Here is a 54,489-nt window from a genome sequence, read left to right on the forward strand (position 1 = left end):
GTGAGGTCGCCCGAAACGGCAAAGGCGGCCGGCTTGTCCGCACGGCCGCCTCGCTCAAGATGGCGTGATCGCTACCAGGTGCCGGTGTTGGGCATCGAGGCCCACGGCTCGGCCTTGGGCTTGGCCGGTCCCTTCTGCAGCAGCTCGAACGAGATGCCGTCGGGCGACTTGACGAAGGCCATGTTGCCGTCGCGCGGCGGCCGGTTGATGATGACGCCATTGTCCATGAGATGCTGGCAGGTGGCGTAGATGTCGTCGACCTCATAGGCGAGGTGGCCGAAATTGCGGCCGCCCTTGTAGTCCTCCGGATCCCAATTGTAGGTCAGCTCGATCAGCGGCGCCTTTTCGGCGATGCCGCTGTCCACGTCCTCGGAGGCGGCGAGGAAGATCAGCGTGAAGCGGCCCTGCTCGTTTTCATAGCGGCGCACTTCCTTCAGGCCGAGCTTGTTGACATAGAAATCGAGCGAGACATCGACGTCGGCGACACGGACCATGGTGTGGAGGTAGCGCATGGGATTTCCTCGGGGATGTTTGGGTTGCGAGGCAACATAGGGTCCGCCCCGCCGAAGGGCAACGAGCATCGGACTGAAAATTGGGCGCCGGTTTTGGAAAAGTCGGATTGCTCTGACAAAAGCGCCTGACGATAAGTGGTTGCCGATTCCGGCAAAATCCGGCGCAAATTGCCGACCGGTTGGTGGTGCGATCGACCCGCCGTGCCGCCCGCCGGTAACGCCGGCAAACAACTAATTAGCTATTCTTGTATCGAACCGTGAAAAAAGGCACGTCAGGTCTTGCACACCCCGGAAGCGGCGGTGTTAATCTGATATCAAGAATCACTTGCGGTTTTCTTGAAAAAAAGGGGGCGTTCTTATGGGGGATAGGGCCTCTTTCACGAGGCGGGATGAGAACCTTGAAGACGCCCTGAAGCGCGACAGCGGCGGCGATACCGCCGATCTGGTCGAAATCGCCGGCGCCATCAAATGGTTCGACGTGGCCAAGGGCTACGGCTTCATCCTTCCCGATGACGGTTCTTCGGGCGACATCCTCCTCCATGTCACCTGTCTCCGAAAGGACGGTTTCCAGACTGCATTGGAGGGCGCGCGTGTCGTGTGCCTCGTCAAGCATGGCGACCGCGGCCTGCAGGCGTTCCGGGTGCTGTCCATGGACACCACCACGGCGATCCATCCGGCCGAGATGCAGGAACAGCGCACCCATGTGTCGGTGACGCCGGAAAGCGGTCTCGAACGGGCGCTGGTGAAGTGGTTCAACCGCACCAAGGGCTTCGGCTTCCTGACCAGGGGCGAGGGCACCGAGGATATCTTCGTCCATATGGAGACGCTGCGCCGCTACGGCATCACCGAGCTCAGGCCCGGACAGGTCGTGCTGGTGCGTTTCGGACGCGGTGACAAAGGCCTTATGGCTGCCGAGATCCACCCCGATATGGGCACCTTGCCGGTCGCGCATTAGAGCAATTCCAGGAAAAGTGTGAGCGGTTTTCCGTCCGGAATTGCGTCAAAACAAAAGTTGGAGCGGTTCGCCGTTTCGGTGAAACGCTCCAGGACGCGAGCCATCCCGACGAATTCGGGACGGCTCTCTTTCCTTGTTTTCTTGGTTTCACCACGATCTTATCCGAATACCTGAGACCACTTTTCGGGATCATGGTTTCCGGTCGAGGATTTCAGATGGCGCACAGGAATTGGCTGACTGCGGGCGCGCTCTGCGTCATCGTTGCGGTGGCCGCCGGCGCCTACTTCTATTCGGGGCGGCCGACCGCGTCCCAGCAGACTGCAGCCGGCGACAGCCAGGCGATGATCCTTCCCGTCGATCCGACACCGCTGGTGGTGGCGACGAAAGGCGGAGACAAGTCCTTTGCGATCGAAGTCGCCGACACCGACTCCGAGCGCGAGGCTGGGCTGATGTATCGGCAAGACATGGCCGACGACCATGGCATGCTCTTCGTCTTCGAGATGCAGAAGCAGGTCGGTTTCTGGATGCACAACACGCCGATGCCGCTCGACCTGATCTTTATCGGCCAGGACGGCAAGATCCGGGCTGTCAAGCACGGTGATCCGTTCTCCGATGCAGTCATCTCGCCAGGCGTGCCGGTGCGTTTCGTGCTCGAGCTCAAGGCCGGCACCGCCGCCAAGAACGGCATTGAATATGGCGATTTGTTGCGCCATCCGGCCGTCGGCACGGTGTCCGGGCCCGGCATGCCGCCGGCGGACAAGGGCGATTCGCCAACGCCCGGCGCTGGTTGAGTGGTGTCGATGCAGTTCTTTTCGCATGACGGGTTCGACCTCGCCTTTCTCGACCGCCAGCCGGCGTCGGGCGCCGGCGATCCGGTGCTGATGATCCACGGCTTTGCCTCCAGCCACTACGTCAACTGGGTATCGCCGGGCTGGTTCAAGACGCTGAACGATGCCGGTTACCGCGCCATCGCCTTCGACAATCGCGGCCATGGCTCGTCGTCGAAGAGCTATGACGAGGCCGACTACACGCCGGCCAAAATGGCCTCTGATGCGGCGGCGCTGCTCGACCATCTCGGCATCGGTCGCGCCCATGTCATGGGCTATTCGATGGGGGCGCGAATCTCGGCGTTCCTAGCGCTGTCCGATCCCGACAAGGTGGCGACGCTGGTCTTCGGTGGCCTCGGCATCGGCATGGTCGATGGCGTCGGCGACTGGGATCCGATCGCCGAAGCGCTGCTGGCCGATGATCCGGCCGCCACCAGCCATCCGCGCGGCCGCTCGTTTCGCGCCTTCGCCGATCAGACGCGCAGCGACCGCCGGGCGCTGGCGGCCTGCATAGCCACCTCGCGCGAACTGCTCAGCGAGGATGACATGACGCGCATCGCCCAACCGACGCTGATTGCCGTCGGAACGACAGACGATATAGGCGGTTCGCCCGACGAACTGGCCGCGCTGATGCCGAACGCCAGGGCGTTTCACATCGATGGCCGCGATCACATGCTGGCCGTCGGCGACAAGACCTTCAAGCAGCGCGTGCTGGAATTTTATGCTGAAAATCCGCTCTGAGGCGGACGGCAAGGGGGCACTATGGCGCAATGGGGAAGGGGCGCGGCCGCCGTTACAGGCGAGGTCGTGCCGACAAAGCTTGGCAAACGTTCCGTTATACTGGCGCTGGCCGCCTTCGCCGCCGGAGCGGTTGCGATCGCCATCATGGTGGCGATGCCGAGCGACGCATCGCAGCTTGCGCAAGACGTTGCGACGGGCTTCTTCATGCTGGTGTTTCTGCTCGCAGCCCCGGTGGCGCATGTCGCCGGCGTGGTCTTCGGTGTGATGGCGCTGACGCGCTCCAACGACAGTCGCGGGCTTGGGCTGCTGGGCATTGTCCTGAACGGGCTGTCGGTGGCGGGCGGGCTGGCGCTGCTGGCGGCAATGGCATCGACGATCGGCGCTTTTACGTGATTGCGCGCCGGCTGCCGCCTTGCTGCTTGTCGCTGTACTGGTGCCGCTTTGGTTGATCTTCTCGTCACTTACATGGAAATGCGCCAGGCCGATCCGGCGCCCGCCCGCGCCAAGCCGGCAGCCGGCGTCTCGGTTGCGCTGGAGAGGCTGGACAGCGCCAGGTACATCAGCCTCTACCGCGCCGTCGGCGAGCCTGTGCAGTGGGACCAGCGGCTGCGCATGGCCGCTGAAGACCTCGAGCGCCTGCTGGCGCTGCCCTCGACACACATCCATGTGCTGCGCGTCGAGGGCGCGGCCGCCGGCCTGTGCGAGTTCAACGGCGTCGGCGAGCCTGACGTCGAGCTGGTCCATTTCGGACTGGTTCCCGCCTTCCATGGCCGCAGGCTCGGCCCGTTCCTGCTCGACCGGGCGCTTCGGGCCGTCTGGCCGCATGCGCCGCAAAGGGTCTGGCTGCATACCGACACTTATGACCATCCGGCCGTGCAATCGGTCTACAGCCGCGCAGGTTTCAAGCCGTATGAGCAACGCATGGAAACTTTTCCAGACTAGCCGGCTTTCCCTGCAGAGTTTCTGGTCAGCCAGCCGCGAGTGCCTCGATCGAGCGCGCTATGTTCTGCCTCGCCTGCGGTTCAAACCGCTGCCGGAACTCATCGGTGTGGAAGATGTGGTCTCGAGCGAGGAAAGTCTTCAAGACAGCGCCGCGGCCGGCGCGCCACATCGGCTCCTCGACCCAGGCATACTCCCTTCGGACCGCACGCTCATAGGCGTCGAACGCATCCGGCGCGGCGCCCAGGATCGACAGATCCATGTCGAGGAACAGGCTGGCGTCCCGGATTGCCGCCGCATCGTCGAACGACGGCAGCTGGTGCGTTGATGTGGCGAGGATCATTGCGCTGATACGGCTCAACCGTTCCGCATCGGTGCGTCCAGCCAGGTCTTTCTCGGCAAGGGCCGCACTTTGCGCCTCATTGTCCTTGGCCTTGCTGTCATAGACCGCGTCGTGGAACCAGATCGCTGCCTCGACGGCTTCGGGATCATGCAGCGACGCACGATAATCCTTGGCCAGCGCCAGCATCGCCTCGATATGCCTGAGGTTGTGGTAGTGGCGGTCTTCGGCCCGATAGAGTGCCGAGAGCTGCCGCTTCAGCGGTTCGTCAATCAAGTGCTGGTCCTTCAAGTTTGTCATCCGTCCAGTTAACCGATCTCAGCCCCTCGGAGTCAAAATCAATCATTTGGAACCTTGCGCGGGCAGGGGCTCTGGGGAATGTTGCCATTCCATTTCAACTGAGGAGGCTGACATGACGAATACCGTGCCGGGAACGATCGACATGAAGCTGGAGGCCGTCATCATTGCCGTTGCGGATGCTGAGCGCTCCAAACAGTTTTATGGCGGCCTGGGTTGGCGGCTCGACGCCGACTTCGTCGTCGGCGATGCGTTCCGGGTCGTGCAGTTCACGCCACCGGGATCGCCGTGCTCGATCCATTTCGGCAAGGGCCTGACGACAGCCGCGCCAGGTTCGGCAAAGGGACTTTACCTCGTCGTATCCGATATCGTCGCCGCACATGCCGAACTCGTGGCGCGCGGCGTCGAGGCGAGCGAGGTGTTCCACCGTGCTGGGCCCGGGCAGCCGCCGGTCAGCGGCAGGCATCCGGAAGGGCGCAGCTATTCCTCCTATGTCACGTTCAGCGATCCTGACGGCAACAGCTTCATCCTGCAGGAGATAACCCAGCGTTTGCCCGGGCGCGTGGACGCCAGCGACACGATATTCACCTCGGTGGGCGAGGTTGCGGCTGCGCTGCGGCGCGCGGCGGCGGCCCATGGCGAGCACGAGAAGCGGACCGGCGGACAGTATGACGTCAACTGGCCCGACTGGTATGCCGAGTACATGGTGGCGGAACAGGCCGGAACGCCGCTGCCCACCTGAAAGGTGCGTCATCGGTGCCGCGAAGGCCCGTTTTCCGGTTCCCGGGGATCAAGGGTTCGTTTTCCATGGCGGCTTGAATCCGCGTGAACCAAATCCATTTGATCAAGCACTAAGGAAAATTGAGTTCAATCGTGCTATGATCTGGCCTATATGTGCGGCCGGACAACAAGCCGGCAGGCCGGAGACGTCGATGAACAGCATTACGATTGCCCGCCCAACAATGGTGCAGCCGGTCGATCCGATCTGGCGCTCGATCCGTGACGAAGCGATGGAAGCGGTCAACCGTGATCCGCTGCTCGCGGCGTTCCTCTATTCGACCATTCTCAACCAGGAGAGCCTGGAAGAGGCGGTTATCCACCGGCTGGCCGAGCGGCTTGCGCACCAGGACATCGGGTCCGACCTCATCCGCCAGACCTTCAAGTCGATGCTGGCCGACGACAAGGAGTGGTCGTCGATCGTGCGTGTCGACATCCAGGCCTATTACGACCGCGACCCGGCCTGCGACCGCTTCATCATGCCGGTGCTCTATTTCAAGGGTTTTCACGCCATCCAGACGCACAGGCTGGCGCATTGGCTGTGGAACCAGGGCCGCAAGGATTTTGCGCTCTATCTGCAGAGCCGCTCGTCTTCGGTGTTCCAGACCGACATCAACCCGGCCGCCCGTATCGGCAAGGGCATCTTCATCGACCACGCCACCGGCCTTGTCGTCGGCGAGACGGCGGTGATCGAGGACGATGTGTCGATCCTGCACGGTGTGACGCTGGGCGGCACCGGCAAGGCCGGTGGAGACCGTCACCCCAAGATCCGTTACGGCGTGCTGATCGGTGCCGGCGCCAAGATCCTCGGCAACATCGAGGTCGGCCATTGCTCGAAGATCGCGGCAGGCTCGGTGGTGCTGTCGCCGGTTCCACACAACAAGACGGTTGCCGGCGTGCCGGCCCGCGTCGTCGGCGAGACCGGCTGCGACCAGCCTTCGCGCCAGATGGACCAGCTTTTGCCGTCGCAGTCGATGGACCAGGTCGTCAGCTTCGACATCTGATTTGCACGATCCGGTGTGCCGGGCTTGGACTCCGGCTGCCGGCGCTGTTGCCCCTTAACTTCGTGTTCTATCCAGCCGGCTTGCCTTTACATCGCCATTGTCGACGTGCCAGAAGCGCGTTCCAACGAGCAAGCCCGACGATCGGAGAAGACTTTTGAAGCCGGACGAAATCAGAAAGCTGGACGCCTATTTCAAGCGCGTCTTCCAGAATCCCAAACTCGAAGTGAAGGCGCGGCCGCGCAAGGAAGATTCGGCCGAGGTGTATGTCGGTGACGAGTTCCTCGGCATCGTCTTCAAGGACGAGGACGACGGCGACTATAATTTCTCGATGGCGATCCTCGACATCGATCTGGCCTGAGCCCAGTCCGGCACAGACTTTGGCGATTGGCGGTAGTCTGTGGCGCCTTCGTCATCCCAGGGCGGAGCAGCCGAGTAGCGGCGTCGCGGAGACCCTGGGATCCATGCCGGGACATCGGCCCAGGAATGCGGCGGTCCAAAACTGCCTCTGCACTCCTCATCAGTAAATTCTGCAAGCGCTGCATTGCTTGAAGGTCGCGGCTGGATCCTCGGGTCTGCGCGGCTTTGCGCCCGCTCCGCCCGTGGATGACGAAGCGGCGTTATCTCGCTGCCTTGAGGACGTCCGTGGCGTTGGCGACGATGGCCGCGTCGAGCGCCTGCCAGTTGCCCAGAAACTCCCGGGGAAAGCGGTAGGTCAGGCTGAGGCTGTCGCCGACCTGGATGTCGCGTTCGCAGGGCGCCAGTGATTCCTCGGCAGTCGGTCCGCTCAGGCAGCGGGCGACGAACGGATCCTTGCCGGGGCGGCCGGCAACCGCAAGCACCTCGTTGAGATAACCTGATTTTTCGCTGAAGCCGTAAATCATCGTGCCGCCGGGGCCGGGCGTTCCGGGCTGGTCGATCAGCGCGCTGTAGATCGGCGCGAAACGGCCGCTCATGTCGCGCGACATCATTTGCGGTTCGAACGACAGGAAGATGATGTTTTTGGCCGTTCCCGTGTGGTTGAAGTCGTCGCGGGCAGCTTCGCTGTAACCCTCCATCTGGGGATAGCGCAAATAGAGGTCGAGCCGCGAAGCGAGGCCGTCGCGGCGCGCCTGCAGGAAGCGGATAGCGTTGGCCGGCACGGCAATGACATTGTTGCCGATCACCACACGGTGGATCGTGGTGTCGTCGGTGTAGCCGGCCATGGCGATCGAGCGGCCGAACCATTTTCCGCCAAGGCTGATCGCCAGCGACAGCAGGGCAAGTGCTGCAAAGGCGTAGAACACCCGCTTCATCAGGACGGAATCGACGACGTTGAATTCTTCGGCGGTCGCTGCCTGCTTCATCCCAATCCCCAAATCACCGCCCCCTGTCCTTGGACGGCACACATGCCGCGGCATGGCTCTTGCACCGCGGCTGTCGGATCCGACTGTGCGATTTCATGGTAAACGGAAGGTAAAGATGAGCCTGCTGCTGCCCGTTCTCTTCGCTTTTGCCGTCGGGCTTACCGCCTGCGGGCTCACCGGATCCGTGATGGAGCTGGCGGCGGGCCGCCGGCTTGCCTTTGCCGAGCCCTATGTGTCGCCGTCGCACATCCTGCGCTCGCTGGCTGCAACCGCTTGCGCCGGGCCGTTCATGCTCGCCAACGATGCGCTGGATGCGCGGCGCGAGGGCCGTATTTCGACGCTGATGCTGATGTCCTGTGGCTGCACCGTGATGGCCTGGGCGCTGGCGCTGGGCATCGTGCTGATCGCCATTGCCTCGTGGGGCATCGATTCACCAGGAGCGGTTCAGCTTCTGGTGGAAGCGCTGGACCGGTATCCGTCTTGAACTGAAAACCGCTGCGCGGCTTTCCCCAGGAGAAACCGTTGCGCGATTTTCCCGGCATTGTTTTAGGGTTCGTTCCAACCTGAGACGAATCGGAGACAAAAAATGCCGACCTACGCGATCGACGGAAAGGCGCCTCATTTCGAGGATGCCGACTCGAACTGGATTGCGCCCGACGCGACGTTGATCGGCGACATCAAGGTCGGCCGCAATGCCGGATTCTGGTTTGGCGTGGTCATCCGCGGTGACAATGAGCCGATCGTCATCGGCGCCGACAGCAATGTCCAGGAACACACGGTGATGCACACCGATCCCGGTTTTCCGCTGACGATCGGGCAAGGCTGCACCATCGGCCATCGCGCTTTGCTGCATGGCTGCACGATCGGCGACAACAGCCTGATCGGCATGGGCGCCATCGTCCTCAATGGCGCCAGGATCGGCAAGAACTCACTGGTCGGCGCCGGCGCACTGGTTACCGAAGGCAAGGAATTCCCCGACAATTGCCTGATCGTCGGCTCGCCCGCGCGGGTAATCCGAACGCTGGACGACGCCGCAATCGCCAGGCTGCGCGTCTCGGCCGCGCACTACGTCGCCAACGGCAAACGCTTCAAGGCCGGGCTGCAAAAGGTTTGAGGCCAGCGTGACCGGTCTCCCGGTCGCGGGCGGGTTCATTGCATCCAACTCACCGTCTGCCGGAGCCGCGCCCGGCCATCGCATCGCGCAACAATGAAGCGCCGTCTTCAAAGCCGGCGCTGTCGGCTTCTTCGAGGGCCGTCGTATAGTGATCGATGCGGGTTTCAAGCGCCGGGTCGGCGCCCGCCGCCAAAAGCAGGCGGATCGCCTCGACACTGCGGATGGCCACCGCATAGTGAAGCGGCGTCCAGTCGTTTACGCCCCGCATGTTGGGGGCGGCGCCACCGTCGATCAGCACGCTGACGATTTCCAGCCTATCGGTCCGTTCGGTAGACAACGCGGCAATGATTGCCGGAAAACCGCCGTGATCCCCGTAGTTCGGATCCGAGCCGGCATCCAGCAAGGCCGAGATGAACCCGACCGGGCTCCAGTAAATCGCATATTCCAGCGGATGGCCGAGGCCGAGCTCGAACGGCATGTGCTCATCGAACCAGCGGGGCGAGCCGCCCAGTGCCACGCCGAGCCCCTCGAAATCACCGGCCTTGAACGCATCGTCGATCGCCTTGAACAGACGATGGCGCTCGCACCGATCTTCCGGGATTTCCAACATCGCCGTGATCCAGACCAACGGCACATAGTGCTTCGATCTGGGGTGCGTGAAAAGGCGTGTCGCGATCTCGGGTGCGTTGGCGGCCCGATGAGATCAGTGACCTTTGAATGCCAAGAATTCATGGCTGTTTGGACGGCGCATTTCTTGGCAAACACTGGTGCTCAAATTGACATCGGGCGCCTCTTGGTCGCTTATTGTTGCGACTGGAGCATGACCGTCAACGCATAGATCTAAGTCGTGGAGGTAGCTTACTTGCATGCCGCCCGAGTTTGTCGAGCTAGCCGCGAAATCTACTCTGTTAGTCGTCATTTTTCTCGCCGGCGCCCTTGCGGGCATGGTCCTTGAGCGTTTGCTATCGAGGAAGCGGCGGCAGGCATGGAGGGAAAGGAACCGCGCGCGCTGGGCGAGAGAGCGCAGTAAGGGCGATATCCTTAGCGGCCTGTGGGCCACCCCAAAGCCTGTTTCCGCGCCACCGAAACCAACTGATCCCGCTGACCAGTTGCGGATTGTTATGAGTGCAAATTTCACTATTCAACCGCTCCTCAACAGGAGCGAAGTGCGCGTCTTCAAAGAACTTGATCGCATGGTGCTCGGCTGCAATCCGGGATGGCAGGTGATGGCCCAAGTCTCACTTGGCGAAATTCTGCGCAGTACCAACGCCGACGCCTACAGCTGTATCAACTCGAAACGGGTGGATCTTCTAATTGTAGACGAGAACTGTCTGCCTCGACATGCCGTCGAATGCCAAGGCCATGCGCATCATCAAGGTGCGGCTGCAGCGCGGGACGCGGTCAAGAAGGAAGCATTGCGGCGAGCAGGCATCAGCTATCACGAGATTGTTGGCGGCCACACGACACCTTCAGAACTCAGGCGGTTGGTTGAGAAGCTCGTGGACAAGCCCTCGGCGGAACAATAGCTGGCCTATGTTTGTGGTGTGATGCCCCGTCTTGGGTGTGATCAAAACTGCTGCCTTTCTGCCCTGTAGTAGAAATGGTGGAGCCGGCCCGGGGACGGGGCCGGCTCCTAAAACCCGGTCGTTGGGGACGGGGAGGGTGGGGACTCGACCGGGCTTTCTCGTTGCGTCCTGAGCGGACGTATCTCTTGTTTGCGCTGCCTTTGGCGGGCGCGATTCCTTGTTTCCGTGTCCTAGCGGACGCTGGCAACCGCGTCGGCGCGGCCGTCGTTGATCGTTACCCAGACGCCGGAATTCGTGTCGGACTGGCGCTTCAGGTAGGTGTAGTCGGTGTCGGTCCAGGACAGCACCTTGGATTCCAGGTTGTCGAGGATGAATTCGCCAAGGCTGGTGCGCACGGTCAGCACCGCATGGCCGTCGCCATTCGGCTGGCGCGCCACGGTCATCAGCAGATTGCCGGCCGGAACGCCGAGCGCCATCAATTCGCGACGCTTCTCCAGCGCATAGTCCTCGCAGTCGCCGAAGCCGCTGTCGGGATAGGACCAGACCTCTTCCTTGCCCCACATTTCCATGTCGGTGCGCGGCACGATCCGGGTGTTGACCGAATTGTTGACGTTGACGATTGCCGCCCACAGCTTGCGGGTCAGTTCGACCGGCGCCTGCTTGGGCGTGCGCTGCGCGCATTCCTGCGGCAGCTTCTGACAGAATTCGTAGTGACCGACCGGCTGTGTGGTGCGGCCGCCAGTGTGCATGTAGGCCGGCCCTGCTGCTTGCGCCGTTCCCCAAGCGGAAAGCTGCATCGCCATTGCCAAGAGCAACAGCTTGCCCCACGTCTTCGCCATTTGGTCAGTCTCCCCGTTTGAGGAGACAATGACACGGGTCGATTTATTTCACGCAAAAACCCGAAGTAGACATTGAGTAAAACCCCAATAGAATAAGCGTAAAATTTGATCTATTTTAATATAAAATCGTTCAGGTCTCGACGCAAAAGCGGGGTGTCGGGGGTGCGGAGGTGCCGCACCGCTACAAGCAGAACATGCGGAATGCCGGTAACAAAAAACCGGCCGCGAAGGGCCGGTTCGTTTTTACCGCGTGTTGCCGATCGTTCAGGCGCGCGGCGCGTTGAACTCGGAATCGAGCGTTTCCGGGCGCTGGATGACAGCGAATTCGATGGCAACGCCGTCCTCGAAATGACGCACCACCTGGCCGCGCATGGTGCCGAGCATCACCTGGATGCCGAGGGCCGGCTTGACGTCGATCTCGACGGCCGCGCCCGACAAGGACAGGTCGATGATGCGGCACTGGTACTGGCGCCCGTCGGTGAGCTGCAGCACGCTGGTCGGGTTGCGCGGCGCCACGCGTTCGTGACGACGGTCTTCCGGCAAATCGAGCTCGTGCTTGTTGGCGAGCCAGGTCAATTGCGCGGCAAGCTTGTCCTTCTTGCGGTCCGAGGCAATGACGGTCATGGCAAAGCCATCTTGCGAGGTGCGCGTCACCACACCCTCGATTCGACCGATATGATCGATATAGGCAATGATTTTTTCGCCCGGCATGCCGATGCGCTCGGTGCGCAGCGCGACGTTACCCGGCGACATATCGATCACCTGGCACGGGTGTTCGGTGCGGTCCTCCAGCATGAACCGTCCGTAGATCTTGACCCGGACGCGCTGAAAATTACGCCTTTCGGCGCGGGACGGCGCATATTCGACCGCCGCTGACCTCATGACTGCCTACACCCCGTTGGCATTCCCGCGTCGTGCGTGGAACTTCACGCCAAAACGTTACAGCAAATCAGGTTAACAAAGGGGAAAAGCGGGCCGCCAATACTTAAGATCGCCCCTGGATTTGAGCCTAAAGTTTGAACGGACTCAGGCCATTCAGGCCATGCGCTTCAGGCTTCCATTTTCATGCGTGTCGTTTTCTCAAAATCGGACCACTTTTGAGCGACATGCATTATCCCCCACGCCCTCCCTCGAACACGACGAGGTGGCGGATGCGTCGCGACCGACCGAGCGCCGAGATGGTTTCCGGTGCTTCGAGTTCGGTGGGAGCCAATGAGGGAACGGATATCTCCGGCCGGTTTTTCAGAAACATCGGTTCCTTGTCGGGATCGATGACGCGGATGGTGTCGATCAGCGCGTCGGTGATCGGGTCGGCGCCCAGCCAGAACGGCTTTTCGACGGCGCTGATGACGCCGAGGCAGCGTGGGTTCTCGACGCCGCCGTCGAGCGGCAGCGCAAGCAGTTCGAAGCGGTTGGAACGGCCGTTGCGGCTGAACCCCTCATAGGTGATGAGCACCACGGACTTCTGCTCGAAGACGCCGTGAATGAGCCGCGACACCAGCCGCTGGTCCTTCCCGCGCCACAGCGAGGGAAACGAAAAGCCCTTGAGTTCGCGGCCGTAGCCGGCACAAAGCCTGGTGCCGGCAAGGCGGAACACCGCTTCGCCGCGCGTATCCCTTTCCAGGATGAACGTGTCGGCCAAAAGCGTCTTGATATCAGCCGGTTCGACCTCCGAACGCCTTGGGGCAGGACGTCGATCACGCAGCCGGTTCCAATAATGGAACAGCGTGATTGATCCGTTCTGGTTCATGTGACGAAACTCCGCGCATTCTGCCGTCTGATGGTCCCATCGGTGAACAGAAAGGGCGCCCTCCGATGACCTACATGCGTTCCGGAGCAGGATGCGTGCCAGCGTCGTTAACACTTGTTCACGGGTCGGGGACGTTAAGGTTAACAAGTGGTTTACGTTGCGCGCCGACGGCCGTCATGGCACATAAAAAGCACTCCAGAAGCGGTCGTTTTGCAACGATCGGCAGCACTTCAGTCAAGAGTTTTAGGGGAGTAGGGGCCTCGACCAGCCGTTCAAGGGAAACCTTGGACGGCTTCTTTTTGATTCGCGCCCGGTGATTCGCGGTCGAGACGCGTTGCAGCCAGCGAGTAGGCGAGCGATACGCGCCGCCACCAGTTGGATCCCTCCAACTGATCCCTCGCTTACGGCCAGGGGGCGGCCAGGGATATCGTAGGGAGGCTGGGCTACCTGTCTTCCCTGGCCTAACCGCCGCTGATTGCCGTCAGGATAAAAACCTCGGTGCCGGGCGCGAGCCTGGTTTCCAGGGTTGCCTTCTCGCCATCGACGAAGACGTTCATATGGCGGCGGATGGCAGGGCGGGAATCGCACATCCGGTCGCGCATGCCGGGCCAGAGCGCGTCCAACCCGTCGATCATTTCCCTTACAGTCGCGGCCGGCAGTTCGACCCGGCGCGGCGCGCCAGGAAACAGGTCGACGAGCACGCCCGGGAGCCGCGCGACGACATGGTGCACACTGCGGGCGGGGGTTTCCGACATTTGCCCTACTCGCCCACCACCATCGTCTCGACGGACAGAATCGTGGGCAGATGCTGAGCGATCTCCGACCAATTTTCGCCTTCGTCGGCACTGGCAAAGAGCGACCCGCCGCTGGTGCCGAAATAGACTCCGGCCGGCTCGAGGCTGTCGGTCGCCATGGCCTGCCGCAATACACCCGCATAGCAGTTCTCCTGCGGCAGACCCTTGCGCTCGTCGAGCCATGTGGCGCCCGCATCCTGCGTCTTCCAGACCGCCGCCTTCGCGTCCGGCACGTAACGGCCGGCGCTGTCGCCGTTGAGCGGCAGAAGGAAGAGCGTGTCGGCGTCGCGCGGATGCGTGGCCGCGGGAAAACCGAAGGTCGAGGGAAGGCCCTTCTCGATGCTCTGCCAGTTCTTGCCGCCATCGTCGGAGCGGTACATGCCGCAATGGTTCTGCTGGTAGAGCCGGTCGGACTTGCCGGGCGCCATCACCAGACAGTGTACGCATTGGCCGAATTCCGGATAGTTTTGTCCTTCGGGCAGGAAGTCGGCGCGGGTGCCACGGTTGCGCGGCTCCCATGTCTTGCCGCCGTCCCAGGTGTGGAAGACGCCAGCGGACGAGATGCCCACCCAGATCTTCTCCTCGTCTTCGGGATGCGTGACGATGGAATGGAGGATGAGGCCGGCGCCACCCGGGTTCCAGTCCTTGCGGCTTGGGTGATGCTGCAGGCCCTCGATGTGGCTCCAGGTGGCTCCGTCGTCGTCGGAGCGAAACAAGCCGGCCGGCTGCACGCCGGCATAGAGGCTGCCGTTGCGCCTGGCGAGGCTCCACACCGCCTTGATCGGTTCCTCGCCAGCCGCATAGGCCAGGCCCTCGCTGGAATGCGTCCAGGTCTGGCCGAGGTCGTCCGACTTCCAGACCGCCGGACCGAACCATTCGTTGCCGCCGGCGCCGTAGATCGCGCCGGTCTCGGGGTCGCCGACGACATGGTTCATCGGCCAGTGCTCGCAGAACGGACCGCGCAGCTTCCACGACCCGCGCTTGCCATCGCTCTCGGCGATGAAGGCGCCTTTTTTCGTACCGATGAGCACGAGGATTTTTTCTGACATTTTCTCCTCCCGATTGCGTCCCTTTCAACAAGGACGGCGGAGCGCGGGCCCAGCCGACAGAGCCAACGACTTTTTTTGCAGTCTAAACCCGTCGAGGCCAAGGCGAGAAGATCTGCCGCCCAAGGCAGTTTCAACCGAAGCATCCTTGCTCTAAAGCTCGCGGAACGAATCCCTGGACCCAAGTGAATGAGCGAACCGACAAGTCCTGCTGAGACCGAACAGACCGAGGAGGCGCCGCCGCCGCGCCGCGAGCCGGTGTTCAACCTGCCGCCGGTGGTGCTGGCGGTGATCGGTATTTGCGTCGCCGTCTTCCTGCTGCAGCAATATGTCCTGACCGAGGAGCAGCAGATAACATTGCTCACCGACGGCGCCTTCATCCCCGTCCTCTACACCGGCCAATACGGCTTCGACTGGTTCCTCTTCACCCGCCCGTTCACCTATGCCTTCATGCATGGCGGCCTTGCCCACATTGCCATCAACATGGTTGCGCTGGCCGCCTTCGGTTCGCCGCTGGCCAACCGTCTCGGCTGGTTTTGGTTCGCCTTGTTTTTCGCCGCCACTGGATTGGCCGCGGTGGTGCTGTTCTGGGCGGTCCACCCATACGGCGAAGCGCCGCTGGTCGGCGCCTCCGGGGCGATATCGGGCATGATGGGCGCGGCGGCGCGCTTTGGGTTCCGTACCGACCGCGCGTCCGGCAGGGCCGCCTTTGCCGGTCCCGTGCTGCCGATCGCCATCGTTCTGCGCATGCGCGGCGTCGTCAATTTTCTCGGCGCCTGGATGGTCATCAATCTCGTCACCGGCCTTTACGGTCTCGGGCTCGGTGAGGCCGGCCAGATCGCCTGGGAGGCGCATATTGGCGGCCTCGTTGCCGGCTTCTTCGGATTGCGCTGGTTCGACCGGCGCTGGCAGGCGCCTGAATGGGAAATCCCCGAGGAACAGCGCACCCCCGACGAGCGCTCCCCCCACTAGCGCACTTGAAATGCAGCCGATCACGGCGCACGATGTTCACTCTTATGTGAAGCCGGTCAGGGGGGAGCTGGCTAGCCAAGCAGGAGGAGGAGGACGCCATGACGGTTAAGGCAATTCTCGAGAGAAAAGGCCATGACGTGTTCACGCTCGGGCCGAATGAAAAGCTGAGCGAGGCCATTCGAATCCTGGCCGACCACAAGATCGGTGCACTGGTCATCACCAATGGCGATCGCAAGATCGTCGGTATCCTTTCCGAGCGTGACATCGTGCGGGTCGTTGCCAAGGAAGGCGCTGCCGCACTCGATATATCGGTGCGCTCGGCGATGACGCCGAAAGTGAAGATCTGCAACGAGAACCACACGGTCAACGAGGTCATGGAGATCATGACCAAAGGCCGTTTCCGCCATCTGCCGGTGGAAAAGGACGGGATGCTCGACGGCATCGTGTCGATCGGCGACGTCGTCAAGCGCCGCATCGAGGATGTCGAGCGCGAGGCTGAAGAGATCCGGGCCTATATCGCAACGGCCTGACCGAGAGCGGGCCGCCGTTTCGCGGAAACGGCGAACCGCTCTATCTGTTTGTTTTGACGCAATTCCGGACGGAAAACCGCTAACACTTTTCCTAGAATTGCTCTGGCGAAAAAAACGCCGACCGGAATACCGGCCGGCGGAGTTATCTTATCGGTTGTCGAGTTCGGAGCGGACCAGCCGCAGTCCGCGCCTTGTGATGCGGTAGGGGCCGCCATCGCAAGACGAAACCGCCTTCCTCCGCCTCAGTTTCCGAAACAGATCGAGGTCGACGCCTGGGTAGTGCCAGCCGTCTCGCGTCATGCATTTGACGGATGCGATGCGTTTCTTGTCGTTCTTTTCGACTTCGATGCGCCCGCCCTGCGCGAGCAGGTGCAGGATGCGCTGTTCAGTGCGCGAAATATCCATGTGTATCCGTTTCCGGGAAAACACAACAAGCCGCCGCCGCGAGGTTTCGCGGCACGGGGTTCAGGTTTTTCTGCCCTGCCTCATCAAGAGGACAGGGTCTTACCGGGACTGAGCGTAAGTGGACATCCACTCTCCATTGGGATGGGCGTCCTATAGGCGAAAGCGGCTGAAAAGGCCAGACTGCGGCTTTGGCCTTGTCTCTTTTGGCGGTTTGCACTAGCGAAGTTTCACATCCAAATATGCGTTCGCGCATATTCCAAAGTTTCCAATTCGCAGGCCACCATGACCCTCATCGACACCCGCACGCCCGACGCCAAGCGCCTGATCCCCGGCGCCACCGGCGATTGGGAAATCATCATCGGTCTCGAAGTGCACGCGCAGGTCATCTCGGAAGCAAAATTGTTTTCCGGCGCTTCGACCGCTTTCGGCGCGGCCCCCAACGCCAATGTCAGCCTGGTCGATGCGGCCATGCCGGGCATGCTGCCGGTGATCAACGAGGAATGCGTCAAGCAGGCGATCCGCACCGGTCTCGGGCTGAAGGCGCAGATCAACCACAAGTCGGTTTTCGACCGGAAGAACTATTTCTATCCGGATCTGCCGCAGGGCTATCAGATATCCCAGTTCAAGCAGCCGATCGTCGGCGAGGGCACGGTGATCGTTTCTGTCGGCCCCGACCGCCAGGGCGAATTCGAAGACATCGAAGTCGGCATCGAGCGTCTGCACCTCGAACAGGATGCCGGCAAGTCGATGCACGACCAGCATCCAACCATGTCCTATGTCGACCTCAACCGTTCGGGCGTGGCGCTGATGGAGATCGTTTCCAAGCCTGACCTGCGTTCCGGGGACGAGGCCAAGGCCTATGTCACCAAGCTGCGCACCATCATGCGCTATCTCGGCACTTGCGACGGCAACATGGACGAAGGCTCGATGCGCGCCGACGTCAACGTCTCGGTACGCCGGCCCGGTGGCGAGTTCGGAACGCGCTGCGAGATAAAGAACATGAACTCGATTCGCTTCATCGGCCAGGCCATCGACTATGAGGCGCGCCGTCAGATCGCCATCCTTGAGGACGGCGGCAAGATCGACCAGGAAACGCGCCTGTACGATGCGGTCAAGGGCGAGACGCGCTCCATGCGTTCGAAGGAAGAGGCGCATGACTACCGCTATTTCCCCGATCCCGATCTTTTGCCGTTGGAATTCGACCAGGCCTATGTCGATGCGCTGGCCAAGGACCTGCCGGAACTGCCCGACGACAAGAAGGCGCGGCTGGTCTCTTCGCTGGGGCTGTCGACCTATGACGCCTCGATCCTGGTGTCGGAGAAGCCGATCGCCGATTATTTCGAGCAGGTGGCCTCCGGGCGCGACGGCAAGCTTGCCGCCAACTGGGTCATCAACGATCTGCTCGGCCAGCTCAACAAGGCCGGCAAAGACATTGAAAATGCTCCCGTCACACCGGAGCAGCTGGGCGCCGTCATCGACCTGATCAAGGAAGGCACCATCTCGGGCAAGATCGCCAAGGATCTGTTCGAGATCGTCTGGAACGAGGGCGGCGATCCGCGCCAGCTGGTCGAAAGCCGCGGGATGAAGCAGGTCACTGACACCGGCGCCATCGAGAAGGCGGTGGACGAGGTCATCGCAGCCAATCCCGACAAGGTCGAGCAGGCGCGCGCCAAGCCGACCATGGCCGGCTGGTTCGTCGGCCAGGTGATGAAGGCCACCGGCGGCAAGGCCAACCCGCAGGCGGTCAACGACCTGGTCAAGGCCAAGCTCGGTATCGAGTAAAACGATGTTCGTCCGCACCGCTGGGGAACGCGACCTTGCCGCCATCCGCGTGCTGCTGGTCGAAACCTGGCATGCGACCTACGACGCCATCTATGGCGCCGAGCGGGTGAGAGAAATCACCGACGACTGGCACTCGATCGCTTCGCTCAAGGCGCGGCTGACGCGGCCGAATTCCGAGTTCCTGGTCGCCGATGACGGCAAGCGCATTGGCGGCATGGCTTTTGCCGCCGCCACGACGGATGCCAAGATCGTGCTGCTGAACCAGCTCTATGTGCTGCCCGCCTGCCAGCGGCAAGGCATCGGCCAGGCCTTGCTGGACGAGGTCGAGGCCAGCTTTCCCGAGGCAAACACCTTGCGTGTCGAGGTGGAAGAAGCCAACAAACCGGCCATCGCCTTCTACCGTTCGAAGGGATTTTTGCCGGCCGGCAGCACCGCCAATTGCGGCGGCGATTCGGGATTGCCGGCGCTGATCTTCGAGAAGCCGCTGGGATAGGTGGCTGGCGGCGCGGATCAGGCCGAGCGCAGCGGTGGCGTCAATTCGCGCATCAGGAGTTGCAGCTCCCGCTGGTCGCCGGTGGCGGTCTTGTCGAAGATCGTCGCCAGCTGTGATTTGACGGTGCCGTCCGAGACGCCGCTGGCAGCCGCGATTTCGCGCCGCGTCAGGCCGGCGAAGACATGGCCGGCGACGCGCTTTTCCGCCGCGGTCAATCCGAACAGCGCGGCGATCGCCTCCAGCGCCGGCACGGGAGGCGCGCCGGCGGCGGAGATGAAGATGGCGGCGGCGGCGCGTTGCGACATGCGGGCCGAAATGTCGCGTCGCGCCAGCGGCATGACATGCGCCACCGCCGGAGCCATGGACCGGACCAGGGGGATGTTGATGCCTGATGGTCCGAGCGCGAATTCGTTGCGGTTGCCGAGCTGCACGGCGCGGCCAATCGCGGTGTTGGCGTTGGCGTAGGCGAAGGAGAGATGGCCGCGGGCCGAGGACACCGAGGTGTTCTCCGTGAGCAGCGCCTCGGCTGCCGGATTGGCGAAGATGATCCGCATATCGTCGGCCACGATCAGGACCGGATGGTCGAGGCTCTCGATGATCGAGGCAAAGATGTTAGCCTTGCGCCGCTCGGCCTCGAACAGGTCGCCGATGGTCACCGCGCGCCGGACATGGGGTGCGAGCGTCGAAATCAGGTCGAGATCCCTGGCCGAGATCTGGGGCCTGTCCTTGTCGGTCACCACCATCAGCGTGCCGGTGCGCGCCGGCTGCTTCATCAGCGCCACCCAGAAGAAATCGTCGAGCCGGTTGGGTTCAACCCATTCGCACACGATGCGGCTTTCGATCCAGTTTTGCCGCGCGTCGGGGCCTTGCAGCGCATAGACGCTATCGACGGTGAACGGCATGTCGATGTCCATCTTCGGCAGCGCCTTGAAGAACGGCACTTCGGAAGCGTAGTCGCGCTGCAGCGGCTCGAGCAGGGCGGGATCGCCGCAACACATCGAAAACCGCGCCGAATTGCTTGATGTGTCGACGACCGCCAGCATCGCAAGCCGGCCGATCGCCAATTTGCAGATTGATTCAAGCGTCGACTGCCACCGGCCGACATCGGCAATCGAATCGTAAATTGCCTCGACGATCTGCGGCAGAGCGCGACCGTTGATGTTGGGCTGGATAGACATAGAGCCTCGTTTGCATCGCAGCGTAGTGGCAGGTCACACATTATCTCTGCCTGAGGTAACACAACATTGCCGGGTACGCCGCGTCTGTGAAACATCTCACAGCGACGTTTTGGTGTGTTATCGCTATCGGACCAGCCGATATGACCCTGAATGACCGCTGTTTACGGGCGCTCGCGCCAAGCTGCGATACAAATCAAAGTGAACGAATTTGGAATTTTTCAGGGAATAAATGAGGAAACTTCCACATTGTCGATCAACCTGGTCCTGCCAAGCCAGGCGGCAGCGAGGAGGCGGCCATCGCTGTCACGCCGCCAGGGGGCAAGGGTCAGGCTCTCGCGCGCGGCGACATAGTCGACGCGGTCGAAGCCTGCCTCGAGAAGCGCGGTAGCGGCCTTGGCGGTCACGCTGCTTTCGTCGGTGCCGGCCGCAAGTGCTGCCGCCGCCTGGCGCAGGATGACGTTGAGCTGGCGTGCGACACCGAGCTCGGCGGCGCCGAGATAGGCATTGCGCGACGACATTGCGAGGCCGTGCGCGTCGCGCACGGTCGGTGCGCCGACAATGTCCACCGGCAGGTCGAGGTCACGGCAGAGTTTTCGGACGACGCAAAGCTGCTGGTAGTCCTTTTCGCCAAAAATGGCGCGATCGGGCAGGGCTTGCAGAAACAGCTTGGCCACGACGGTAGCGACGCCCTCGAAGAAGGTCGGGCGGAAGTCGGATTCCAGCCCCGACGACGGGCCGCCCACCGAAATTTTCGTGGCGAAATCCGCCGGATACATTTCGGAAACCGTCGGCGTGAAGGCCAGATGCGCACCGGCCTGCGTCAGCCGGTCGAGGTCGCGCACCAGCTGGCGCGGATATTTGTCGAGGTCTTCGGTGGGGGCGAACTGGGCAGGATTGACGAAGATCGAGACAATGCAGCGATCGGCCGTCGAAAGCGCGGCCCTGACCAGCGAGATATGACCGTCATGCAGCGCACCCATGGTCGGCACCATGGCAACGCTGAGGCCGTCGCGCCGCCAGTCGCGGATCGCGGCGCGCAGGGCAAGCACAGTGTCGACGACGACAGGCTGGTTCATGCGTTGTCCTTGCCTGTTTTGGCTGAAAAGACATGGCCCGGTCCGGGAAAGGTGCGACTGCGCACCTCTGCCGCATAGTGCGCGGCGGCATCGGCGACCACGCTGCGCAAATCGGCGTATTCCTTGACGAATTTCGGCACCCGGTCGACCGTCAGGCCGATCATGTCGTCGATGACCAGGATCTGGCCGTCGCAATCGCTGCTGGCGCCGATGCCGATGGTCGGAATGGCGATGCGCCGGGTGAGGTCGGCGGCAACGGTCTCGACCGTGCCTTCGATGACCAGCGAAAACGCGCCGGCCTTCTCGACCGCGTCGGCGTCGCGCATGAGGGCTGCGACATTCTCCGGCGTGCGGCCCTTGATCTTGTAGCCGCCGTCCTTTTCCACCGACTGCGGCTGCAGACCGATATGGCCCATCACCGGAATGCCGGACGCGACGATTGCCGCGATCTGACTGGCCACGTCAACGCCGCCTTCCAGCTTCACCGCCTGGCAGCCGGTTTCCTCAACGATGCGGCGCGCCGAGGCAACGGCTTGCGCGACTGACGTCTCGTAGCTGCCGGCCGGCATGTCGACCACCACGCAGGCCTTGGCCGAGCCGCGCATCACCGCCTGGCCATGGGCGATCATCATCTCCAGCGAGGCGCCGAGCGTGGTCTTGTGGCCGTGCAGCACCATGGCAACGCTGTCGCCGACCAGGAGAAGGTCGACATGGTCGTCGAGCAGGCGGGCGACGGGATAGGTGTAAGCGGTCAGACAGACGATCGGCACGCCGCCCTTGTGGGCGCGAATCGCGTCCGCGCTGATCCTGGCGACGGCTGGGGCCATTTCCTCACCTCCCGGCCGGCGTTGACCAGCGCCGGGCGATGAGAGCTTTAGGAACACGCAGCCGGCTTGGCAAGCGTGCTGTTCGCAGGTGCGAAATGAACGAACCGATGCCCATGCTTTCGGCATGCCGTCAGTGCCGCAGTCGCCGCAAAACCCTTGCCTTCGCGATGACCTGACGCCATAAGCAGGGAAGCAGGCACCGCCGCGCGCCCCGCGAGGATTTTTGATGAAAACCTTCCTTACGCAGTTTTTCACCTGGTGGAACAGCCAGACGCTGGGAACGCGTTTCCACACCTGGCGCCACGGCACCAAGGTCGGCCAGGATGCAACCGGCAATGTCTACTATGAGGGCGGCGTCGATTCGGAAGGCCGCACCCGCCGCTGGGTCATCTACGCCAATTACTCGGAAGCTTCGGCGATTCCCCCGGGCTGGCACGGCTGGATCCATCACCGCGTCGATGTCGCGCCGCCGAGCGACGACTATCGCCCGCGCGAATGGGAAAAGGCGCACGAACCGAACCTCACGGGAACACCGGTCGCCTATCGCCCGAAGGGTTCCGTGCTCACCAATCAGCACCGTCCGCAGGTGACGGGCGATTATGATGCGTGGACGCCTGGTTCTTGACCGCCGGGCGGTCTTTTGTCGCCACAATTGGCGTTTAGCTGCTTGATGGTATGACAACGGCGAATAGCCTTGGGCGTGACAGAATCGCCCGGGCCCAACCACCGGTATCTCCGCATGAACATTTTCAGCCTGACATCGATGGCCGGACTGACGGCAGTTGCCGCTGTTGCCATGTGCCCGACCGCGTTTGCGGCAGCCCAGGAGCCCGCCGCGGCTCCGGCAATTGCCGATCGCATCACCAATCCGGTCGCCGAATTTGCCGGCATCGACAAGATCACCGGCCGCATCATCACCTTCGATGTCTATATCGATGAAACCGTGCAGTTCGGCGCTTTGCAGGTGACGCCGCGCATTTGCTATTCGCGGCCGGAAAACGAAGAACCGAAGACCGATTCCTTCGTCGAGGTCGACGAGATCACGCTGGACCGCAAGATCCGCCGCATCTTCACCGGCTGGATGTTCGCCGAAAGCCCCGGCCTCAACGCCGTCGAGCACGCCGTCTATGACGTCTGGCTGAAGGGCTGCAAGCAGAAGTCGGACGTGCCGCCGCCCGACGCGGCCAAGGCAGAGACCCCTAAGGTCGATACCTCCAAGCCGAAGCCCGCCGCGGCCCCGGCTGTGGAACAGCCCGATCCCACCGAGCCTGACGCGACCGACACCAACTGATCCTCCGGAACCGTCATGGCCACCATGCGTTGGTCCATGGACGATCGCGCATTTATGCGCTTGGAGGATTCTCTGATGTCAGACAGCAAGCGGATTACTGCCAGCAAGAACGACCTGCTCGAGCTCGAAAAGGGGTTCTGGACGGGCGACGAAGCTTACTACGCCGCCAATGCCGACACAGAATGCCTTGTAGCGTTCCCGAAGATGGCAAAGGCGATGGACAATGCCGATCTCGCCAAGACCGCAACCAAGCCCAATCGTTGGCGCGATCTGCAGATCGACCTCAAAGGCATTATCGAGCCCGGCAGCGATATCATCATGCTGACTTACGAGGCTCATGCGACACGCGAAAACGGCGAGCCCTACGCAGCGCTGGTCAGCACCGGCTATGTCCACCGGGTCAACGGCTGGAAGATGATGTTCCATTCGCAGACACCGATGGATGCTGCTGGGAAAGGCTGATCAGCCTGCGGATACCTACTCGGTAATATCTATCCCGTGCTTGGCCAAGGCAGCGAATATGTCTTCGAGTTCGACCGAACCGAACTCATCGGGGAGAAGCGCGTTGATGTCCTCGAGGGTGACGACTGCGCTGCCCTTGCGCCTGAACAATCCGTTGGACCTCCAGACGAAGGCTGCTCGACATCGGACGCTCCTCGGTCAAGGATAAAAAACCGCTTCGCCCTTCAGCGCGTCGGCCAGCATCTTCTCGTATTTGCCACGCGGCACGTCGACAGCGCCGAAACGCTTGAGATGTTCGGTGGTGAATTGGGTATCAAGCAGCGCGAAGCCGCGCGCCTTCAGGCGTTCGACGAGATAATAGAGGCAGGTCTTGGAGGCGTCGGTTTCCCGGGCGAACATGCTTTCGCCGAAGAACACCCGGCCGAGCGAGACGCCATAGAGGCCGCCGACCAGCCGTTCCTCCCGCCAGGCCTCGACCGAATGGCAATGCCCCAACCGGTGCAGCTCGACATAGGCTTCGCGGATCGGCGCGTTGATCCAGGTCGAGCGGCGCTCCTCGCGCTTTTCGGCGCAGCCGTCGATCGTCGCCTCGAAATCGAAATCGAAGCGGATGTCGAACGGGTGCTTGCGGATCGTCTTCTTCAGGCTCTTCGGTGTGTGAAAACCATCGAGCGGAATGATGCCGCGCGTCTCCGGCCGGACCCAGAAGACTTCCGGGTCGGAAGCGCTCTCGGCCATCGGGAAGACGCCCGAGGCATAGGCCTTGAGCAATAGGTCGGTCGGGATGCGATAGCCGGGCGCGTAGGGGCGGGTCATCGCGTCTTTGTGCTATTCCTCTTTGGCCAGATACTTTTCCAGCCAGTGGATGTCATAGTCGCCATTGGCGATGTCGGCATTGCCGACGAGGTCGCGAAACAGCGGCAGCGTCGTCTTGATGCCGTCGACGACGAATTCGTCGAGCGCCCGGCGCAGCCGCATCATGCACTCGACGCGGTTGCGGCCATGCACGATCAGCTTGCCGATCAGGCTGTCGTAATAGGGTGGGATCTTGTAGCCGGAATAGACACCGGAATCGACGCGAATGCCGAGGCCGCCAGGCGTGTGGAAATGCGTGATCGTGCCGGGCGAAGGCGTGAAGGTGCGTGGATCCTCGGCATTGATGCGGCATTCGATGGCATGGCCGTTGAACTTGATGTCTTCCTGGCGCACCGAAAGCCCGCCGCCGGAGGCGACGCGGATCTGCTCATGCACGAGATCGATGCCGGTGATGGCTTCCGTCACCGGATGCTCGACCTGCAGGCGGGTGTTCATCTCGATGAAGTAGAACTCGCCGTTCTCGTAGAGGAACTCGATGGTGCCGGCGCCGGAGTAACCGAGGTCGGCAATGGCCTTGGCGCAGATACCGCCGATGCGGGCGCGCTCCTCGGCGTTGAGGGCCGGCGAGGGCGCCTCTTCCCAGACCTTCTGGTGACGGCGTTGCAGCGAACAGTCGCGTTCGCCGAAATGCACGCCGCGGCCGGCGCCGTCGCCGAACACCTGCACCTCGATGTGCCTAGGCTTTTGCAGGTATTTTTCGATGTAGACGGCATCGTCTCCGAAGGCCGCACCGGCTTCCGTGCTCGCTGTCTGCAGGGCGATCTCAAGGTCATCCTCGGTAAGAGCGACCTTCATGCCGCGCCCGCCACCGCCCGCCGATGCCTTGATGATCACGGGATAGCCGATCTCGGCGGCAATGCGCCTGGCTTCCTTCTGATCGGTGACGGCGCCGTCGGAGCCTGGCACCACCGGAATGCCGAGGCGCTTTGCGGTGCGCTTGGCCTCGATCTTGTCGCCCATGATGCGGATATGGTCGCCGGACGGGCCGATGAAGGTGATGTTGTGGGCGGCCAGGATATCGGCGAACTTGGCGTTCTCCGACAGGAAGCCATAGCCCGGATGCACGGCATCGGCGCCGGTGATCTCGCAGGCGGCGACGATCTGGTGGATGTTGAGATAGCTGTCGCGCGACGGCGGCGGGCCGATGCACACGCTCTCGTCGGCAAGCCTGACATGCATGGCGTCCGCATCGGCGGTCGAATGCACCACCACGGTCTGGATACCGAGTTCCTTGCAGGCGCGCAGCACCCGAAGCGCGATTTCGCCGCGATTGGCGATGAGGATCTTCTGGAACATCCGGTCCGCTCTACTCGATCACGACGAGCGGCATGCCGTATTCGACCGGCTGGCCGTCCTCGAACAGGATCGCCGTCACCGTGCCGGCGCGCGGCGAAGGGATCTGGTTCATCGTCTTCATCGCCTCGATGATAAGCAGCGTCTGGCCTTCCTTGACCTTCGTGCCGACCTCGATGAAAGCCTTGGCGTCGGGCGAGGGGGCGAGATAGGCGGTCCCGACCATCGGCGAGGGGACCGCGTTCTTGGATGGATCGGCCGCGGGTGCCGCAGCAGCGCTCGCCGCAGGCTGTGCTGCCGGCGCATAGCCTGCTTGAGGTGCTGCAATGGCGTGGACGGCGGCCGGCGCCTGGCGCGATACGCGCACCTTCAGGTCGCCGAGCTCGACCTCGATCTCGGTGAGGTTGGTGTCGTTCAGTATGCCCGCCAGATCGCGGATCAGTTGCTGGTCAACACCGGTCTTCTTTATCGACATTTTCGAGCCTTCTGTTTGTTGGCCGGTCACAGGCGTGCCGCCAGCGCCTGCAGCGCCAGCGAGTAGCCAAGCGGCCCGAACCCGCAGATCATGCCGACAGCGACCGGCGCGACCATGGAGACGTGGCGGAATGGTTCCCGCGCGTGGATGTTGGAGAGGTGAACTTCGGCGACGGGCAGCGGCGCGATGGCGCGGATGGCGTCGTGAATGGCGATCGAGGTGTGGCTGTAGGCACCCGGATTGATGACGATGCCGGCAGCCTTGTCGCCGGCTTCCTGGATCCAGTCGACGAGGTCGCCCTCATGGTTCGACTGGCGAAAATCGATCTCGAGGCCAAGGGCGGCGCCCGCCTGCTTGCAGTCGTCGGCGATCGCGGCAAGCGTCTTGCCGCCATAAATGCCCGGCTCGCGCTTGCCAAGCGCGTTCAGGTTGGGACCGTTCAGGACGAAAATCGTTTTCAAAAATGCCGACCTTTTCCGGCGCCGGCCTCAAGCCGGCGCGCAGGGCCTTCTATAATGGGCATAGACGCCCGCGGAAAGAGCGCAAGTGCGATCTTTCACTGTCCACAACAGGCCGAAAATGTGCCCGTGAGAGATAGGCCCGCGCGCAAGATCAGAGCGCGGCTTTCGCCGCCTCGATCTTTTCGGCCAGCACTTCCTGGCCGAGCGCGCCGAACACCACCTCGTTGCCGACCACATAGGACGGCGTTCCGGTGATGGCCAGCTTGTTGGCGAGGTCGAAGGTCTTGGAGAAGGCCTCGGTGATGGTCGGGTCCTTCATCTTCTCGCGCAACTGCGCCTCATCGGCGCCGAGCGACAGCGCCACCTTGATGGCCGCCGCCTCGGTAGCGCGGCCCTGGCCGCCGAGCAGCGCATTGTGGAACTCGCCGTACTTCTCAGGCTTCATCAGGTGGAAGGCCATCGAGACGACGCTGGCCTTCTGCGAATCCGGACCGAGGATCGGGAATTCCTTGAGCACGAAGCGCAGGTCCGGATCGGACTTTGTCAGTTCACGCATGTCCTCGATGGCGCGTTTGCAGAAGCCGCAATTGTAATCGTAGAACTCGACGATGGTGACCTTGCCCTTCGGATTGCCGACGACGCCGTCGAAGGACGAGTTGAAGATCTCATCCTTGGCCTTGGTGATGACGCCGAGGGCGGCGATCCGCTGCTCTTCCTTCTGCTTGGCCTCGAGCGCGTCCTGCACTTCGAGCAGCACTTCGGGGTTCTTCAGGAGGTAGTCGCGGATGATGCCCTCGACTTCGGCGCGATCGATCTTGGTGTCGGACGAGGCGGTCTGCACGGTCTGCGCCGTGCCGGCCTTTGCCACCTGCGGACTGCCGGCGACGAACCCGAAAGCCAGCATGGCAAGAGCAGCCGCCACTCCCGTCGTGCCGAGCAATATTGCTTTGTTCATCGTCTGATCCTCTTACCGGTTCCGGTCTATTTTAGTCGCTGCGAGCGACCGGAAGGTTCACTTCTTGAGTTTGCCTGAAGGGTTGTAGTTTATAATGTCCTGCGCCCGAATCCAGCCGGGCTCGCCGCGCTTCAAGTCCTTTTGCGCGCGCATGGCGAAGATTTTCGCATTCTTGTAATCGCCCGAATAGAAGTGGCCCTCGGCCGTGGCAAGCTCCGCCGCCGGGATGTTGCCGAGTTCGCCATAGGCCTGGGCCAGGTAGCGGTATCCGTCGCTGTTTTCCTTGTCGCGGCCGAGACCATTGTTGATCTGCACCACCGCTTTCTTCAGCGAATCGGGCGTGCCCACAGCCATCAGCGCCTGGCCTAGGGAAACGGGCAACAGGCCCGACTTCACCGGATCGAGGCTGACCGCCTTGGCATAGGCATCCGCCGCATCCTTCGGCTTATTGGCCTTCATCAGGATGTCGCCGCGCAACTCCTGGAAATAGGGGTTCTTCGGCTGTTCCTTGATCAGCGCGTTGGTCTTGGTCAGTGCTGCGCCCAGATTGCCGTAGAGATAGCCCATCTGCGCCTCGCCATAGCGCGATGCAAGGCTGCCCGGATTCTTGCGCATCAACCGCGTGGCCGCAGCCTGGCCGCCCATATAGGCGGCGATCTTGATGCGCATCATGTCGTGGCGCTCTTGCAGGGCCGGCGGATCGACCTTGCCGACATTGGGGCTCTGCTTGACCAGCACTTCGAGATTGGCGATGCGCTCCTGCGGCATGGGATGGCTGATCCGGTAGGGATCGACCTGCGTGCCGGACAGGGACAGCGCGTTCTGGAAGCGGGCGAAGGTCTTCAGCATGCCCATGCCGGACTGGCCGGTGGCATTGAGATAAGTGATGGCCGCGCGGTCGGCGGTCGACTCTTCGGTGCGCTGGTAGGCGAGAATGCTGCGCTGCGCCATCTCACCGCCACCGGCAGCGACGCCCATGCCGGCGCCGGCAAGGCCGCGGCTGTTGGTGGTGGCGCCGGCAACGATGGCGCCAGCGCCGAGCAACGTGGCGATGATGGCCATCGTCTTGGCGCGCTCGAGCTGGTCGCGCAATTTCTGCTGATGGCCGCCGGCGATGTGGCCGGCTTCGTGGGCGATGACGCCGATGATCTCGTTGGGCGTTTCGGCCTGCATCAGCGCGCCGGTGTTGATGAACAGCCGGCGCCCGGTGACGAAGGCATTGAAACTCTGATCGTTGACCAGGACGATGTCGACACCGTCATTGGCAAGGCCGGCCGCCTTGAAGATCGGCCGCGCATAGTCGCGCACCAGCGCCTCGATCTCGGCATCGCGCACCACGGGCACACCTTGCGCAAAGGCGGTGACCGAGCCGGAGACTGCTACGGCGGCGGCAAGCAAAAGCGTCGCGAAGCCGCGCGCTGTCTTCCCGATGGAAGATTTGGAAATCGTCGATTTGGGTCGGCTCAACATGAGGTCCACTGGTAAACGAGCGGGCGAATGATGAAAAGAGTCGGCACCGAAACTAGCTGAACTTGTGATCCCCACATCAATCGGGCATTTGTGCGGCGCTGCCACCCGGCTTGATGACCTGGAGCGGCGGGATCGAGCGGAAAGAGTGAGGTCAAATGGTTGTTTCGCTGTCGCGCCGCGGTGAAGTCGAGCCGTTTCACGCCATGGACATCCTGGCCGAGGCCAACCGGCTGAAGGCGACAGGCGTGCCGGTCATTTCCATGGCGGTCGGGCAGCCGTCCGATCCGGCGCCGGTCGGGGTCAGGGAGGCAGCCGTAAATGCGCTGAAGATCGGCCGCATCGGTTATACCGATTCGCTCGGCCTGGCCGACCTGCGCAAGGCGATCGCGGGACACTATGGCGATCACTACGGGATCGATGTCGCGCCGAATCGGGTCGCCGTGACGACGGGATCGTCGGCAGCCTTCAACCTGGCCTTCCTGGCGATGTTTGATCCGGGCGACCGCGTCGCCATCGCAGCGCCGGGCTATCCCGCCTACCGCAACATCATGGCCGCGCTCGGCATCGAGATCGTCGAGATCGAGCTCGGCCTGGACGCTTATCTGCATGCCGACCATTTGAAGGTGGCGCATCGGGAAAACCCGTTGAAGGGCGTGCTGTTCGCCAGCCCGGCCAATCCGACCGGCGCCGTCATTCCCGCCGATGAGCTCTCGGCGCTGGTGAGGACAGCCGAAGAACTCGGCATCGCGGTCATATCGGACGAGATCTATCACCGGCTGGCCTATGCCGCGCCCGACACCACGGCGCTGGCCTACGGCTCGGGCGTGACGGTGATCAATTCCTTCTCAAAATACTATTGCATGACCGGCTGGCGTATCGGCTGGATGGTGCTGCCGGACGCCCTGGTGCGGCCCATCGAGCGCATTGCTCAGAGCCTCTACATCTCGCCGCCGGAACTGTCGCAGATCGCGGCGATCGAAGCCTTCAAGGCGACGGAAGAGCTGGAAGCGGTGAAGGCGCGCTACGCCTGGAATCGCGAGCTTTTGATGCAGCGCCTGCCGGAGCTCGGATTTCCGCTGGCAGCCCCCATGGACGGCGCCTTCTACGCCTTTTGCGATGTCACCCGGCATACCAATGACAGCATGGCCTTTGCGCGCAAAATGCTGGCCGAGGCGCATGTGGCGGCGGCGCCCGGCCGTGATTTCGATCCGCTGGCCGGACACCGAACGATGCGTTTTTCCTATGCCGGCAGCCATGACGATATGGTCGAGGCGATGGCGCGCATCGAGCGCTGGCTGAAATAGCGGGGACGACAATGCCGGAACTCGAACAAGCGCTGGCCGATGTCGCCGCCGAGATGGCGGAACGCACCGATCGCGGCGACGTCGCCACCTATATCCCGCAGCTCGGCAAAGTCGATCCGAAGAAATTTGGCATTGCCGCCGTCACCAATGACGGTCGCGTGCTTGTCGCCGGCGATGCCGATGAGGCTTTTTCGATCCAGAGCATCTCGAAGGTGTTTACGCTGACGCTGGCGCTCGGCAATGTCGGCGACGCACTGTGGCAGCGGGTCGGGCGTGAGCCGTCGGGCAATCCGTTCAACTCGATCGTCCAGCTCGAGCATGAGAACGGCATTCCGCGCAATCCGTTCATCAATGCCGGCGCCATCGTCGTTTCCGACATACTGCTTGCCGGCCACCAGCCGCGCGAGGCGATCGGCGAGATCCTGCGCTTCATCCAGTTCCTCGCCGACGATGAGACGATCATCATCGACCGCGAGGTCGCGGCGTCCGAACGCGCCACCGGCTACCGCAACTTTGCGCTTGCCAACTACATGAAATCCTTCGGCAATCTTCACCACGCGCCGGAGCTGGCGCTGGGCGTCTACTTCCACCATTGCGCCATCGCCATGAGCTGCCGGCAACTGGCGCTGGCCGGCCGCTTCCTCGCCAATGGCGGCAAGAACCCGGCGACCGGGCACTCCGTGGTGTCGGCCGAGCGGGCGCGGCGCATCGGCGCCATGATGCTGACCTGCGGCCACTATGACGGCTCCGGCGATTTCGCTTTCCGCGTCGGCATTCCCGGCAAAAGCGGCGTCGGCGGCGGCATATTGGGGATCGTGCCGGGCGTCGCGTCGCTTGCCGTTTGGTCGCCAGGGCTCAACGCCAACGGCAATTCGAAGCTGGGGTCTATCGCGCTGGAAAAGCTGGCGAGGATCATGAACTGGTCGATCTTCGCTCCCTGACGGTTTCGGCCATTCCCAGATAGGAAAATCCCGCGCCGTCTTTCGAACGGCGCGGGATTTTTATTATTCAGGCAATCAGTTCAACTGACTGAAAAGCTTAGAAAAAGCCCTTCCGCTGCCACCAACCGGCACGCTTCGGCTTTTCCTCGGCCTTGGCCTCGTCGGCAACGCTGGAGGAAACCACCGGCACCACCGGAGTATCCGCCGCGACGGCCTTGCGCCGGGTCGGTCGAGCAGGCGCTTCCTCCTCGACTGGAGCGACAGGCGCAGGTGTCTCCACCTTGGCCGGTGCGACTTCCTCGACCGGGGCAGTAGCCGGCACTTCGGCCGCGGTCTCGGCGGAGACTTCGGCTACGGCCTTCTTCGCCCTCGAGGCGCGCTTCTTCTTCGGCTTTTCGGCTGGCGCGTCGTCGTTCGCTGCGGCGGGAGCCGCAACCTCTTCAACCGCTACGGCCGCGACCGGCTCGCTTACCGCCGTTTCGGCTTCAGTGGCATCGGCCGCCGAAACGTCAGCGGTTTCGCCGGCCTCCGTGCTTTCACCATCCTCACGGCGATTGCGCTTGCCGCCGCGCTTGCCGCGCCGGCGCTTCTTGCCCTGGGCGTCATCCGACGCTTCCACGGTTTCGACGGCGCCAACCGGGGCTTCGTCGTGCGGTGCTGCATTGTCGTCGCCGGCCTTAGCGGCAAAGTCGTCGCTTGCCGCCGGGACGGGAGCGCCCTCGACGGCGGGGCCATGCTCGCGATCGCCGTGTTCGCGGTCGCGATCCTTGCCGCCGCGCCGCCTGCGGCGCTTGCGGCGCTTGCGGTCACGGCCTTCGCCGTCCTCGGCCGATCTCGGCTGCTGCTGAGACTGCGGCTGCGCCTGGCGCGGCTGCTCGGCCTGCACCACAACCTCGTCGTCTTCCTCCTCGATGACGATCTCGTCCTCGGGCTCTTCCGGCTCGACATAAGCGGGCAGGCTGCGCTGCTCGACAAAGCCTTCCGGCTTTTCGGCGATAGCGCCGCGGAAGATCGCATAGTGCTGCACACCGACCGTGTCATCGGCTTCGATGGTGATGGTCAGGCCGAAGCGGCTTTCGAGTTCCACCAAGGTGCCGCGCTTGTGGTTGAGCACATAGAGCGCGGTTGCCGCCGGCGTCCGCACCGTGATGTGGCTGCGCGAATCCTTGAGCAGGAATTCCTCGATCGCCCGCACCACCATCAGCGCCACCGACGAGTCGGAGCGCACATGGCCGGTGCCGCCGCAATGCGGGCAGGGCTTCATGGTCGATTCCAGCACGCTGGCGCGGATGCGCTGGCGCGACATCTCCATCAGACCGAAATGCGAGATGCGGCCGACCTGGATGCGCGCCCGGTCGTTCTTGAGGTGATCCTTCAGCCGCTTCTCGACGGAGCGGTTGTTGCGGTTCTCCTCCATGTCGATGAAGTCGATGACGATCAGGCCGGCGAGATCGCGCAGCCTGAGCTGACGCGCGACTTCCTCGGCCGCTTCCAGATTGGTGTGGAGCGCGGTGTCCTCGATCGAGTGCTCCTTGGTGGAGCGGCCCGAATTGACGTCGATGGCGACCAGCGCTTCGGTCTGGTTGATGATGATGTAGCCGCCGCTCTTCAGCGTCACCTGCGGCTGCAGCATGCGGTCGAGCTGCGCCTCGATGCCGTTGCGCACGAAGATCGGCGTCGTGTCGCGGAACGGCTGAACCACCTTGGCGTGGCTCGGCATCAGCATGCGCATGAAGTCCTTGGCCTCGCGATAGCCTTCCTCGCCGGAGACAAGAATCTCGTCGATATCCTTGTTGTAGAGGTCGCGCACCGAGCGCTTGATCAGGCTGCCTTCCTCGTAGACGAGGGCAGGGGCGGTGGATTGCAGCGTCAGATTGCGGACATTTTCCCAAAGCCGCATCAGATATTCGTAGTCGCGCTTGATCTCTGCCTTGGTGCGGCTCTCGCCGGCGGTGCGCAGGATCACGCCCATGCCCTGCGGCACTTCGAGATCGGCAACGACTTCCTTGAGGCGCTTGCGGTCGACCGCGCTGGTGATCTTGCGCGAAATGCCGCCGCCGCGCGCCGTGTTGGGCATCAGCACCGAATAGCGGCCGGCAAGCGACAGATAGGTGGTGAGAGCCGCGCCCTTGTTGCCGCGCTCTTCCTTGACCACCTGCACCAGCAGAATCTGCCGGCGCTTGATGACTTCCTGGATCTTGTACTGGCGGCGCACCGGCTTGCGGCGGTTGCGCACTTCTTCCAACGCATCCTCGGCGCCGACCGATTCGATTTCGTGGTCGTCGGGATGCGAGGACTGCACCTCTTCCAGCATGCCGCGATCATTGTCGCTGGAGGTGGCTTCGCCGCTGTGATCGGCGGACGCGGCTTCGCTGCTTGCCTCGCTGGACGGCGTTTCGTCACCGGTCTCAGCTGTTGGAACGGCTTCGGAGATCACATCGGCTTCGACGCTTGCCGCGATCGATGTCGGGCCGCCTTCGGACGGTTCGGTCTCGGACGTTTCGCTGTTACCGTGCTCGGCGGCGTGATCGTCATGTTCGGCGTTGTCGGCCGAAGCATGCTCGGAAGCGGGATGGGCGTCTTCGGCAACAGCCTCGCTACCGGCATCGCCGTGTTCACCACCTTCATCATCGCTGCCGGCGTCGCGCTTGTGTTCGCCACGCTCGCGGCCTTTGCCGCCACGCCGACGGCCGCGCCGGCCGCGATCGCGGCTCTGGCGGTCGTCGCCGTCATTGTCCTCGTTCTCCTCGTCCTCGGCTTCCTGCGCTTCGGCGCGCAGCAAAGCCTGACGATCGGCGACCGGGATTTGGTAATAGTCGGGGTGTATTTCACTGAAGGCGAGGAAACCGTGACGGTTGCCGCCATATTCGACAAAGGCTGCCTGAAGGGAAGGTTCGACGCGCGTTACGCGGGCGAGATAGATGTTTCCTTTGAGCTGCTTCTTATCCTGGGATTCAAAGTCGAATTCTTCGATACGGTTACCGCGGATAACGACAACGCGTGTTTCCTCCGGGTGGGAGGCGTCTATCAGCATTTTGTTGGGCATTATTTCGTTTCCCCCCGGCAGCCGCCAGTCGCAGCCTGCAAGGCAAAGCCCGCTGCTGCGTGTCTGTGATGTGGGTGCCGGATGTCTTGATGGTTGCTGGCCGCCGCTTGAGCGCCATGGCGGTGCCGCCCGCAGCCAAAATGGCGCGGTTTGATGCGGACCTTTCCATGATTGCGCTTGAAGCCATCGTCACCAGCAGAACCTTTTGAACCAAAGCCCGGACGAACCGGACCAGCTTGTTTGCTCATACCGAGCCGGCACGGGAACAAACCCGGCCGTTTTCCTCACGCAGGCGATTCCCCCGCCACGGGCGCACACCTGCGAAATTCGTCGCGATCACCTGAAGCCTTTTCGCTGGAAGCGAAAGGAGCCGCCTTTCATCTGACCTGTAGCAGGAAGCTGCGGGAGAAGCGGTTCCAGGATTGCAGTGATCCACCATCGCTTTTATGATTTGACGGGGTGGAAGGCAACCCCGATTTCGGATGCCGGCAAAAAGCAGTGCCGTAGGGGAAGCTCAGGCCTCAATCCTCAATGAAAAGGCTTGGTTAACCTTCTCTGGATACCAATCGTTAATCGAGTCTGCGGCCTGACCGGCATTTCGACCAACCACGCGGGCGCAAGGCGCCAAACCGGGAGCGACTACAAAGAGATGGGACTGGCGGGCACCACAGACAAGGGCCATGGCCGTGCAGGCCTTTTGCTGCGCGCTGCCGGTGTGCTTTTGCTGCTGGCGCTTTGCCTCGGTTTTGCGCCGTTTTCACGCGCGGCCGATGCGCCGCTCGGCGCCACCGCCTACAAGATGGCGGGCGACGCCACCAAGATGCGCATCGTGATCGATTTCGACCGCGAACCCGATATCAAATGGTTCCTGCTGCGCGGCCCCAACCGGCTGGTCGTCGACCTGCCGCGCACACGATTCGCCATCAGCGCGAAGGACGCCAAGGCGCGCGGCCTGGTCAAAGCGGTCCGTTATGGCGATCAGGGCGAGGGATCGCGGCTGATCCTGACCGGCAAGGGGCCGTTCTCGGTCGACAAGCTCGACGTGCTCAAGAATGATGACGGAACCGGCTACCGCATCGCCATCGACATGTCGGCGGCCTCCGACCGCGAATTCGATGAGGCCCTTGCCAACCAGGCGCTGACCACCGGCTCGACGGTCTCCACCGACAAGGGCGCCAGGGTCGGCACGGGGCCGATCTCCAATCCGGGTCATCGCTTCACCGTCGTCATCGATCCGGGCCATGGCGGCATCGACGGCGGCGCCGAAGGCCTCAACGGCACGATCGAGAAGAATGTCACGCTGGCCTTCGCCACCGAATTGCGCGCCAAGCTTGCGGCCGTCGGCAACTACGACGTGTTCATGACGCGGGAGACCGACGAGTTCCTTCGCCTCGACGACCGCGTGCGCATCGCCCGCCAGCACGAGGCGGACCTTTTGATCTCGATTCATGCCGACACGATCAGTGTCAAGGGTATCAGGGGCGCCACCGTCTACACCGTCTCCGACAAGGCATCCGACCCGGAAGCGCAGGCGCTGGCCGATCGCGAAAACCTTTCCGACCAGTTCGCCGGCATGGTGATCAAGGACGACAACAAGGAAGTCACCGACATACTGATCGACTTGATCCGCCGCGAAACGCATAATTTCTCGATGAGCTTTGCCCACACGCTCGTAGGCCAGTTGTCCACCAGCGTCGGCCTGATCAACAATCCGCAGCGCTCGGCCGGCTTCAAGGTGCTGAAGGCGCCCGATGTACCCTCAGTGCTGGTCGAACTCGGCTATCTCTCCAACGCCAAGGACGAAGCGCAGCTGCTCGACGCCGACTGGCGCGGCAAGGCGGCGCAGAGCATCACCAACGCAGTCGCTTTGTTTGCCTCCGCCAAGATGGGAACGGGAACCGGGGGCTGAGATGGCCGCCGCCGCCCACAACCAGAGGCAGCGTTGCACGACGACAACACCAGGTGCTTTTTATTTCCCGTAGGGGATGCCGAAATCGGGCGCTGCCGTATTTTGTCCACATGGTGGCGACAAGGGTTTTCCATCACGGATCGGGACCGTTGCGAAGGCTTGCGCGAAAGGCGGCTTCGTCTAGGAAATTCCCGAACCTCGGACTGGAGCGGGCATGATTCGTCTCATCGGCTATTTCTTTGGTATCGGCACGACGCTGGCGCTTCTGGTCGCCGCCGGCGTGGCGATATACATCAGCCATCTGTCGAAGGACCTGCCCGACTACGAAGTGCTGGCCAAGTACGAGCCGCCGGTGACCACGCGCATCCATGCTTCGGACGGGTCGCTGATGGCCGAATATGCGCGCGAACGGCGCCTCTATTTGCCGATCCAGGCGGTTCCGGACCGCGTCAAGGCGGCGTTCCTGTCGGCCGAAGACAAGAATTTCTACAACCACCCCGGCATCGACATCACCGGGCTTGGTCGCGCCATCTACGTCAACCTGCAGAATCTGGGTTCGGGCAGGCGCCAGGTCGGCGCCTCGACCATCACCCAGCAGGTGGCGAAAAACTTCCTGCTGACGTCCGACCAGACCTACGAGCGCAAGATCAAGGAGATGATCCTGGCCTTCCGCATCGAGCAGGCCTATTCGAAGGACCGCATCCTCGAGCTCTACCTCAACGAAATCTTCTTCGGCTTCGGCGCCTATGGCGTCGCGGGCGCGGCGCTGACTTATTTCGACAAGTCGGTCAACGAACTCACCGTCGCGGAAGCCGCCTATCTGGCATCGCTGCCGAAGGGTCCCAACAACTACCATCCCTTCAAGCATGCCGACCGCGCCATCGAGCGCCGCAACTGGGTCATCGACCAGATGGTCGAGAATGGCTACGTGACGCGCGAGGAAGGCGACAAGGCCAAGGCCGAGCCGCTCGGCGTGACGCCGCGCCGCAACGGCTCCTATCTGTTTGCGGGCGAGTATTTCACCGAGGAAGTGCGCCGCCAGATCATCTCCCGCTATGGCGAGAACGCGCTCTATGAGGGCGGCCTGTCGGTGCGCACGACGCTCGATCCGAAGATCCAGCTCATCGCCCGCAAGTCGATGCAGAACGGCTTGCTCAAATACGACACGCTGCGCGGCTATCGCGGACCGGTGACGCATATCGACGCTTCCGGTGACTGGGGCGTGGCGCTGGGCGCCGTCAAGGGGCTGGAAGACGTGCCGGAATGGTCGCTTGCCGTCGTGCTCGATAGCTCGGAGACCGGCCTTTCCATCGGCCTGCAGCCGACGCGGCAGATTTCAGGCGAAATCGCCAAGGAACGCGTCGAAGGCACCGTCAGCAAGGAAGACATGAGCTTTGCCATGCGCCATGTGGTCGATGGCAAGACGGTCAAGGCCAAGTCGCCGGCAGACGTGCTGCAGCCGGGCGACGTCATCTTCGTGCAGAAGAACGAAGGTTCCGAAGGCGCTTACACGCTGCGCCAGGTGCCGGAAGTGGAGGGCGGCCTGATCGCCATGGATCCGCATACCGGCCGCGTGCTGGCCATGGTCGGCGGCTTCTCCTATGCGCAATCGGAATTCAACCGCGCCACGCAGGCGATGCGGCAGCCCGGGTCGTCGTTCAAGCCGATCGTCTATTCGGCAGCGCTCGACAATGGCTATACGCCGGCCTCGGTGATCATGGACGGGCCGATCACCATCCAGAGCGGCAACACGACCTGGACGCCGAAGAACTATGACGGCACGGTCGCCGGCCCCGCGACCTTGCGCTCCGGCATTGAAAAGTCGCGCAATCTTATGACGGTGCGGCTCGCCAACGACATGGGCATGAAGCTGGTGGTCGAATATGCCGAGCGTTTCGGTGTCTATGACCATCTGGCGCCGTATCTGCCGATGGCGCTGGGCTCCGGCGAGACGACCGTGATGCGCATGGTGTCGGCCTATTCGATCATGGCCAATGGCGGCAAGTCGATCAAACCGTCGCTCATCGACCGCATCCAGGACCGTTACGGCAAAACGGTGTTCAAGCAGGACGAGCGCGGCTGCGAAGGCTGCAACGCGGCCGAATGGAACAACCAGCCCGAACCGGAACTGGTCGACAATTCCGAGCAGGTGCTCGACCCGATGACCGCCTACCAGATCACCTCGATGATGGAAGGCGTCGTCCAGCGCGGCACCGGCGCCACGATCGCCGAACTTGGCCGCCACATTGCCGGCAAGACCGGCACGACCAATGATGAGAAGGACGCCTGGTTCATCGGCTATACGCCGAACCTCGTCGTCGGCCTCTATATGGGCTACGACACGCCGAAAGGGCTTGGCAAGGGCGCGACCGGTGGTGGCCTGGCGGCGCCTATCTTCAAGGACTTCATGCGTGTGGCGCTGGACGGCACGCCCAATGTCGACTTCAAGGTGCCGGAAGGCATGAACCTGGTCGCCATCAACCGCAAGACCGGCATGCGTGCCGCGTCGGGCGATCCCGGCACCATCATCGAAGCCTTCAAGCCGGGCACCGGCCCCGCCGACAGCTATTGGGTGATCGGCATGGGCGCCGACGGTTCCAATGGCGCCGGCGGACCGCTGTCGCCGCAGGCTACGGAAGCCATCCAGGCGCCCGGCGGTGGGCTTTACTGACATCTGATTTCTTATGTTGAGTGGGCTGGCTTATTGAGCCGGCCCATTTCGCTTTACAGGCAGCAATGCCGTGCCTATGTATCGCGCCGACCCAAGCGCCACTTCAAAAACAGGACAGAACAACCAGCCATGCGCGCGGAAACGCAGAATATTGTCGACGAGATCAGGCAGGCGATAACCCTGCTGAGGAGGCATCTTTGACTGGGATCAGGCCATAAAGCGGCTTGAATACCTGAATGTGCGGGCCGAGGACGCCAGCCTCTGGAACGAACCGCTGGAAGCGCAAAAGCTGATGCGTGAACGCCAGGGCCTCGAAGAAGGCATCGCGGCGGTCAAGGGCCTGACCCAGGCGCTGGAAGACAATATCGGCCTGATCGAGCTTGGCGAGGAAGAGGGCGACGAGGGGGTCGTCGCCGAGGCCGAAGCCGCCATCCGCTCGATGCAGGGCGAGGCCAAGGCCCGCCAGGTCGAGACGCTGCTGTCGGGTGAAGCCGACGCCAACGACACCTATCTTGAAGTCCACGCCGGCGCCGGCGGCACCGAGAGCCAGGACTGGGCCTCGATGCTGTTGCGCATGTATACGCGCTGGGCCGAACGGCGGCGCTTCAAGGTCGAGGTGCTGGAAGTCCATGATGGCGAAGAGGCCGGCATCAAGTCCGCTACGCTCTTGATCAAGGGCCACAACGCCTATGGCTGGCTGAAGACAGAATCGGGCGTCCACCGCCTGGTGCGCATTTCGCCCTATGACAGCAATGCGCGCCGCCATACGTCCTTCTCCAGCATCTGGGTCTATCCGGTCGTCGATGACAGGATCGAGATAGACGTCTCTGAATCCGACGTGCGCATCGACACGTACCGCTCGTCCGGCTCGGGCGGCCAGCACGTCAACACGACGGATTCGGCGGTCCGCATCACCCATATTGCGACGGGCATTGCGGTCGCCTGCCAGGCCGAACGCTCGCAGCACAAGAACAAGGCGAAGGCCTGGGAAATGCTGCGCTCGCGCCTCTACGAGGAAGAGCTGAAGAAGCGCGAGGCCATTGCCAACGCCACCGAGGCGTCGAAGAGCGACATTGGCTGGGGCCACCAGATCCGCTCCTATGTGCTGCAGCCCTACCAGCTGGTGAAGGACCTGCGCACCGGCGTCGAGAGCACCAGCCCGTCGAGCGTGCTCGACGGCGATCTCGACGACTTCATGGAAGCCTCGCTGTCGCAGCGCATCGAGGGCGGCGCGGGCGAAGCTGTGGCGGACCTGGACTAGGATACGTCCATATCCTCAGGCATCGGGCAAAGGAGGAGCCGATGACACGCAAGCTCACCGGCAAATGCTTTTGCGGCGCGGTCAAGTATGAGGTGGCGGACGAATTCGTCTATGCCGCCAACTGCCATTGCTCGAATTGCCGGCGCACCACAGGTTCGGCCTTCAAGCCGTTCGCCGGCATCGAGCGCGGCAAGTTCGCCCTTGCCGAGGGGCATCACGGCCTCATCCATTTCGGCGACGACAGCGGCCACGATGCGCATTGCAGCCGCTGCGGCTCGTTGCTGTATTCGCTGGTCCGCGACGGCGCCTATGTCCATGTCGCCATGGGCACGCTGGTCGACGATCCGACGATCCGGCCGACCGCGCATATTTTCGTCGGCTCCAAGGCGCCGTGGTTCACCATCGCCGACGACCTGCCGCAGTATGAAGGGCACGCCTCCGACGGCTAACGCCTCTTGGGTTTACCTCGTTAACCATTCGTTAACCAAGCCGGCGCACCCTTTTCGACGGCAGATGTCGGCGCGCGGGGTGCGGCACTGTAGGACCTATGCACTTCTTGCGCCGACCAAGGAATCAGCCCAGCATCTCGGGCTGAGGGGTGAAAAAGCATTTATGGCCGGACGCGGCATATCTGCGAGCTGACGATTCGGCCACTGGGAAGACACGTTCCAAGAACGGGCAAGCAAATGCTTGATGCTCGCTTGAAAGGAACGTTTCCATGTCTGCTGCCATCGTCCGATCGGCCAGAGCCGTTCAACCGGCTGGCCGACTTCTGTTTTCCCTGTTCATGATCGGCGCGATCGCGGTGCTGACCGCACCCGCCTTCGCGCATGACGCCAAGCCGACGGCGGCGAAACCGCAAGGCTGGAGTTATCCCTTCGCCTGCTGCGCCAACTATGACTGCCGCACCACCCATACGGGCGAGGTGCTGGAAAAGCCCGAGGGCTATGTCATCGCCGGAACGGGGGAGGTCGTTCCGATGAGCGACAAGCGGGTCAAGGATAGCCCGGACGGCGATTTCCACTGGTGTGCGCACCAGGCCGGTCTCGACGCCGGCAAGACGATCTGCCTGTTCGTGCCGCCGCGTTCCTATTGACGGCAAGGCAGCGTTCCAGCCGCTATTGCTGACAGACAGTTGTCAGGAGGCTTCCTTTATGTTGCCTTTGCCGCATAGGGCGGGCAACGGAGAGGAAGCTTCATGATCATCAAGGCGAGCTGTCACTGCAAGGCGACGACATTCGAGGTTTCGCAGGCGCCCGAGACAGTAACGCAATGCACCTGCTCGTTCTGCTCCAAGCGCGGTTCGCTGTGGGCCTACTACGTTCCGTCGCAATTCAAGCTCACCAGCCCGGCCAAGAACGTCTCCGTCTATCAATGGGGATCGAAGACCGTCAAACACGGATTTTGCGCCATTTGCGGCTGCGGCACCTTCACCGAAACGCCGGACTGGTCGACCGGCGAACCGGACTTCGACAACCCCAAGATTTCAGTCAATTCGCGGCTGTTCGACGATTTCGACCTCGACAAGGTCGAGGTGGTCGTCATCGACGGCAAGAACCTCTGGTAGGCCGACGCCAGAAGAGTGGCGCAAGCGGGGAAAAGCCGCTTTCGCCGTTCCGCTTTTCGCCGTATTTCATGGTACAAGACCCGTGGAAGGGCTGATATGCGCGGGCCGCAAAGGCCGCGGTTTGGAGAGGGACGTTATCTCATGAAAAAGACTGTGCTCGTCGCCGTTGCGACGGCTGTGCTGGTGAGTGCCTGCACGACCACTGATCCATATACCGGCGATCAGAAGATTTCCAACACCGCGGCCGGCGCCGGCCTTGGCGCACTGGCGGGTGCGGGCCTCGGCCTGCTTGCCGGCGGAAATGACCGCCGCAACGCGTTGATCGGCGCGGGTATCGGCGCGCTGGCCGGCGGCGCCATTGGCGCCACGATGGACCAGAACGAGGCTGAATTGCGCCGCCAGCTGCAGGGCACCGGCGTCAGCGTCACCCGCACCGGCGACCAGATCATCCTCAACATGCCGTCCGATATCACCTTCAACGTCGACCAGGATGCAGTGAAGCCCGGCTTCTACCAGGTGCTGAATTCGGTGGCGCTGGTGCTGAACAAGTTCCGCCAGACCACGGTCGACGTGTTCGGCCACACCGATTCGACCGGTGGCGACGAGCACAATTTCGATCTGTCGCAGCGCCGTGCATTGGCGGTCGCCAACTACCTGTCGGGACAGGGCGTCGATTCGCGCCGCTTCGCCGTCACCGGCTTCGGCAAGACCCGCCCGATCGCCTCCAACGCGACCTCGGCCGGCCGCGCGCAGAACCGGCGCGTCGAGATCCAGCTTTCGCCGCTCACCTGATCAGGTCGGCATCGACATGCGAAGGCGGCCCCGCAAGGGGCCGTTTCATTTTGGCGCTCGGGTTCGCCAAACGATCTAAAGCATTAGATTTTTCTAATATTTTCTTCCCGCAGACCTTGGAAAGGACTAGCATCGGCGCTGTTCCAGAGGGGATGGGGCGGTACAAATGGCCGCGCGATCATCATTCTTCTTTCGCCCCGGTCTTGCGCGGCCAGATAACGAAATCTGGGAGGACTGCATGACAAGAACAGCTCGGTTCGGGCGTTGCGGCGCCCTCGTTTTGACAGGTCTGGTCTCTGCTTGGTGCGCGGCCGCCACGGCTCGAGCCGAGGACGCCAACAAGGCCGACATCGAAGCCTTGAAGAAATCGCTCACCAAATATGAGGACTACACGGCCGCCATCCGCGATCTTTATCTGTCGACCGAAGGTTGCGTCTACTTCAACGGCGAAAAGATACCCGGCACGATGGATTATCCAAAGGGCGCCATGGGCATCCATTTCGTCAATGTTCCCAGCGTCGGCCAGAAACTCGACCCGATGAAACCCAATGTCTTGATCTACGAGCCGACCAAAAAAGGCTTGAAGTTGGTTGGCGTGGAATGGCTGGTGCCGCTGACGCCGGACGTCAAGGAAGCTCCTAAGCTATTCGGCCAGAAATTCATGGGACCGATGGAAGGGCACTATCCGCTCATTCCGAAGGAGTTCGTCCACTACGACCTTCATGCCTGGCTGTTCAGGGACAATCCGAACGGCATGTTCAGCCCGACGAACCCGAAGGTGAAATGCAGCAAGGCCGAGTTTCCGATGCTGGAAAAACCGACCAAGATGATGCCCGGGCCGATGTGACGGGACAACAATGATCGCGACGGGCAAGCCGGGTGATCGGCTTGCCTCGCGAGACCGAAACCGGAAATCAGACCTTGGCGACGATCTTCATGAAGGCCGGCATGTCATCGCCGAAGCCGACTGTGCCGTCATTGTCTTCGCCGCCGCGGTTGTTGCGGGCAGGGCGGCTGTTGTTGGCACGCTGCGGCCTGGTGTCGCCGCGTTCGGGAGCTCGGTTCTCGTTGTTGCGATCGGAAACCTTGCGTTCGCTGTTTTCGGAGCGGATCGCTTCCTTGCGCTGACGCCGTTCGCCGATGTCGGCGACCGCCGCCTCAGCCACGACCGGCTGTTCCTCGCGTGCGGCATCCGCCGGGGCGACTTCGCTAGGCTTGGCGTGGCGCTCGCGTGGCTTGCGCTCGCCGCGATCTTTGCGGTCCTCGTCCTTGCGGCCGGCGCGGCGCGGGGCGCCACGGCCACGGCGCGGCGCTTCGTCCTCGCCGCCTTCGCTGGCGACCACCGTCGACAGGTCGCCGTCATGCCACTCGATCTTGTTCCCGATCAGCCGCTCGATGGCGTCGATGTATTTGGTGTCCGACTTGGTGGCGATGGTGAAGGATTTGCCCGAGCGTCCGGCACGGCCGGTGCGGCCAATGCGGTGGACATAGTCCTCGGCGTGGATCGGCACATCGTAGTTGAAGACGTGGCTGACATCGGGGATGTCGAGGCCACGCGCGGCAACATCGGACGCCACGAGATAGCGCAGCTTGCCGTCGCGGAAATTGGCCAGCATCTGCATGCGGGCGCGCTGATCCATATCGCCATGCAGGGCGCCGGCGTCGAAATCATACTTCAACAGCGAGCGGAACAGTTCCGAGACCTCGACCTTGCGGTTGCAGAAGATGATGGCGTTCTTCAGCTCGGCGTCTTCGGCCTTCATCAGATTGCGCAGCGTCTCGCGCTTGTCCCAGGGCTTTGGGCCCGACTTGACCAGCCGCTGGACGATATTGGTGGCAGCGGATGCTGCCTTGGAGACCTCGACGCGGATAGGCGCGTGCAGGAATTTTTCGGTGAGCTTGGTGATCTCCGGCGGCATCGTCGCCGAGAAGAACAGCGTCTGCCTGGTGAACGGGATCATCTCGCAAATGCGCTCGATGTCGGGGATGAAGCCCATGTCGAGCATGCGGTCGGCTTCGTCGATGACGAGGATCTCGACGCCGTTGAGCAAGAGCTTGCCGCGCTCGCGGTGGTCGAGCAGGCGGCCGGGCGTGGCGATCAGCACGTCGGCGCCGCGCTCCAGCTTCTTGTCCTGCTCGTCGAAAGAGACGCCGCCGATCAGAAGCGCGATGTTGAGCTTGTGGTTCTTGCCGTAGCGCACGAAATTCTCTTCGACCTGCGCGGCAAGCTCGCGCGTCGGTTCGAGGATCAGCGTGCGCGGCATGCGGGCGCGGGCCCGGCCTTTTTCGAGGCGGGTCAGCATTGGCAGCACGAAGGAGGCGGTTTTGCCCGTGCCGGTCTGGGCGATGCCCAGAATATCCTTTCCGAGCAGCGCATGCGGGATGGCGCCGGCCTGGATCGGCGTCGGCTGCGTGTAGCCGGCATCGGTGACTGCGGAAAGGACCTTCGGCGACAGGCCAAGGTCTGAAAAGGTCAACGCTTCTGGAGCGGTCGTGGTGTCTGAGGACAAGTGTTGTTGTCTTTGGCTGGTTCGGGGAAGCGCAACGGCATCCGTCGCGGCAAGCACAGCGTGCCTGCAAGATTGGTATTGCGATTAGGCGCAAGCCCACGATTTGTCAACAGAAACGGGCGGGATTGGCACGATTGTGAAAACGTAAGCTTAATCGCGATGCTTAATCAGGTAGTCTTTTTTTGCGCCGGCTCAATAGCGAAACTGCTCGGCGAGAATGCGTTCGTTCCACGAATGGTTGGGGTCAAACAGCAGCGTCGCCGTCGCGCTCAGCGATTCCCGGACCGTCACGGACGCCACCGCCTTGACCTCGGTGTGGTCGGCGGCGGCGTTCACCGGGCGCTTCTCCGGCTCCAGAATATCGAAGCGAACGGTCGCCTTGTTGGACAACAGGGCACCTCGCCAGCGGCGCGGGCGGAACGGGCTGACCGGGGTCAGCGCGAGCAGCGGCGCGTCGAGCGGCAGGATCGGCCCGTGCGCGGACAGATTGTAGGCGGTGGAGCCGGCCGGTGTCGCGATCATCACGCCGTCGCAGTTGAGTTCCTCGATGCGGACCTGTTCATCGACGGTGATGCGGATCTTTGCCGTCTGGTAGGATTGGCGCCACAGCGCCACTTCGTTGATGGCAAGTGCCGAAACCGTCTCGCCCTCATGCGTCACCGCCAGCATCTCCAGCGGCCGGATCGTTTCGGCGACGGCGGCCGCGATGCGTTCGGTGAGACCGCCGACGCGGTATTCGTTCATCAGGAAGCCGATGGTGCCACGGTTCATGCCGTAGACCTTCTTTCCCGTGCTCATCGTGTCGCGAAGGGTCTGCAGCAGGAAGCCGTCGCCACCGAGCGCCACCACCACCTCGGCGTCCTCGAACGGGGCCTGGCCATAGCGGGCCGACAGGCTTTCCATGGCCGCCTTGGCATCGGCGGTGTCGGACGAGACGAAGGCGAGACTGGCTGTGCTCATGACTTCCCGATGGCGGTCGGCGGCGGTTGCGTGGGGTAGCATGGGCAAGCGCGTCTGCAAAGGGAGGCAGCGTCCGGTGCCACTGCGGCCGTGCCGGAACGAAAATCGGTGGCTCGCGCTTCATGTCGCCGGAGCGGCGAATGTGATGGTTAAGAGCGAGCTTAAACACTCGTAAAGCCCCATCGATCATGTTAGCCGGCAGATGATGGGTGGCTGGGGGGCTAGCCAGTTGAGACCTGTCTATTGCCGGTGACACGCCTGATTATCGTCTTCCTCGTGATGGGAAGTTTCGCGCTTCTCTTCGCCGAACTTGTGCGACAGTCCGAGGACATGAGTTCAAGGCCGAGGCCGACGGCCTCACGCTGCGGCGACGCCGGCATGCCATGCCCGCAAAACGCTTTGTAGGCTGAAGCCGCAGCCGATCCGCCGACGGCGCGGCTGCAATTCATCACCCACTGCCTGACAATCTGTAGGTTTGACGGCACCGACCAGCGTCGTCGACGTCTGGCCGATACCGTCGCCATGCCGGCAAAAAGATATTGACTGTATGTTTAGTAATTAATACCGTGAGGCATACCGAGTTGGTCAGCCGGGATAGATCGGTGAATGGCCACCAGGACGAAGGGAACAGACGGGCCAGCGGCGACTACGCAGCCGGCCTCAACAATGGGAGAATAAGCATGCACCTGAAATCCACCGCGACGGCGCTCGGCCTGTCGCTGCTGGCCATGACCGGCATTGCCCAGGCCGATGGCGAACTCCAGATCTACAATTGGGGCAACTACACCAGTCCGGAGTTGATCAAGAAGTTCGAGGACACCTACAAGATCAAGGTCACCGTCACCGACTACGACTCCAACGACACCGCCTTGGCCAAGGTCCGCCAGGGCGCCTCCGGCTACGATATCGTCGTGCCCTCGGCCAGCGTGATGCCGATCTGGATCAGCGAAGGCTTGCTGTTGGAGACCGATCCCAACACGATGGAAAACTTTAAAAATGTCGATCCGAGATGGGTCGATGTTCCGTTCGATCCCGGCCGCAAATACTCCGTGCCGTGGCAATGGGGCACGACCGGCATCTCGGTCAACAAATCGGTCTATGCGGGCGACCCTAACACCTCGGCGATTTTCCTCGATCCGCCGCCGGAACTCGTTGGCAAGATCAATGTCGTGCCCGAAATGGGGGACATCATGTTCCTCACCATTGCCTATGAGGGCGGCAAGTATTGCACCGACGACAAGGTGCTGCTGAAGAAGGTGCATGACAAGCTGGTCGAGGCCAAGGGCAAATGGCTGTCGCTCGATTACGCGGCCGTCGATGGCCTGGGCCGAGGCGACATTGCCGCTGGCGTCAACTGGAACGGCATATCGCTGCGCGAGCGGCTTGAGAACGACAAGATCGTCTACGGCTATCCCAAAGAGGGCTTTCCGATCTGGATGGACAATGTCGCGGTGCTCAAGGACGCCAAGAATGTCGAGAACGCCAAGCTTTTCCAGAATTTCATCATGGACCCGAAGAACGCCGCGCTGATCTCGGCGTTCGCGCACTACGCCAACGGCATCAAGGGCTCCGAGCCGTTCCTGCCGGACGACATGAAGGGAGCGCCCGAAGTGGACGTTCCGGCCGAATTTGCCGACAAAGGCCAGTTCATGCCGACCTGCCCCGCCGACATCCAGGCGCTCTACACCAGGATCTGGACCGACCTGCAGAAATAGCAGCGCCGCCAGCCGAACTTGCCAACATCCTTCGGGCCGCTCACGGCGGCCCGGCCATCCCTCATGCCAGATGCGGTCCAGCGCGGCCGCGGGAGATTTTGATGTCCGATCTCGACCTTTGCTACATGCCGGCCAGCGAGGCGTTGCGGCTGTTCAAGGCGAAGAAGCTTTCGCCTGTCGACCTGATGCAGGCCACCATCCGCCGCGCCGAGGCGACGAAAGCAACGATCAACTGCTTCACTTTCGAGCATTTCGACGAGGCGATGGCGCTCGCCAGAAAAGCCGAGGCGAAATACGCCAAGGGCTCCAGGACCGGTGCGCTCGAGGGCCTGCCGATCGGCATCAAGGACGAGAGCTACATCAAGGGCAAGCCGACATCGCATGGCTCGCTGCTGTCGAAGGATGCCATTGGCGGCCATACATCGACGATGAACGAGCGTGTCATGAAGGCTGGCGGCATCGTGCATGCCCGCACGGCGACGCCCGAATTCAGCTGCGCCGGCTATACCTGGTCGAAGCGTTGGGGGGTGACGCGCAACCCGTGGAATCCCGATTTTACACCGGGCGGGTCGTCGGGCGGTTCGGCGGCAACGCTGGCTTCCGGCACATCATCGATCGCCACCGGGTCGGACATTGCCGGGTCGATCCGCATTCCGGCCTCGGCCTGCGGCCTGATCGGCTTCAAGCCGCCTTACGGCCGCAACCCCGACGAGCCGCCCTTCAATCTCGACTTCTATTGCCACACCGGGCCGCTCGCCCGAAATGTCGGCGATGCGATCCTGCTGCAGAACGTGATGGCCGGGCCGAGCCCGCTCGACATCGCCACGTTGCGCCCGAAACTGCGCCTGCCCAGCGACTACAAGCCGATCAAGGGCTGGAAGATCGCCTTCTCGATGGATCTCGGGTCCTTTGAGATCGACCCCGACGTGCGCAAGAACACGCTTGCCGCCTGCGATGTGTTTCGTTCGCTCGGCGCCACCGTCGAGGAGGTCGACCTCGGCTGGGGTGATGAGGTGCTGAAGGCCGGCATGGCTTACCTCGAACATCTCTTCGGCGCCTCGCTGGTGCCCCTGCTCGCCAAGCACGGCAAGGACATGACCAGCTATGCCAGGCAGTTCGCGCAGGACGGGCAGAAGTCGAAGGCGACGGATTTTGTCGCGACCCTGGAGGTGGCGGCCCGGATGTACCAGACGCTGGGGCCGTTGCTGGAAAAATACGATGTGCTGATCTGTCCGACCAATGCGCTTCCCGCGGTGCCGGCGGAATTCGATCAGACCAAAGGCAAGGTCGAGATCAACGGCAGGGAGGTGAATCCGTCGCTGGGCTGGGTGATGACCACGCCGTTCAACATGCTGAGCCGCTGCCCGGTTCTGTCGGTGCCGTCGGGCCGCGCCGCCAATGGTGTGCCGACAGGCATCCAGATTGTCGGCCGCACCTATAGCGACGCCGATGTTTTCCGGGCGGCGATGGCCTATGAGACGGCTCAGGGTCAATGGTACATGAAAGCCGGGACACGCCCGTCGCTGTGAGTCCGCGAAGGCGCCGGCGTGCCAAAGCAGCGGCGGGATGTTTTCGCCGGGGAAAGGCCTGACGACAATGGCGCAACGCAAAGCCACCGCCGAGGCGGGAAAAAGCAAGGCGACCAAGGGCGCAGCGAACGACGCCGCGCCCAAGGACCGCCGGCGCGAGCGCGGCGAAGCGAGCATCCAGCGCATCATCGATGCCACCATCGAGCTCATCGCGGAGGAGGGCCTGGCCAGCGTCACCATGCAGCGCATTGCCGAGCATGTTGGCTCGTCCAACGCGCTGGTGGTCTTTCATTTTCGCAGCAAAGAGAATTTGTTCCGGGCCGTTCTGCAGTATCTCAGCGATCAATATGACGCGCTGTGGATCACCTTGGTGCGGGCGCCCGGCCTGTCGCCGGTGGAACGGGCCTTGGGCGCGGTCGATTGCGCGCAGCGCTTTGCCCGTCTGCATCCGAAATGGGTCTCAGTCTTCGTCGTGTTCTCCAGCGACCGCAAGAGCATGCAGATCTACAATGAAATCGGCCTGCCCAGCGATCTCGCCTACACCGCCGAAGCGCGCGATCTGCTGATCGAAATCGCGCGTGAAGGTGGCTATACCGGCGTCGACATAGACACGCTGTCAGAGAGCCTGAACTATCTGGTTCACGGCGCCTGGTATTGGGATCATCTCAACCCGTCCAGCCGCGACACAGACGTGCTGCGCAAAACGATGCTGCTGCTGTTGCACCAGGCATTTCCGCGGCACTTTGAGTTGATGCGTTAGGTTTTCCGGTCAGGACGTTCAGCGCATCAAGCATGAGCTCAAACGTACCCTCGCCATTTGCTATTTCGAGGCGCCCGAGCGCTCGCCCTCATGAAAATTAGCAATCGCTAAAATTATCGCTTTGCATTTAAGGGGGCTGAAATTTCGCCAGATGATAAAGTCGGCGTCGGTCACGGTGGCTGGCGCTGAAATCGGAGACAGCGATGAAAAAGTTCCCTCTGCTGGTGGTGACCTCGATCGGTTTGCTGGGCGTTTTCATGACAGCGAAATCGTTTGCAAGCCAGGTCTCCGATCACGGCGCTCCAGTGACCGCCACCATACCAAACGATGACAGCGAGGATGCCACCGCCGGCGACCAGAACGATGATAGTGCCGTGGAAAGCGACGACAGAGCCGGTGAGCAGAAAGGCGATGGCGTCGAGCAGGGCGACCAGGGTGACGGTGGCGTCGACGCCGGTCCGCATGATGGCGACCAGGGTGACGATGCCGACGATGATAGCGGCGACAGCAGCGATCATGAGAGCGGCGACCATACTGGCGGCAATAGCGGCGGCAGCGACAGCGGCGATCACGAGAGCGGCGATCATGCTGGTGGCGATAGCGGGGGCGGCGACAGCGGCGGTCACGAGGGTGACGACTGATACGTTAGTCCGCTTTACGCTTTTTGGCTCGCTGGCCTTTAGCGGGAAGGTTCCCTCGCTCAGAGACACGTTGGGTTATGATAGGCGCATGCTCTGCATTTTTTGATCGAAAAGCGCGAGCTTGGTCATATAACCGATCCTGATCCTCTGGTCGCAGTGAGCGCATTTGAAGGCAGATATAACCTTCACCCACGAGCCCCTTTTCACGATTACATGGGAACAGTTGGGGCATTCAAATTTTAAGTACTCGTCCATCATTTTTTCTGAAATGGGCATGGTGCCACTCCCCCCGCAATGCACCGACTGAACGGTGGCGGTCTGCAGCTGGGCCATTATATCCCCATCCCATTTCTTCGTCCCGCACTCCCTTGAGGGACCAAAGTCTGACTCGCACACGCATTGGGCCTAGACGGGCAACGAACGCTTTCTTGGCGGCCGCTTTGGAGGATAAAAAGAACCCACAACGCAGACGCTTGCGTGAATGCCGTTATTGCCGTTCCGATCGTTCAGGAAGGGCTCCTGGTTTACAGTGGTTGCCAATTTCAAGCGCCTTCGGGGGCCAAAAAGTGATCATCGAGCTATTTGGCCCGGCCGGCTCAGGTAAGACCACTTTCGCGCATGCGCTTCAACGTCATCTGCAAGTACAAGGCTACGTCGCCAAAGTAATGCTTTCATATGAACCCGGTGTCCATCGCTCACCGCTAGACCCTAGTGGGTTCCGCTATGCACTGCACCGTATTGCCATATCAACGATCAGGACTGCCGCCTTTGCTTGTCGCCCTATCGACAACGCCGAAGGGTTCCGACTGACCGGCAAGCTGATAAGGATTCTGGCGCCGAGAAATCCGATCTGGCTGATCAGGTTCAGTCAGTATCTCATGGCTCTCTCCCACGTTTGGCATCAAGCGTACGACGCGCGTCAGATTGTGATCTTCGACCAAGGTTTTATCCAGCTTGTCTCTTCATTAGGCCTGTTCAGCGGCGTTTCGGACGTAGAGAAACTTAAATCTGCTTTGGAACTGATCCCGCCATCGCATCTTGCCATAGCTACCAGCGCGGCCGAGCCATTGCTGTCACAGCGCCTGAGTGCTCGGCTTCTTCGGCAGACCTATCTGGAGCGCATGTTCGAGGCGGATTGCAGAACCAACCTGCAATCGATCCCAATAATCGACCACGTAAAAAGTATCCTTCTCGGCAGCGGCAGGTTCGTAATAAGCATCGATACGTCGGAAGAAGGCGGTCTGCAGGAAAGTGTTGCTCGAGTTGCAAGGGAGATTGGCGCGATGGGCTCTGATGGACAGTGCAAAGCTGCGGAAGCCTGACGCCCCACGCCGATAGAACTGCAGCTGCCCGTCGATATCGTGGCTGAGGGTATTCTTCAGGTCGCCGGCAGGCGTCTCGGTGTTCGTCGTGTTCTCGACCGCAAGAGCATGCAGATCCACAATGAAATCGGCCTGCCCAGCGATCTCGCCTACACCGCCGAAGCGCGCGAGTTGCTGATAGAAATCGCCCGTGACGGCGGCTACACCGGCGTCGACATAGGCACGCTGTCAGAGAGCCTGAATTATCTGGTGCATGGCTCCTGGTATTGGGATCATCTCAACCCGTCCAGCCGCGACACCGACGTGCTGCGCAAGACCATGCTGCTCCTGCTACACCAGGCGTTCCCGCGGCATTTCGAGTTGGGATGAGGGCGGCTTAGCCAAGCAAAAGCCGGCGGCGCGATTTTCATCCGAAGCTGCTCGAACCTCTTGAGTTGCAAACGAAACCTGATACAATCACAGGGTGCACTATACGCAATGCAAGGTTGCGTGATTGGGGGGGCGAATGTGGCATTGGGCAATACTGCTGCTGTTGATTGGCATGCCTCTTTTCTTCGCAGTCCGCTCGGCACGCAAACGCTCACGACCTCCGACATACCTTGAGGGATTTGGCGGTTGGCTGGTGCTGCTGGCGATCGGTCAGTCATTGTCGCCGTTGCGTACACTTGTGGACTTGGCCAGATCGGTCAAAGACTACCAGCAGCTCATCACACTGCCTAACGGGCCTTTGGCGGTGTATGGTGAGGTGACCCTCAATCTGGTTTTTCTGGTGCTTCAGCTGGTCGTGCTCGTTTCGATGCTGCGGCGAAGCCGCCACTTCCCCAAACTGTTCATATGCCAATGGTTTGCGATTCCTCTCTTGTTCATCCTGCACACCGTTTGGATATCAAGAATACTCGGCATCCCGATAAGCCGGCTCCTGGACGTGGATACATTGATATCGGCCCTAATTGCCGTCACCACCACGGGGCTTTGGGCCGCTTATGTCTACAGGTCGGTCAGAGTGAGAAACACGTTCAGTGGCGATACGGCAGCCATTCAGGCTGCGACGTTCTCCTAGAAGGTCCGACGGTTGCGACTTGAGCCGGATGTCGGTGGTGCCAGCCGCCGGCTTCGGAGGACACTCCTTCGTCTAACGAGCTTTGGGTGGCCTGCCACGCGAAGCTCGAAGAGTGAAGGCTGGTGCCCCCGGACGGAATCGAACCGCCGACCTTCGGTTTACAAAACCGCTGCTCTACCAGCTGAGCTACAAGGGCACGGCGCTCCGGTTAGCATATTTGCCGCGCCAGTAAAGACAAAAGTCCGTTTTCGATTGCTAATGGACCCGCCGGGCCGGCTGGCGCCGCCATGCTGAAAACCGCCAAGTCCTTTCCTACATATCTTCCAGGTGCAATCGCCTGGTTAGGGGGCTCGCATGATCAGACTTGTCATCATTCTCCCGCTCGTCGTCATCGCCTGGTTTCTCGTGGTCAAGCTCATCAAGGACGTGAAGAGCGCTAACATCGACTGGACCGGCATCGCCACCATCGTCGGTTTCATCGCGATGGCGTTCTGGCTGCGGCATGTCACGGGGATGGGGTGACAGAGAGTGAGTAGGGAATAGTCAGTAGTGAGTGGTCCAACCAACTCACAACTCACTACTCACTAATCGCAAAACCCTCGAACCTTTCGCTGTGGCGAAGATCCACCGGCGACGAGATCCTTGCCGCAGCAGGTTTTTGCCGGGCTCGAGAAAAAAATCAAAAAACCCGTCGAACCTTTTTCCTCACCGCAACGACAGATGATCAAGAGGCGGATGGATCGCCTCTAGCAACGAAACAAGGAGATCATCATGTTCACGCGCAAAATCGCTTCTGCCCTCATCGCCTCCACCGTCGCCGCCGCTTCGCTGGCCGGCACCGTGCAGCCTTCGGCCGCCCACAGCCATCACCACAACCGTGAAATCGGCATCGGCATCGCCGCCGGCGTTGGTGGCTTCGTGCTCGGCAGCCTGCTCAGCCAGCAGCCGCACACCGTCTATGTCGACGACGAAGGTGGCTCCTGGCACGTCCGCCGCTGCGCCAACCGCTACGCCAGCTACGATCCGTACTCCGACACCTATGTCGGCTATGACGGCTACCGCCACTACTGCCGCCTCTAACAGGTCGGTTTCGGGCAATGAAGAAGGGGCTCCAAAGCCCCTTTTTCATTGTTCGCGCTAGGATTTTTGCG

At 62.1% G+C, this 54,489-nt stretch carries 61 protein-coding genes and 1 tRNA gene (1 of these 62 running past the window's edge); 37 read left to right on the forward strand and 25 right to left on the reverse strand.

Annotation, left to right across the window (positions count from 1 at the left end; translation table 11 throughout):
• Positions 1-71: 71 nt before the first annotated feature.
• Entirely contained in the window at positions 72-512 is a 441-nt protein-coding gene (locus AC1DZ8_RS30460; protein WP_477306361.1) for a VOC family protein, read from the reverse strand.
• Positions 513-870: 358 nt separating this feature from the next.
• On the opposite strand from AC1DZ8_RS30460, the gene AC1DZ8_RS30465 reads away from it, so the two are divergent.
• The 5 genes from AC1DZ8_RS30465 (at position 871) to AC1DZ8_RS30485 (ending at position 3,977) form a co-directional block, all read left to right on the forward strand.
• Complete coding sequence (locus AC1DZ8_RS30465; protein WP_477306359.1) at positions 871-1,467, forward strand: cold-shock protein; 597 nt, start codon at positions 871-873, stop codon at positions 1,465-1,467.
• A gap of 215 nt (positions 1,468-1,682) precedes the next feature.
• Positions 1,683-2,258 (forward strand): DUF192 domain-containing protein, encoded by a 576-nt coding sequence (locus AC1DZ8_RS30470; RefSeq protein WP_477306357.1) that lies wholly within the window; start codon positions 1,683-1,685, stop codon positions 2,256-2,258.
• A gap of 9 nt (positions 2,259-2,267) precedes the next feature.
• A complete protein-coding gene (locus AC1DZ8_RS30475; protein WP_477306355.1) occupies positions 2,268-3,035 on the forward strand; it encodes an alpha/beta fold hydrolase in 768 nt (255 codons plus the stop codon).
• 66 nt (positions 3,036-3,101) lie between these two features.
• The gene (locus tag AC1DZ8_RS30480; protein WP_477402152.1) at positions 3,102-3,428 is read left to right on the forward strand and encodes a hypothetical protein; all 327 of its coding nucleotides are present in this window, start codon (positions 3,102-3,104) and stop codon (positions 3,426-3,428) included.
• 48 nt (positions 3,429-3,476) lie between these two features.
• Positions 3,477-3,977 (forward strand): GNAT family N-acetyltransferase, encoded by a 501-nt coding sequence (locus tag AC1DZ8_RS30485; protein ID WP_477306351.1) that lies wholly within the window; start codon positions 3,477-3,479, stop codon positions 3,975-3,977.
• Between the two features lie 25 nt (positions 3,978-4,002).
• Here the strand turns inward: AC1DZ8_RS30485 and AC1DZ8_RS30490 are convergent, their stop codons facing one another.
• On the reverse strand, positions 4,003-4,614 hold the full coding sequence (locus tag AC1DZ8_RS30490; protein ID WP_477306349.1) for an HD domain-containing protein: 612 nt from the start codon (positions 4,612-4,614) through the stop codon (positions 4,003-4,005).
• A 112-nt stretch (positions 4,615-4,726) separates the two neighbouring features.
• Here AC1DZ8_RS30490 and AC1DZ8_RS30495 point away from each other — a divergent pair, with 112 nt between their 5' ends.
• The 3 genes from AC1DZ8_RS30495 to AC1DZ8_RS30505 all read left to right on the forward strand — a co-directional run bounded on the left by AC1DZ8_RS30495 (position 4,727) and on the right by AC1DZ8_RS30505 (position 6,750).
• Positions 4,727-5,353, forward strand: coding sequence for a VOC family protein (locus AC1DZ8_RS30495; RefSeq protein ID WP_477306347.1), 627 nt, complete (start codon positions 4,727-4,729; stop codon positions 5,351-5,353).
• A 190-nt stretch (positions 5,354-5,543) separates the two neighbouring features.
• Positions 5,544-6,392 carry a serine O-acetyltransferase gene (gene cysE, locus AC1DZ8_RS30500; RefSeq protein ID WP_112563436.1) on the forward strand — a complete coding sequence of 283 codons (849 nt, stop codon included), beginning with the start codon at positions 5,544-5,546 and terminating at the stop codon, positions 6,390-6,392.
• A gap of 154 nt (positions 6,393-6,546) precedes the next feature.
• Entirely contained in the window at positions 6,547-6,750 is a 204-nt protein-coding gene (locus AC1DZ8_RS30505; protein WP_006200852.1) for a DUF3126 family protein, read from the forward strand.
• 259 nt (positions 6,751-7,009) lie between these two features.
• On the opposite strand, the gene AC1DZ8_RS30510 is transcribed toward AC1DZ8_RS30505, so the two are convergent.
• Positions 7,010-7,735 (reverse strand): hypothetical protein, encoded by a 726-nt coding sequence (locus AC1DZ8_RS30510; protein ID WP_477306343.1) that lies wholly within the window; start codon positions 7,733-7,735, stop codon positions 7,010-7,012.
• Between the two features lie 115 nt (positions 7,736-7,850).
• Between AC1DZ8_RS30510 and AC1DZ8_RS30515 the strand changes: the two genes are divergently transcribed.
• Together AC1DZ8_RS30515 and AC1DZ8_RS30520 are read left to right on the forward strand one after the other, a co-directional pair.
• Entirely contained in the window at positions 7,851-8,219 is a 369-nt protein-coding gene (locus AC1DZ8_RS30515) for a DUF6949 family protein (RefSeq protein WP_477306341.1), read from the forward strand.
• 102 nt (positions 8,220-8,321) lie between these two features.
• Positions 8,322-8,849, forward strand: coding sequence for a gamma carbonic anhydrase family protein (locus AC1DZ8_RS30520; protein ID WP_477306339.1), 528 nt, complete (start codon positions 8,322-8,324; stop codon positions 8,847-8,849).
• Between the two features lie 49 nt (positions 8,850-8,898).
• On the opposite strand, the gene AC1DZ8_RS30525 is transcribed toward AC1DZ8_RS30520, so the two are convergent.
• Entirely contained in the window at positions 8,899-9,459 is a 561-nt protein-coding gene (locus AC1DZ8_RS30525; RefSeq protein ID WP_477402156.1) for an ankyrin repeat domain-containing protein, read from the reverse strand.
• 256 nt (positions 9,460-9,715) lie between these two features.
• Between AC1DZ8_RS30525 and AC1DZ8_RS30530 the strand changes: the two genes are divergently transcribed.
• Complete coding sequence (locus tag AC1DZ8_RS30530; protein WP_477306335.1) at positions 9,716-10,375, forward strand: DUF2726 domain-containing protein; 660 nt, start codon at positions 9,716-9,718, stop codon at positions 10,373-10,375.
• A 230-nt stretch (positions 10,376-10,605) separates the two neighbouring features.
• Here AC1DZ8_RS30530 and AC1DZ8_RS30535 read toward each other — a convergent pair whose 3' ends face one another.
• The 5 genes from AC1DZ8_RS30535 to AC1DZ8_RS30555 form a co-directional block, all read right to left on the reverse strand.
• On the reverse strand, positions 10,606-11,214 hold the full coding sequence (locus AC1DZ8_RS30535) for a transglutaminase-like cysteine peptidase (protein WP_477281372.1): 609 nt from the start codon (positions 11,212-11,214) through the stop codon (positions 10,606-10,608).
• Between the two features lie 264 nt (positions 11,215-11,478).
• Entirely contained in the window at positions 11,479-12,096 is a 618-nt protein-coding gene (locus AC1DZ8_RS30540; RefSeq protein ID WP_477306333.1) for a PilZ domain-containing protein, read from the reverse strand.
• A 229-nt stretch (positions 12,097-12,325) separates the two neighbouring features.
• Positions 12,326-12,964 (reverse strand): PAS domain-containing protein, encoded by a 639-nt coding sequence (locus AC1DZ8_RS30545; protein WP_477306331.1) that lies wholly within the window; start codon positions 12,962-12,964, stop codon positions 12,326-12,328.
• A 461-nt stretch (positions 12,965-13,425) separates the two neighbouring features.
• Positions 13,426-13,719: a MoaD/ThiS family protein gene (locus AC1DZ8_RS30550; RefSeq protein WP_477306329.1), complete on the reverse strand. Its 294-nt coding sequence runs from the start codon at positions 13,717-13,719 to the stop codon at positions 13,426-13,428.
• Between the two features lie 5 nt (positions 13,720-13,724).
• Positions 13,725-14,807, reverse strand: a complete 1,083-nt coding sequence (locus tag AC1DZ8_RS30555; protein WP_477306327.1) for a WD40/YVTN/BNR-like repeat-containing protein — start codon at positions 14,805-14,807, stop codon at positions 13,725-13,727.
• A gap of 186 nt (positions 14,808-14,993) precedes the next feature.
• Between AC1DZ8_RS30555 and AC1DZ8_RS30560 the strand changes: the two genes are divergently transcribed.
• Positions 14,994-15,776: a rhomboid family intramembrane serine protease gene (locus AC1DZ8_RS30560; RefSeq protein WP_477306325.1), complete on the forward strand. Its 783-nt coding sequence runs from the start codon at positions 14,994-14,996 to the stop codon at positions 15,774-15,776.
• 98 nt (positions 15,777-15,874) lie between these two features.
• Positions 15,875-16,306, forward strand: coding sequence for a CBS domain-containing protein (locus tag AC1DZ8_RS30565; RefSeq protein WP_477306323.1), 432 nt, complete (start codon positions 15,875-15,877; stop codon positions 16,304-16,306).
• Positions 16,307-16,453: 147 nt separating this feature from the next.
• On the opposite strand, the gene AC1DZ8_RS30570 is transcribed toward AC1DZ8_RS30565, so the two are convergent.
• Complete coding sequence (locus tag AC1DZ8_RS30570; protein ID WP_477306321.1) at positions 16,454-16,711, reverse strand: YjhX family toxin; 258 nt, start codon at positions 16,709-16,711, stop codon at positions 16,454-16,456.
• Between the two features lie 282 nt (positions 16,712-16,993).
• Here AC1DZ8_RS30570 and gatB point away from each other — a divergent pair, with 282 nt between their 5' ends.
• Complete coding sequence (gene gatB, locus AC1DZ8_RS30575) at positions 16,994-18,493, forward strand: Asp-tRNA(Asn)/Glu-tRNA(Gln) amidotransferase subunit GatB (RefSeq protein ID WP_477402160.1); 1,500 nt, start codon at positions 16,994-16,996, stop codon at positions 18,491-18,493.
• Between the two features lie 4 nt (positions 18,494-18,497).
• The gene (locus AC1DZ8_RS30580) at positions 18,498-18,986 is read left to right on the forward strand and encodes an N-acetyltransferase family protein (RefSeq protein ID WP_477306317.1); all 489 of its coding nucleotides are present in this window, start codon (positions 18,498-18,500) and stop codon (positions 18,984-18,986) included.
• 17 nt (positions 18,987-19,003) lie between these two features.
• Here AC1DZ8_RS30580 and AC1DZ8_RS30585 read toward each other — a convergent pair whose 3' ends face one another.
• The 3 genes from AC1DZ8_RS30585 to panB form a co-directional block, all read right to left on the reverse strand.
• Positions 19,004-20,164 carry a helix-turn-helix transcriptional regulator gene (locus tag AC1DZ8_RS30585; protein ID WP_477306316.1) on the reverse strand — a complete coding sequence of 387 codons (1,161 nt, stop codon included), beginning with the start codon at positions 20,162-20,164 and terminating at the stop codon, positions 19,004-19,006.
• Between the two features lie 218 nt (positions 20,165-20,382).
• On the reverse strand, positions 20,383-21,240 hold the full coding sequence (panC, locus tag AC1DZ8_RS30590; RefSeq protein ID WP_477402162.1) for a pantoate--beta-alanine ligase: 858 nt from the start codon (positions 21,238-21,240) through the stop codon (positions 20,383-20,385).
• Positions 21,237-22,067 (reverse strand): 3-methyl-2-oxobutanoate hydroxymethyltransferase, encoded by an 831-nt coding sequence (panB, locus tag AC1DZ8_RS30595; protein ID WP_477306312.1) that lies wholly within the window; start codon positions 22,065-22,067, stop codon positions 21,237-21,239. The genes panC and panB overlap by 4 nt, the downstream gene beginning before the upstream one ends.
• 226 nt (positions 22,068-22,293) lie before the next feature.
• On the opposite strand from panB, the gene AC1DZ8_RS30600 reads away from it, so the two are divergent.
• From AC1DZ8_RS30600 to AC1DZ8_RS30610, 3 genes are all read left to right on the forward strand, one after another.
• Positions 22,294-22,692 (forward strand): NADH:ubiquinone oxidoreductase subunit NDUFA12, encoded by a 399-nt coding sequence (locus AC1DZ8_RS30600; RefSeq protein ID WP_477306310.1) that lies wholly within the window; start codon positions 22,294-22,296, stop codon positions 22,690-22,692.
• A 114-nt stretch (positions 22,693-22,806) separates the two neighbouring features.
• On the forward strand, positions 22,807-23,358 hold the full coding sequence (locus AC1DZ8_RS30605; protein WP_477306308.1) for a DUF2155 domain-containing protein: 552 nt from the start codon (positions 22,807-22,809) through the stop codon (positions 23,356-23,358).
• 75 nt (positions 23,359-23,433) lie between these two features.
• Positions 23,434-23,820: a hypothetical protein gene (locus AC1DZ8_RS30610; RefSeq protein WP_477402164.1), complete on the forward strand. Its 387-nt coding sequence runs from the start codon at positions 23,434-23,436 to the stop codon at positions 23,818-23,820.
• A 15-nt stretch (positions 23,821-23,835) separates the two neighbouring features.
• Here AC1DZ8_RS30610 and AC1DZ8_RS30615 read toward each other — a convergent pair whose 3' ends face one another.
• The 7 genes from AC1DZ8_RS30615 to AC1DZ8_RS30645 all read right to left on the reverse strand — a co-directional run bounded on the left by AC1DZ8_RS30615 (position 23,836) and on the right by AC1DZ8_RS30645 (position 29,350).
• The gene (locus AC1DZ8_RS30615) at positions 23,836-23,970 is read right to left on the reverse strand and encodes an RNA polymerase sigma factor region1.1 domain-containing protein (RefSeq protein ID WP_477306306.1); all 135 of its coding nucleotides are present in this window, start codon (positions 23,968-23,970) and stop codon (positions 23,836-23,838) included.
• A 48-nt stretch (positions 23,971-24,018) separates the two neighbouring features.
• Positions 24,019-24,636 carry a leucyl/phenylalanyl-tRNA--protein transferase gene (gene aat / locus AC1DZ8_RS30620; RefSeq protein ID WP_477306304.1) on the reverse strand — a complete coding sequence of 206 codons (618 nt, stop codon included), beginning with the start codon at positions 24,634-24,636 and terminating at the stop codon, positions 24,019-24,021.
• Between the two features lie 12 nt (positions 24,637-24,648).
• Positions 24,649-25,992 (reverse strand): acetyl-CoA carboxylase biotin carboxylase subunit, encoded by a 1,344-nt coding sequence (gene accC / locus AC1DZ8_RS30625; protein ID WP_477306302.1) that lies wholly within the window; start codon positions 25,990-25,992, stop codon positions 24,649-24,651.
• Between the two features lie 10 nt (positions 25,993-26,002).
• Positions 26,003-26,464: an acetyl-CoA carboxylase biotin carboxyl carrier protein gene (accB, locus tag AC1DZ8_RS30630; protein WP_477306300.1), complete on the reverse strand. Its 462-nt coding sequence runs from the start codon at positions 26,462-26,464 to the stop codon at positions 26,003-26,005.
• 26 nt (positions 26,465-26,490) lie between these two features.
• Complete coding sequence (aroQ, locus tag AC1DZ8_RS30635; RefSeq protein ID WP_112564337.1) at positions 26,491-26,925, reverse strand: type II 3-dehydroquinate dehydratase; 435 nt, start codon at positions 26,923-26,925, stop codon at positions 26,491-26,493.
• A 151-nt stretch (positions 26,926-27,076) separates the two neighbouring features.
• Positions 27,077-27,880: a DsbA family protein gene (locus AC1DZ8_RS30640; protein ID WP_477306298.1), complete on the reverse strand. Its 804-nt coding sequence runs from the start codon at positions 27,878-27,880 to the stop codon at positions 27,077-27,079.
• A 57-nt stretch (positions 27,881-27,937) separates the two neighbouring features.
• Positions 27,938-29,350: a M48 family metalloprotease gene (locus AC1DZ8_RS30645; protein ID WP_477306296.1), complete on the reverse strand. Its 1,413-nt coding sequence runs from the start codon at positions 29,348-29,350 to the stop codon at positions 27,938-27,940.
• 155 nt (positions 29,351-29,505) lie between these two features.
• On the opposite strand from AC1DZ8_RS30645, the gene AC1DZ8_RS30650 reads away from it, so the two are divergent.
• On the forward strand, positions 29,506-30,654 hold the full coding sequence (locus tag AC1DZ8_RS30650) for a pyridoxal phosphate-dependent aminotransferase (RefSeq protein ID WP_477306294.1): 1,149 nt from the start codon (positions 29,506-29,508) through the stop codon (positions 30,652-30,654).
• Positions 30,655-30,665: 11 nt separating this feature from the next.
• Positions 30,666-31,595 (forward strand): glutaminase, encoded by a 930-nt coding sequence (locus AC1DZ8_RS30655; protein ID WP_477306292.1) that lies wholly within the window; start codon positions 30,666-30,668, stop codon positions 31,593-31,595.
• A gap of 97 nt (positions 31,596-31,692) precedes the next feature.
• Here the strand turns inward: AC1DZ8_RS30655 and AC1DZ8_RS30660 are convergent, their stop codons facing one another.
• A complete protein-coding gene (locus AC1DZ8_RS30660) occupies positions 31,693-34,641 on the reverse strand; it encodes an Rne/Rng family ribonuclease (protein ID WP_477306290.1) in 2,949 nt (982 codons plus the stop codon).
• A gap of 649 nt (positions 34,642-35,290) precedes the next feature.
• Here AC1DZ8_RS30660 and AC1DZ8_RS30665 point away from each other — a divergent pair.
• From AC1DZ8_RS30665 to AC1DZ8_RS30700, 8 genes are all read left to right on the forward strand, one after another.
• On the forward strand, positions 35,291-36,550 hold the full coding sequence (locus AC1DZ8_RS30665; RefSeq protein WP_477402169.1) for an N-acetylmuramoyl-L-alanine amidase: 1,260 nt from the start codon (positions 35,291-35,293) through the stop codon (positions 36,548-36,550).
• A gap of 214 nt (positions 36,551-36,764) precedes the next feature.
• Positions 36,765-39,221, forward strand: a complete 2,457-nt coding sequence (locus AC1DZ8_RS30670) for a penicillin-binding protein 1A (protein ID WP_477310880.1) — start codon at positions 36,765-36,767, stop codon at positions 39,219-39,221.
• Between the two features lie 129 nt (positions 39,222-39,350).
• Positions 39,351-40,482 (forward strand): peptide chain release factor 2 gene (prfB, locus tag AC1DZ8_RS30675; protein WP_477310882.1). Its coding sequence is split into 2 segments (ribosomal slippage): positions 39,351-39,416 and positions 39,418-40,482, totalling 1,131 coding nucleotides; the frame shifts between segments, so codons are not numbered across the junction.
• A 41-nt stretch (positions 40,483-40,523) separates the two neighbouring features.
• Positions 40,524-40,931, forward strand: a complete 408-nt coding sequence (locus AC1DZ8_RS30680) for a GFA family protein (RefSeq protein ID WP_477310884.1) — start codon at positions 40,524-40,526, stop codon at positions 40,929-40,931.
• Between the two features lie 269 nt (positions 40,932-41,200).
• The gene (locus AC1DZ8_RS30685) at positions 41,201-41,578 is read left to right on the forward strand and encodes a hypothetical protein (RefSeq protein ID WP_477310886.1); all 378 of its coding nucleotides are present in this window, start codon (positions 41,201-41,203) and stop codon (positions 41,576-41,578) included.
• Between the two features lie 102 nt (positions 41,579-41,680).
• Positions 41,681-42,049, forward strand: a complete 369-nt coding sequence (locus tag AC1DZ8_RS30690; protein ID WP_477310888.1) for a GFA family protein — start codon at positions 41,681-41,683, stop codon at positions 42,047-42,049.
• 141 nt (positions 42,050-42,190) lie between these two features.
• The gene (locus tag AC1DZ8_RS30695) at positions 42,191-42,841 is read left to right on the forward strand and encodes a YiaD family glycine zipper/OmpA-like lipoprotein (protein WP_477281424.1); all 651 of its coding nucleotides are present in this window, start codon (positions 42,191-42,193) and stop codon (positions 42,839-42,841) included.
• Between the two features lie 238 nt (positions 42,842-43,079).
• A complete protein-coding gene (locus AC1DZ8_RS30700) occupies positions 43,080-43,688 on the forward strand; it encodes a hypothetical protein (protein ID WP_477310890.1) in 609 nt (202 codons plus the stop codon).
• Positions 43,689-43,755: 67 nt separating this feature from the next.
• On the opposite strand, the gene AC1DZ8_RS30705 is transcribed toward AC1DZ8_RS30700, so the two are convergent.
• Together AC1DZ8_RS30705 and AC1DZ8_RS30710 are read right to left on the reverse strand one after the other, a co-directional pair.
• A complete protein-coding gene (locus AC1DZ8_RS30705) occupies positions 43,756-45,351 on the reverse strand; it encodes a DEAD/DEAH box helicase (protein ID WP_477310892.1) in 1,596 nt (531 codons plus the stop codon).
• A gap of 192 nt (positions 45,352-45,543) precedes the next feature.
• Positions 45,544-46,311: an NAD kinase gene (locus AC1DZ8_RS30710; protein ID WP_477310894.1), complete on the reverse strand. Its 768-nt coding sequence runs from the start codon at positions 46,309-46,311 to the stop codon at positions 45,544-45,546.
• A gap of 680 nt (positions 46,312-46,991) precedes the next feature.
• Here AC1DZ8_RS30710 and AC1DZ8_RS30715 point away from each other — a divergent pair.
• The 7 genes from AC1DZ8_RS30715 to AC1DZ8_RS30745 all read left to right on the forward strand — a co-directional run bounded on the left by AC1DZ8_RS30715 (position 46,992) and on the right by AC1DZ8_RS30745 (position 53,338).
• Entirely contained in the window at positions 46,992-48,026 is a 1,035-nt protein-coding gene (locus AC1DZ8_RS30715; RefSeq protein ID WP_477310134.1) for an extracellular solute-binding protein, read from the forward strand.
• Between the two features lie 101 nt (positions 48,027-48,127).
• On the forward strand, positions 48,128-49,555 hold the full coding sequence (locus AC1DZ8_RS30720; protein WP_477310136.1) for an amidase: 1,428 nt from the start codon (positions 48,128-48,130) through the stop codon (positions 49,553-49,555).
• A 67-nt stretch (positions 49,556-49,622) separates the two neighbouring features.
• Positions 49,623-50,315: a TetR/AcrR family transcriptional regulator gene (locus AC1DZ8_RS30725; protein WP_477310138.1), complete on the forward strand. Its 693-nt coding sequence runs from the start codon at positions 49,623-49,625 to the stop codon at positions 50,313-50,315.
• Positions 50,316-50,518: 203 nt separating this feature from the next.
• Complete coding sequence (locus AC1DZ8_RS30730) at positions 50,519-50,956, forward strand: hypothetical protein (protein WP_477310140.1); 438 nt, start codon at positions 50,519-50,521, stop codon at positions 50,954-50,956.
• A gap of 566 nt (positions 50,957-51,522) precedes the next feature.
• Positions 51,523-52,278, forward strand: a complete 756-nt coding sequence (locus tag AC1DZ8_RS30735; protein WP_477402174.1) for a hypothetical protein — start codon at positions 51,523-51,525, stop codon at positions 52,276-52,278.
• A gap of 39 nt (positions 52,279-52,317) precedes the next feature.
• Complete coding sequence (locus AC1DZ8_RS30740; protein WP_477310144.1) at positions 52,318-52,647, forward strand: hypothetical protein; 330 nt, start codon at positions 52,318-52,320, stop codon at positions 52,645-52,647.
• 136 nt (positions 52,648-52,783) lie between these two features.
• Complete coding sequence (locus AC1DZ8_RS30745) at positions 52,784-53,338, forward strand: DUF2569 family protein (protein ID WP_477310146.1); 555 nt, start codon at positions 52,784-52,786, stop codon at positions 53,336-53,338.
• 120 nt (positions 53,339-53,458) lie between these two features.
• On the opposite strand, the gene AC1DZ8_RS30750 is transcribed toward AC1DZ8_RS30745, so the two are convergent.
• A tRNA-Thr gene (locus AC1DZ8_RS30750) sits at positions 53,459-53,534 on the reverse strand.
• A gap of 158 nt (positions 53,535-53,692) precedes the next feature.
• Between AC1DZ8_RS30750 and AC1DZ8_RS30755 the strand changes: the two genes are divergently transcribed.
• Positions 53,693-53,860, forward strand: a complete 168-nt coding sequence (locus AC1DZ8_RS30755; protein WP_142864872.1) for a hypothetical protein — start codon at positions 53,693-53,695, stop codon at positions 53,858-53,860.
• Between the two features lie 249 nt (positions 53,861-54,109).
• Positions 54,110-54,418 carry a BA14K family protein gene (locus AC1DZ8_RS30760; RefSeq protein WP_477310148.1) on the forward strand — a complete coding sequence of 103 codons (309 nt, stop codon included), beginning with the start codon at positions 54,110-54,112 and terminating at the stop codon, positions 54,416-54,418.
• 57 nt (positions 54,419-54,475) lie between these two features.
• Here AC1DZ8_RS30760 and AC1DZ8_RS30765 read toward each other — a convergent pair whose 3' ends face one another.
• Positions 54,476-54,489: the 3' portion of a hypothetical protein gene (locus AC1DZ8_RS30765; RefSeq protein ID WP_477310150.1), read on the reverse strand. The gene runs 406 nt beyond the window's last position; the window shows 14 of its 420 coding nt (coding positions 407-420); its start codon lies beyond the right edge, outside the window — the gene reads right to left on this strand; the stop codon is at positions 54,476-54,478.

The sequence above is a fragment of the Mesorhizobium sp. P2_F7 genome (assembly GCF_056403695.1).

Excerpts from the sequence above, each read along its gene's own strand:
- aat (WP_477306304.1), bottom strand. The coding sequence starts at position 24,636 with ATGACCCGCCCCTACGCGCCCGGCTATCGCATCCCGACCGACCTATTG.
- AC1DZ8_RS30600 (WP_477306310.1), top strand. The coding sequence starts at position 22,294 with ATGAAAACCTTCCTTACGCAGTTTTTCACCTGGTGGAACAGCCAGACG.
- AC1DZ8_RS30560 (WP_477306325.1), top strand. The coding sequence starts at position 14,994 with ATGAGCGAACCGACAAGTCCTGCTGAGACCGAACAGACCGAGGAGGCG.
- AC1DZ8_RS30510 (WP_477306343.1), bottom strand. The coding sequence starts at position 7,735 with ATGAAGCAGGCAGCGACCGCCGAAGAATTCAACGTCGTCGATTCCGTC.
- AC1DZ8_RS30580 (WP_477306317.1), top strand. The coding sequence starts at position 18,498 with ATGTTCGTCCGCACCGCTGGGGAACGCGACCTTGCCGCCATCCGCGTG.
- AC1DZ8_RS30530 (WP_477306335.1), top strand. The coding sequence starts at position 9,716 with ATGCCGCCCGAGTTTGTCGAGCTAGCCGCGAAATCTACTCTGTTAGTC.
- AC1DZ8_RS30670 (WP_477310880.1), top strand. The coding sequence starts at position 36,765 with ATGATTCGTCTCATCGGCTATTTCTTTGGTATCGGCACGACGCTGGCG.
- AC1DZ8_RS30585 (WP_477306316.1), bottom strand. The coding sequence starts at position 20,164 with ATGTCTATCCAGCCCAACATCAACGGTCGCGCTCTGCCGCAGATCGTC.
- AC1DZ8_RS30680 (WP_477310884.1), top strand. The coding sequence starts at position 40,524 with ATGACACGCAAGCTCACCGGCAAATGCTTTTGCGGCGCGGTCAAGTAT.
- AC1DZ8_RS30695 (WP_477281424.1), top strand. The coding sequence starts at position 42,191 with ATGAAAAAGACTGTGCTCGTCGCCGTTGCGACGGCTGTGCTGGTGAGT.
- gatB (WP_477402160.1), top strand. The coding sequence starts at position 16,994 with ATGACCCTCATCGACACCCGCACGCCCGACGCCAAGCGCCTGATCCCC.
- AC1DZ8_RS30710 (WP_477310894.1), bottom strand. The coding sequence starts at position 46,311 with ATGAGCACAGCCAGTCTCGCCTTCGTCTCGTCCGACACCGCCGATGCC.
- AC1DZ8_RS30755 (WP_142864872.1), top strand. The coding sequence starts at position 53,693 with ATGATCAGACTTGTCATCATTCTCCCGCTCGTCGTCATCGCCTGGTTT.
- AC1DZ8_RS30490 (WP_477306349.1), bottom strand. The coding sequence starts at position 4,614 with ATGACAAACTTGAAGGACCAGCACTTGATTGACGAACCGCTGAAGCGG.
- AC1DZ8_RS30520 (WP_477306339.1), top strand. The coding sequence starts at position 8,322 with ATGCCGACCTACGCGATCGACGGAAAGGCGCCTCATTTCGAGGATGCC.
- AC1DZ8_RS30515 (WP_477306341.1), top strand. The coding sequence starts at position 7,851 with ATGAGCCTGCTGCTGCCCGTTCTCTTCGCTTTTGCCGTCGGGCTTACC.
- AC1DZ8_RS30745 (WP_477310146.1), top strand. The coding sequence starts at position 52,784 with ATGTGGCATTGGGCAATACTGCTGCTGTTGATTGGCATGCCTCTTTTC.
- AC1DZ8_RS30690 (WP_477310888.1), top strand. The coding sequence starts at position 41,681 with ATGATCATCAAGGCGAGCTGTCACTGCAAGGCGACGACATTCGAGGTT.
- AC1DZ8_RS30495 (WP_477306347.1), top strand. The coding sequence starts at position 4,727 with ATGACGAATACCGTGCCGGGAACGATCGACATGAAGCTGGAGGCCGTC.
- AC1DZ8_RS30460 (WP_477306361.1), bottom strand. The coding sequence starts at position 512 with ATGCGCTACCTCCACACCATGGTCCGTGTCGCCGACGTCGATGTCTCG.
- cysE (WP_112563436.1), top strand. The coding sequence starts at position 5,544 with ATGAACAGCATTACGATTGCCCGCCCAACAATGGTGCAGCCGGTCGAT.
- AC1DZ8_RS30685 (WP_477310886.1), top strand. The coding sequence starts at position 41,201 with ATGTCTGCTGCCATCGTCCGATCGGCCAGAGCCGTTCAACCGGCTGGC.
- AC1DZ8_RS30475 (WP_477306355.1), top strand. The coding sequence starts at position 2,268 with ATGCAGTTCTTTTCGCATGACGGGTTCGACCTCGCCTTTCTCGACCGC.
- AC1DZ8_RS30655 (WP_477306292.1), top strand. The coding sequence starts at position 30,666 with ATGCCGGAACTCGAACAAGCGCTGGCCGATGTCGCCGCCGAGATGGCG.
- AC1DZ8_RS30525 (WP_477402156.1), bottom strand. The coding sequence starts at position 9,459 with ATGTTGGAAATCCCGGAAGATCGGTGCGAGCGCCATCGTCTGTTCAAG.
- AC1DZ8_RS30565 (WP_477306323.1), top strand. The coding sequence starts at position 15,875 with ATGACGGTTAAGGCAATTCTCGAGAGAAAAGGCCATGACGTGTTCACG.
- AC1DZ8_RS30760 (WP_477310148.1), top strand. The coding sequence starts at position 54,110 with ATGTTCACGCGCAAAATCGCTTCTGCCCTCATCGCCTCCACCGTCGCC.
- AC1DZ8_RS30570 (WP_477306321.1), bottom strand. The coding sequence starts at position 16,711 with ATGGATATTTCGCGCACTGAACAGCGCATCCTGCACCTGCTCGCGCAG.
- AC1DZ8_RS30650 (WP_477306294.1), top strand. The coding sequence starts at position 29,506 with ATGGTTGTTTCGCTGTCGCGCCGCGGTGAAGTCGAGCCGTTTCACGCC.
- AC1DZ8_RS30540 (WP_477306333.1), bottom strand. The coding sequence starts at position 12,096 with ATGAGGTCAGCGGCGGTCGAATATGCGCCGTCCCGCGCCGAAAGGCGT.
- AC1DZ8_RS30535 (WP_477281372.1), bottom strand. The coding sequence starts at position 11,214 with ATGGCGAAGACGTGGGGCAAGCTGTTGCTCTTGGCAATGGCGATGCAG.
- AC1DZ8_RS30555 (WP_477306327.1), bottom strand. The coding sequence starts at position 14,807 with ATGTCAGAAAAAATCCTCGTGCTCATCGGTACGAAAAAAGGCGCCTTC.
- AC1DZ8_RS30725 (WP_477310138.1), top strand. The coding sequence starts at position 49,623 with ATGGCGCAACGCAAAGCCACCGCCGAGGCGGGAAAAAGCAAGGCGACC.
- AC1DZ8_RS30700 (WP_477310890.1), top strand. The coding sequence starts at position 43,080 with ATGACAAGAACAGCTCGGTTCGGGCGTTGCGGCGCCCTCGTTTTGACA.
- AC1DZ8_RS30645 (WP_477306296.1), bottom strand. The coding sequence starts at position 29,350 with ATGTTGAGCCGACCCAAATCGACGATTTCCAAATCTTCCATCGGGAAG.
- AC1DZ8_RS30660 (WP_477306290.1), bottom strand. The coding sequence starts at position 34,641 with ATGCCCAACAAAATGCTGATAGACGCCTCCCACCCGGAGGAAACACGC.
- panB (WP_477306312.1), bottom strand. The coding sequence starts at position 22,067 with ATGGCCCCAGCCGTCGCCAGGATCAGCGCGGACGCGATTCGCGCCCAC.
- AC1DZ8_RS30730 (WP_477310140.1), top strand. The coding sequence starts at position 50,519 with ATGAAAAAGTTCCCTCTGCTGGTGGTGACCTCGATCGGTTTGCTGGGC.
- AC1DZ8_RS30715 (WP_477310134.1), top strand. The coding sequence starts at position 46,992 with ATGCACCTGAAATCCACCGCGACGGCGCTCGGCCTGTCGCTGCTGGCC.
- AC1DZ8_RS30550 (WP_477306329.1), bottom strand. The coding sequence starts at position 13,719 with ATGTCGGAAACCCCCGCCCGCAGTGTGCACCATGTCGTCGCGCGGCTC.
- AC1DZ8_RS30640 (WP_477306298.1), bottom strand. The coding sequence starts at position 27,880 with ATGAACAAAGCAATATTGCTCGGCACGACGGGAGTGGCGGCTGCTCTT.
- AC1DZ8_RS30610 (WP_477402164.1), top strand. The coding sequence starts at position 23,434 with ATGTCAGACAGCAAGCGGATTACTGCCAGCAAGAACGACCTGCTCGAG.
- AC1DZ8_RS30605 (WP_477306308.1), top strand. The coding sequence starts at position 22,807 with ATGAACATTTTCAGCCTGACATCGATGGCCGGACTGACGGCAGTTGCC.
- accB (WP_477306300.1), bottom strand. The coding sequence starts at position 26,464 with ATGTCGATAAAGAAGACCGGTGTTGACCAGCAACTGATCCGCGATCTG.
- accC (WP_477306302.1), bottom strand. The coding sequence starts at position 25,992 with ATGTTCCAGAAGATCCTCATCGCCAATCGCGGCGAAATCGCGCTTCGG.
- AC1DZ8_RS30470 (WP_477306357.1), top strand. The coding sequence starts at position 1,683 with ATGGCGCACAGGAATTGGCTGACTGCGGGCGCGCTCTGCGTCATCGTT.
- AC1DZ8_RS30465 (WP_477306359.1), top strand. The coding sequence starts at position 871 with ATGGGGGATAGGGCCTCTTTCACGAGGCGGGATGAGAACCTTGAAGAC.
- panC (WP_477402162.1), bottom strand. The coding sequence starts at position 21,240 with ATGAACCAGCCTGTCGTCGTCGACACTGTGCTTGCCCTGCGCGCCGCG.
- AC1DZ8_RS30720 (WP_477310136.1), top strand. The coding sequence starts at position 48,128 with ATGTCCGATCTCGACCTTTGCTACATGCCGGCCAGCGAGGCGTTGCGG.
- AC1DZ8_RS30665 (WP_477402169.1), top strand. The coding sequence starts at position 35,291 with ATGGGACTGGCGGGCACCACAGACAAGGGCCATGGCCGTGCAGGCCTT.
- AC1DZ8_RS30545 (WP_477306331.1), bottom strand. The coding sequence starts at position 12,964 with ATGAACCAGAACGGATCAATCACGCTGTTCCATTATTGGAACCGGCTG.